Source organism: Ventosimonas gracilis, assembly GCF_001580025.1.
Taxonomy (GTDB): Bacteria; Pseudomonadota; Gammaproteobacteria; order Pseudomonadales; family Pseudomonadaceae; genus Ventosimonas; species Ventosimonas gracilis.
The window spans coordinates 1-56283 of the sequence record NZ_LSZO01000192.1; the positions used below are offsets into that span (position 1 = coordinate 1).

At 55.0% G+C, this 56283-nt stretch carries 60 protein-coding genes (1 of these 60 only partly in view); 28 read left to right on the forward strand and 32 right to left on the reverse strand.

Annotated elements, in window-relative coordinates; all coding sequences use genetic code 11:
• Nucleotides 1-302: 302 nt before the first annotated feature.
• Genes ccoP through ccoN form a run of 3 tightly spaced genes read right to left on the reverse strand, consistent with a single transcriptional unit; the run spans nt 303 to nt 3303 of the window.
• Nucleotides 303-1220 carry a cytochrome-c oxidase, cbb3-type subunit III gene (gene ccoP / locus AXE65_RS10865; RefSeq protein WP_068392150.1) on the reverse strand — a complete coding sequence of 306 codons (918 nt, stop codon included), beginning with the start codon at nt 1218-1220 and terminating at the stop codon, nt 303-305.
• A 15-nt stretch (nt 1221-1235) separates the two neighbouring features.
• Nucleotides 1236-1850, reverse strand: coding sequence for a cytochrome-c oxidase, cbb3-type subunit II (gene ccoO, locus AXE65_RS10870; protein ID WP_068392153.1), 615 nt, complete (start codon nt 1848-1850; stop codon nt 1236-1238).
• 1 nt (nt 1851) lies between these two features.
• Complete coding sequence (gene ccoN, locus AXE65_RS10875) at nt 1852-3303, reverse strand: cytochrome-c oxidase, cbb3-type subunit I (RefSeq protein ID WP_068392156.1); 1452 nt, start codon at nt 3301-3303, stop codon at nt 1852-1854.
• A 524-nt stretch (nt 3304-3827) separates the two neighbouring features.
• On the opposite strand from ccoN, the gene AXE65_RS10885 reads away from it, so the two are divergent.
• Together AXE65_RS10885 and AXE65_RS10890 are read left to right on the forward strand one after the other, a co-directional pair.
• The gene (locus tag AXE65_RS10885) at nt 3828-4466 is read left to right on the forward strand and encodes a dual specificity protein phosphatase family protein (RefSeq protein ID WP_068392162.1); all 639 of its coding nucleotides are present in this window, start codon (nt 3828-3830) and stop codon (nt 4464-4466) included.
• 141 nt (nt 4467-4607) lie between these two features.
• The gene (locus tag AXE65_RS10890; RefSeq protein WP_068392165.1) at nt 4608-6644 is read left to right on the forward strand and encodes an LTA synthase family protein; all 2037 of its coding nucleotides are present in this window, start codon (nt 4608-4610) and stop codon (nt 6642-6644) included.
• A gap of 52 nt (nt 6645-6696) precedes the next feature.
• On the opposite strand, the gene iscX is transcribed toward AXE65_RS10890, so the two are convergent.
• The 10 genes from iscX to AXE65_RS10940 form a co-directional block, all read right to left on the reverse strand.
• Nucleotides 6697-6897: a Fe-S cluster assembly protein IscX gene (iscX, locus tag AXE65_RS10895; RefSeq protein WP_068392168.1), complete on the reverse strand. Its 201-nt coding sequence runs from the start codon at nt 6895-6897 to the stop codon at nt 6697-6699.
• Between the two features lie 14 nt (nt 6898-6911).
• On the reverse strand, nt 6912-7247 hold the full coding sequence (fdx, locus tag AXE65_RS10900; RefSeq protein WP_068392362.1) for an ISC system 2Fe-2S type ferredoxin: 336 nt from the start codon (nt 7245-7247) through the stop codon (nt 6912-6914).
• Between the two features lie 4 nt (nt 7248-7251).
• Nucleotides 7252-9126: a Fe-S protein assembly chaperone HscA gene (gene hscA, locus AXE65_RS10905; protein WP_068392171.1), complete on the reverse strand. Its 1875-nt coding sequence runs from the start codon at nt 9124-9126 to the stop codon at nt 7252-7254.
• A gap of 25 nt (nt 9127-9151) precedes the next feature.
• The gene (hscB, locus tag AXE65_RS10910) at nt 9152-9673 is read right to left on the reverse strand and encodes a co-chaperone HscB (protein ID WP_239685083.1); all 522 of its coding nucleotides are present in this window, start codon (nt 9671-9673) and stop codon (nt 9152-9154) included.
• A complete protein-coding gene (gene iscA / locus AXE65_RS10915) occupies nt 9666-9989 on the reverse strand; it encodes an iron-sulfur cluster assembly protein IscA (protein WP_068392177.1) in 324 nt (107 codons plus the stop codon). The genes hscB and iscA overlap by 8 nt, the downstream gene beginning before the upstream one ends.
• A 30-nt stretch (nt 9990-10019) precedes the next feature.
• Nucleotides 10020-10406, reverse strand: coding sequence for a Fe-S cluster assembly scaffold IscU (gene iscU, locus AXE65_RS10920; RefSeq protein WP_068392181.1), 387 nt, complete (start codon nt 10404-10406; stop codon nt 10020-10022).
• Between the two features lie 63 nt (nt 10407-10469).
• On the reverse strand, nt 10470-11684 hold the full coding sequence (locus tag AXE65_RS10925) for an IscS subfamily cysteine desulfurase (protein WP_068392184.1): 1215 nt from the start codon (nt 11682-11684) through the stop codon (nt 10470-10472).
• 28 nt (nt 11685-11712) lie between these two features.
• Nucleotides 11713-12234, reverse strand: a complete 522-nt coding sequence (iscR, locus tag AXE65_RS10930) for a Fe-S cluster assembly transcriptional regulator IscR (RefSeq protein WP_068392187.1) — start codon at nt 12232-12234, stop codon at nt 11713-11715.
• A gap of 100 nt (nt 12235-12334) precedes the next feature.
• Nucleotides 12335-13117 (reverse strand): serine O-acetyltransferase, encoded by a 783-nt coding sequence (cysE, locus tag AXE65_RS10935; protein ID WP_068392190.1) that lies wholly within the window; start codon nt 13115-13117, stop codon nt 12335-12337.
• A gap of 5 nt (nt 13118-13122) precedes the next feature.
• The gene (locus AXE65_RS10940) at nt 13123-13848 is read right to left on the reverse strand and encodes an RNA methyltransferase (RefSeq protein ID WP_068392365.1); all 726 of its coding nucleotides are present in this window, start codon (nt 13846-13848) and stop codon (nt 13123-13125) included.
• A 147-nt stretch (nt 13849-13995) separates the two neighbouring features.
• On the opposite strand from AXE65_RS10940, the gene hslV reads away from it, so the two are divergent.
• The 3 genes from hslV to AXE65_RS10955 are packed head-to-tail and all read left to right on the forward strand — an operon-like array spanning nt 13996 to nt 16266.
• Complete coding sequence (hslV, locus tag AXE65_RS10945) at nt 13996-14532, forward strand: ATP-dependent protease subunit HslV (RefSeq protein WP_068392193.1); 537 nt, start codon at nt 13996-13998, stop codon at nt 14530-14532.
• A gap of 30 nt (nt 14533-14562) precedes the next feature.
• Nucleotides 14563-15888: an ATP-dependent protease ATPase subunit HslU gene (gene hslU / locus AXE65_RS10950; protein ID WP_068392196.1), complete on the forward strand. Its 1326-nt coding sequence runs from the start codon at nt 14563-14565 to the stop codon at nt 15886-15888.
• A 3-nt stretch (nt 15889-15891) separates the two neighbouring features.
• Nucleotides 15892-16266, forward strand: coding sequence for a gamma-butyrobetaine hydroxylase family protein (locus AXE65_RS10955; RefSeq protein WP_068392199.1), 375 nt, complete (start codon nt 15892-15894; stop codon nt 16264-16266).
• A 168-nt stretch (nt 16267-16434) separates the two neighbouring features.
• Here the strand turns inward: AXE65_RS10955 and AXE65_RS10960 are convergent, their stop codons facing one another.
• The 6 genes from AXE65_RS10960 to AXE65_RS10985 form a co-directional block, all read right to left on the reverse strand.
• Nucleotides 16435-16770: a type II toxin-antitoxin system YafQ family toxin gene (locus AXE65_RS10960; RefSeq protein ID WP_068392202.1), complete on the reverse strand. Its 336-nt coding sequence runs from the start codon at nt 16768-16770 to the stop codon at nt 16435-16437.
• Nucleotides 16742-17020, reverse strand: coding sequence for a type II toxin-antitoxin system RelB/DinJ family antitoxin (locus AXE65_RS10965; RefSeq protein WP_068392204.1), 279 nt, complete (start codon nt 17018-17020; stop codon nt 16742-16744). The genes AXE65_RS10960 and AXE65_RS10965 overlap by 29 nt, the downstream gene beginning before the upstream one ends.
• A gap of 290 nt (nt 17021-17310) precedes the next feature.
• Entirely contained in the window at nt 17311-17598 is a 288-nt protein-coding gene (locus AXE65_RS10970) for a HigA family addiction module antitoxin (RefSeq protein ID WP_068392208.1), read from the reverse strand.
• Nucleotides 17599-17611: 13 nt separating this feature from the next.
• Nucleotides 17612-17890, reverse strand: coding sequence for a type II toxin-antitoxin system RelE/ParE family toxin (locus tag AXE65_RS10975; protein WP_068392211.1), 279 nt, complete (start codon nt 17888-17890; stop codon nt 17612-17614).
• 125 nt (nt 17891-18015) lie between these two features.
• Entirely contained in the window at nt 18016-19152 is a 1137-nt protein-coding gene (locus AXE65_RS10980) for a beta-ketoacyl-ACP synthase III (protein ID WP_068392215.1), read from the reverse strand.
• Nucleotides 19153-19168: 16 nt separating this feature from the next.
• Entirely contained in the window at nt 19169-19612 is a 444-nt protein-coding gene (locus tag AXE65_RS10985) for an HIT family protein (RefSeq protein WP_068392218.1), read from the reverse strand.
• Between the two features lie 147 nt (nt 19613-19759).
• Between AXE65_RS10985 and hflK the strand changes: the two genes are divergently transcribed.
• Genes hflK through AXE65_RS11010 form a run of 5 tightly spaced genes read left to right on the forward strand, consistent with a single transcriptional unit; the run spans nt 19760 to nt 24550 of the window.
• Nucleotides 19760-20938: an FtsH protease activity modulator HflK gene (hflK, locus tag AXE65_RS10990; protein ID WP_068392221.1), complete on the forward strand. Its 1179-nt coding sequence runs from the start codon at nt 19760-19762 to the stop codon at nt 20936-20938.
• Complete coding sequence (gene hflC, locus AXE65_RS10995; RefSeq protein WP_068392224.1) at nt 20938-21807, forward strand: protease modulator HflC; 870 nt, start codon at nt 20938-20940, stop codon at nt 21805-21807. The genes hflK and hflC overlap by 1 nt, the downstream gene beginning before the upstream one ends.
• A gap of 3 nt (nt 21808-21810) precedes the next feature.
• Nucleotides 21811-22020: a site-specific DNA-methyltransferase gene (locus AXE65_RS11000; protein ID WP_068392227.1), complete on the forward strand. Its 210-nt coding sequence runs from the start codon at nt 21811-21813 to the stop codon at nt 22018-22020.
• A 26-nt stretch (nt 22021-22046) separates the two neighbouring features.
• Nucleotides 22047-23255: an ATP phosphoribosyltransferase regulatory subunit gene (locus tag AXE65_RS11005; protein WP_068392228.1), complete on the forward strand. Its 1209-nt coding sequence runs from the start codon at nt 22047-22049 to the stop codon at nt 23253-23255.
• Nucleotides 23256-23257: 2 nt separating this feature from the next.
• On the forward strand, nt 23258-24550 hold the full coding sequence (locus tag AXE65_RS11010) for an adenylosuccinate synthase (RefSeq protein ID WP_068392231.1): 1293 nt from the start codon (nt 23258-23260) through the stop codon (nt 24548-24550).
• On the opposite strand, the gene AXE65_RS11015 is transcribed toward AXE65_RS11010, so the two are convergent.
• Complete coding sequence (locus AXE65_RS11015) at nt 24547-25416, reverse strand: helix-turn-helix transcriptional regulator (protein WP_079214144.1); 870 nt, start codon at nt 25414-25416, stop codon at nt 24547-24549. The two genes, AXE65_RS11010 and AXE65_RS11015, sit on opposite strands and share 4 nt — an antisense overlap.
• A 360-nt stretch (nt 25417-25776) precedes the next feature.
• On the opposite strand from AXE65_RS11015, the gene cysT reads away from it, so the two are divergent.
• From cysT to AXE65_RS11100, 17 genes are all read left to right on the forward strand, one after another.
• Complete coding sequence (gene cysT / locus AXE65_RS11020; RefSeq protein WP_068392237.1) at nt 25777-26595, forward strand: sulfate ABC transporter permease subunit CysT; 819 nt, start codon at nt 25777-25779, stop codon at nt 26593-26595.
• A gap of 24 nt (nt 26596-26619) precedes the next feature.
• Nucleotides 26620-26997 (forward strand): hypothetical protein, encoded by a 378-nt coding sequence (locus tag AXE65_RS11025; RefSeq protein WP_068392239.1) that lies wholly within the window; start codon nt 26620-26622, stop codon nt 26995-26997.
• A 6-nt stretch (nt 26998-27003) separates the two neighbouring features.
• Complete coding sequence (gene cysW / locus AXE65_RS11030; protein WP_068392242.1) at nt 27004-27858, forward strand: sulfate ABC transporter permease subunit CysW; 855 nt, start codon at nt 27004-27006, stop codon at nt 27856-27858.
• Between the two features lie 5 nt (nt 27859-27863).
• Complete coding sequence (locus tag AXE65_RS11035) at nt 27864-28850, forward strand: sulfate/molybdate ABC transporter ATP-binding protein (protein WP_068392247.1); 987 nt, start codon at nt 27864-27866, stop codon at nt 28848-28850.
• Nucleotides 28851-29001: 151 nt separating this feature from the next.
• The gene (locus AXE65_RS11040; RefSeq protein ID WP_068392250.1) at nt 29002-30117 is read left to right on the forward strand and encodes an ABC transporter ATP-binding protein; all 1116 of its coding nucleotides are present in this window, start codon (nt 29002-29004) and stop codon (nt 30115-30117) included.
• A 3-nt stretch (nt 30118-30120) separates the two neighbouring features.
• Nucleotides 30121-31026, forward strand: coding sequence for an ABC transporter permease (locus tag AXE65_RS11045; RefSeq protein ID WP_068392252.1), 906 nt, complete (start codon nt 30121-30123; stop codon nt 31024-31026).
• Nucleotides 31027-31827: an ABC transporter permease gene (locus AXE65_RS11050; protein ID WP_068392255.1), complete on the forward strand. Its 801-nt coding sequence runs from the start codon at nt 31027-31029 to the stop codon at nt 31825-31827.
• 19 nt (nt 31828-31846) lie between these two features.
• Nucleotides 31847-32887, forward strand: a complete 1041-nt coding sequence (locus AXE65_RS11055; RefSeq protein WP_068392258.1) for an extracellular solute-binding protein — start codon at nt 31847-31849, stop codon at nt 32885-32887.
• A complete protein-coding gene (locus AXE65_RS11060; RefSeq protein ID WP_079214145.1) occupies nt 32866-34341 on the forward strand; it encodes an amidase in 1476 nt (491 codons plus the stop codon). The genes AXE65_RS11055 and AXE65_RS11060 overlap by 22 nt, the downstream gene beginning before the upstream one ends.
• 210 nt (nt 34342-34551) lie before the next feature.
• On the forward strand, nt 34552-36285 hold the full coding sequence (locus tag AXE65_RS11065) for an amidohydrolase (protein WP_068392261.1): 1734 nt from the start codon (nt 34552-34554) through the stop codon (nt 36283-36285).
• 21 nt (nt 36286-36306) lie between these two features.
• Complete coding sequence (locus tag AXE65_RS11070) at nt 36307-37383, forward strand: C45 family autoproteolytic acyltransferase/hydrolase (protein ID WP_068392264.1); 1077 nt, start codon at nt 36307-36309, stop codon at nt 37381-37383.
• 107 nt (nt 37384-37490) lie between these two features.
• Nucleotides 37491-38810, forward strand: a complete 1320-nt coding sequence (locus tag AXE65_RS11075; protein ID WP_153015454.1) for an OprD family porin — start codon at nt 37491-37493, stop codon at nt 38808-38810.
• A gap of 151 nt (nt 38811-38961) precedes the next feature.
• Nucleotides 38962-39489 carry an inorganic diphosphatase gene (gene ppa / locus AXE65_RS11080; protein WP_068392267.1) on the forward strand — a complete coding sequence of 176 codons (528 nt, stop codon included), beginning with the start codon at nt 38962-38964 and terminating at the stop codon, nt 39487-39489.
• Nucleotides 39490-39494: 5 nt separating this feature from the next.
• On the forward strand, nt 39495-39740 hold the full coding sequence (locus AXE65_RS11085) for an exodeoxyribonuclease VII small subunit (RefSeq protein ID WP_068392269.1): 246 nt from the start codon (nt 39495-39497) through the stop codon (nt 39738-39740).
• The gene (gene ispA / locus AXE65_RS11090; protein ID WP_068392272.1) at nt 39733-40632 is read left to right on the forward strand and encodes a (2E,6E)-farnesyl diphosphate synthase; all 900 of its coding nucleotides are present in this window, start codon (nt 39733-39735) and stop codon (nt 40630-40632) included. The genes AXE65_RS11085 and ispA overlap by 8 nt, the downstream gene beginning before the upstream one ends.
• A 31-nt stretch (nt 40633-40663) precedes the next feature.
• Entirely contained in the window at nt 40664-42544 is a 1881-nt protein-coding gene (gene dxs / locus AXE65_RS11095) for a 1-deoxy-D-xylulose-5-phosphate synthase (protein WP_068392275.1), read from the forward strand.
• Between the two features lie 137 nt (nt 42545-42681).
• Nucleotides 42682-44115, forward strand: coding sequence for a sigma-54 dependent transcriptional regulator (locus AXE65_RS11100; RefSeq protein ID WP_068392278.1), 1434 nt, complete (start codon nt 42682-42684; stop codon nt 44113-44115).
• 83 nt (nt 44116-44198) lie between these two features.
• Here the strand turns inward: AXE65_RS11100 and AXE65_RS11105 are convergent, their stop codons facing one another.
• From AXE65_RS11105 to sohB, 6 genes are read right to left on the reverse strand one after another with little or no spacing between them, the layout of a single operon-like run.
• The gene (locus AXE65_RS11105) at nt 44199-44885 is read right to left on the reverse strand and encodes a hypothetical protein (RefSeq protein ID WP_068392281.1); all 687 of its coding nucleotides are present in this window, start codon (nt 44883-44885) and stop codon (nt 44199-44201) included.
• 11 nt (nt 44886-44896) lie between these two features.
• Complete coding sequence (locus AXE65_RS11110) at nt 44897-46429, reverse strand: formylglycine-generating enzyme family protein (RefSeq protein WP_439144690.1); 1533 nt, start codon at nt 46427-46429, stop codon at nt 44897-44899.
• Nucleotides 46383-47606, reverse strand: a complete 1224-nt coding sequence (locus tag AXE65_RS11115; protein ID WP_068392282.1) for an FtsX-like permease family protein — start codon at nt 47604-47606, stop codon at nt 46383-46385. The genes AXE65_RS11110 and AXE65_RS11115 overlap by 47 nt, the downstream gene beginning before the upstream one ends.
• A complete protein-coding gene (locus tag AXE65_RS11120) occupies nt 47596-48270 on the reverse strand; it encodes an ABC transporter ATP-binding protein (RefSeq protein WP_068392287.1) in 675 nt (224 codons plus the stop codon). The genes AXE65_RS11115 and AXE65_RS11120 overlap by 11 nt, the downstream gene beginning before the upstream one ends.
• A 12-nt stretch (nt 48271-48282) precedes the next feature.
• Nucleotides 48283-49275: a YhdH/YhfP family quinone oxidoreductase gene (locus AXE65_RS11125; protein ID WP_068392374.1), complete on the reverse strand. Its 993-nt coding sequence runs from the start codon at nt 49273-49275 to the stop codon at nt 48283-48285.
• A 5-nt stretch (nt 49276-49280) separates the two neighbouring features.
• Nucleotides 49281-50342, reverse strand: coding sequence for a protease SohB (gene sohB / locus AXE65_RS11130; RefSeq protein ID WP_068392377.1), 1062 nt, complete (start codon nt 50340-50342; stop codon nt 49281-49283).
• Nucleotides 50343-50608: 266 nt separating this feature from the next.
• On the opposite strand from sohB, the gene AXE65_RS11135 reads away from it, so the two are divergent.
• Entirely contained in the window at nt 50609-50920 is a 312-nt protein-coding gene (locus AXE65_RS11135) for an SCP2 sterol-binding domain-containing protein (RefSeq protein WP_068392291.1), read from the forward strand.
• Between the two features lie 53 nt (nt 50921-50973).
• On the opposite strand, the gene AXE65_RS11140 is transcribed toward AXE65_RS11135, so the two are convergent.
• From AXE65_RS11140 to AXE65_RS11165, 6 genes are all read right to left on the reverse strand, one after another.
• The gene (locus tag AXE65_RS11140; protein WP_068392298.1) at nt 50974-52764 is read right to left on the reverse strand and encodes an ABC transporter ATP-binding protein; all 1791 of its coding nucleotides are present in this window, start codon (nt 52762-52764) and stop codon (nt 50974-50976) included.
• A complete protein-coding gene (locus AXE65_RS11145; RefSeq protein ID WP_068392300.1) occupies nt 52745-53395 on the reverse strand; it encodes a DsbA family protein in 651 nt (216 codons plus the stop codon). The genes AXE65_RS11140 and AXE65_RS11145 overlap by 20 nt, the downstream gene beginning before the upstream one ends.
• Before the next feature lie 18 nt (nt 53396-53413).
• Nucleotides 53414-54337, reverse strand: a complete 924-nt coding sequence (gene trhO, locus AXE65_RS11150; RefSeq protein ID WP_068392302.1) for an oxygen-dependent tRNA uridine(34) hydroxylase TrhO — start codon at nt 54335-54337, stop codon at nt 53414-53416.
• A 15-nt stretch (nt 54338-54352) separates the two neighbouring features.
• Entirely contained in the window at nt 54353-55153 is an 801-nt protein-coding gene (locus AXE65_RS11155; RefSeq protein WP_068392304.1) for a YggS family pyridoxal phosphate-dependent enzyme, read from the reverse strand.
• A 20-nt stretch (nt 55154-55173) separates the two neighbouring features.
• Nucleotides 55174-55470, reverse strand: coding sequence for a BolA family protein (locus tag AXE65_RS11160; RefSeq protein ID WP_068392379.1), 297 nt, complete (start codon nt 55468-55470; stop codon nt 55174-55176).
• Nucleotides 55471-55566: 96 nt separating this feature from the next.
• Nucleotides 55567-56283 carry the 3' portion of a LysR substrate-binding domain-containing protein gene (locus AXE65_RS11165; protein WP_068392308.1) on the reverse strand. Its footprint extends 165 nt past the window's final position, so 717 of the gene's 882 nt are visible here — the last part of the coding sequence; its start codon lies off the right edge, out of view; the stop codon is at nt 55567-55569.

Consider the following 56283-nt stretch of genomic DNA (forward strand, 5'->3'; position numbering starts at 1 on the left):
GATTGCGGATTGCGGATTGCGGATTGCGGATTGCGGATTGCGGATTGCGGATTGCGGATTGCGGATTGCGGATTGCGGATTGCGGATTGCAACATAGCACATTGTATTTCCAATAAAGTCAATAGGCATCCTTCATATCTCTTGGCTTCCATCAACAATGATGCGGATAATACAGAGCAAACAATAAATTTGTCAAACACGCATTATTTAATACTATCGACTGCCCTTTTTGTCTCCGCCTTGGATTGTCGTCGCTTTTAACGATCGATAATCCAAGGGGCGTTTTCCGGTGAGTCTTTTAATTAACGGCCATGCGACAGCGAGTAGATATAAGCCGCCAGCACGTGCACCTTGTCTTCACCCAAAAAATCCGCTTGGGCGGGCATTTGCCCATTGCGTCCGTGGCGGACGGTTTGTTGCAATTGGGCAAGACTTGAGCCGTAAATCCAGCCGTCCGGCGCGGTTAAATCAGGCGAACCCAAAGCCGCCATGCCTTTGCCTTCCGGGCCGTGGCAGGCGATGCAGACGGTGGAATAGACCTGCTGCCCGGCGGCGAGGTCGGCACCGTGATTTTGCGGCAGCGGTAAGCGGGCCAGTGTGCCGCGCACGTAGGCGGCGACGTTTTTAACGCCGTCTTCACCAATCACGCCGCCCCAAGCGGCCATTACGCCTTGTCTGCCGTGCAGAATGCTTTGCTTGATGCTGGCCGCATCACCGCCCCAACGCCAATGTTCGTCGGTTAAATCGGGAAAGCCGTGTGCGCCTTTGGCGTCCGAGCCGTGGCAAAGCGAGCAGTAGTTGGCGAACAGGCGATTGCCGATTTTTAGCGCCTGCGGGTCTTTAGCCAGCTCTTCGATGGGCGTCGCGGCCAGTTTGGCAAACAACGGCCCGTAGGCGGCGTCGGCTCTGTCCATCTCACGTTGCCATTCTTTGCTGGAAGTCCAGCCACCTTGATAGCCCGGCCAAATCCCGCTCCAGTTGCCAAGCCCGGGGAAAAATAAAAGGTAGCCCAAGGCAAAAAACAAGGTGCCGACAAACAGCAGAAACCACCATTTGGGTAACGGGTTGTCGTATTCCTCAATGCCGTCAAAGGCGTGCCCCATTGTTTGTGTGGTTTGTCCGGGCTTTTCACCCTTGCGCGTGGCAAAAATCAGCCAGAACAGCACTGCCAAGCTACCCAGCGTCAAAATCGTGACGTACAGGCTCCAAAAAGTACTCATCATCAGGCTCCTGTCTTATCGTTTGCTTTTAATGGCGGTGCCTAAGCCTTGTAGGTAGGCTACCAGCGCGTCCATTTCCGATTTACCTTTAACCGCATCCGCCGCGCCTGCAATATCTTCATCTTGATAAGGCACGCCGACGGTGCGCAGCGCCCGCATTTTGGCGGCGGTATCTTTGCCGTCGAGCGTGTTTTCCACCAGCCAGGGGTAGGACGGCATGATGGATTCCGGCACTACGTTGCGCGGGTTGTACAGGTGGGCGCGGTGCCATTCATCCGAATAACGCCCGCCGACCCGCGCCAAATCCGGCCCAGTGCGTTTGGATCCCCAAAGGAACGGATGGTCCCACACGCTTTCACCGGCGACCGAGTAGTGGCCGTAGCGTTCGGTTTCGGCGCGGAACGGTCTAATCATCTGTGAATGGCAGCCGACGCAGCCTTCGCGGATGTAAATATCGCGGCCTTCCAGTTGCAGCGCCGTGTAAGGCTTCATGCCAGCGACCGGCTGATTGGTCACGTCCTGAAAAAACAGCGGGACGATTTGCGTCAAGCCGCCGATGCTGACCGCCAAAATCATGCACAGCAGCATCAGGCCGATGTTTTTTTCCAGAACTTCATGTTTGCTGCTCATTTCACGCCACCTCCATCTTGGCACTGTCACGGACGGCATTGGGATTGGTCGTCAGCAGCGTCAAATAGGTATTCCAAGCCATTAACAGCATGCCGAGCAGGAATATCGCCCCGCCAATCATGCGCACCACAAAGCCGGGATAGCTCGCGCTTAGCGCTTCAACAAAGCTGTAGGTCAAGGTGCCGTCTTCATTAACGGCGCGCCACATCAGCCCTTGGGTAATGCCGCTGACCCACATTGAGGCGATATAAAGCACGGTACCGATGGTCGCCAGCCAAAAGTGCGCGTTAATCAGCGTAAGGCTGTACATATGCGTGCGCCCGTAGATGCGCGGAATCATGTGATAGAGCGAGCCGATGGAGACCATCGCTACCCAGCCCAAGGCACCTGCGTGTACGTGGCCAATCGTCCAGTCGGTGTAGTGCGACAGGGCATTGACCGTCTTGATCGACATCATCGGCCCTTCAAAGGTGGACATGCCGTAAAAAGCCAAGGACACCACCAAAAAGCGCAATACCGGATCATCACGCAACTTATGCCAAGCGCCGGAGAGCGTCATCATGCCGTTAATCATGCCGCCCCAAGAAGGCGCGAGCAGCACCAGCGACATCACCATACCCAAGCTCTGCGCCCAATCCGGCAGCGCCGTGTAGTGCAGATGGTGGGGACCGGCCCAGATATAAACGCCAATCAGCGCCCAAAAATGCACGATGGACAGGCGGTAGGAGAAAACCGGCCGCTCGGCTTGTTTCGGCACAAAGTAATACATCATCCCCAAGAAACCGGCGGTCAAGAAAAAGCCCACCGCGTTATGCCCGTACCACCACTGAATCATCGCATCGGTCGCACCGGCATAGAGCGAGTAGGACTTAAAGAAGGTCACCGGGATTTCCATATTGTTGACCAGATGTAAAATCGCTACGGTCACAATAAAGGCGCCGAAAAACCAGTTACCGACGTAAATATGTGGAGTTTTGCGCTTCATGATCGTGCCGAAAAACACCAGCGCATAGGCGACCCAAACCAGGGTAATCAAAATATCAATCGGCCATTCCAGCTCGGCGTATTCCTTGGACGTGGTAATGCCGAGCGGCAGGGTAATGGCCGCGAGCACTATCACCGCCTGCCAGCCCCAGAAGGTAAAGGCGGCCAGACCGTCAGAGATCAGCCGTGTTTGGCAGGTGCGCTGCAAGGTGTAATAAGAAGTGGCAAACAAGGCGCAGCCACCGAAGGCAAAAATCACCGCATTGGTATGCAGCGGCCTTAAGCGACCAAAGGACAGCCAGGGTAGGTCAAAATTAAGTGCAGGCCAGACCAGTTGCGCGGCAATCAAAACACCCACAGCCATGCCGACAATGCCCCAGACCACGGTCATCAGGGCGAACTGGCGTACCACCTTATAGTTGTAGGCGCGCGCGACGACCTCTTCTTGCGCCGCGCGATTTACGGTCATTGTGCTCATTTAAAGGGCCTTTTAACGGTTGCTTGCTTTAGGTTTTTTTGCGTTTTAAGCATGCAAGGGCGGCATTTTTTGAGTATTGACCTGTATCAAATCGTGTCCGCACACACTGGGCAAAAGTGCGGCAAAAAGTGCGGCAAAACCACACGGGCGCTTTATTTTTGGGATTGACGAGCAGGGGTTGCAGCGGGAAATCCTTTATGTGTTGAGCGAATGTCACTGCTTGGCACAAAGCGCCTTGCGCAAATTCGCGCCCATCAATGCGCAATCCGTCTTACTTTTGCGTCGTAAATCCATCACGAAACGCTTTGCAAAGTCTTGCGAATACCCGCTAAAGCAGCTAAAAATTGTTTTTATTGAATGAGTTAAAAGCTGGCTGAGATTTTGCTAAAGACCTTGATGCCATATAAAATTCGTCCGTTTTTTGACACAGCGCACGAGATTTTCACGTTGGCCTAACGCTGCGCTGATGCAGTGTCGATAATACTTAAGTACCTTCGCTTCCCGGGAGAAACCTCTTGTCTTACCTGCTGCCTGCCAAATGGCACTGGCTTGTATTGCTGCTGGCCGCTTTGAGTTGTTCTGCCCATGCCGATCAAGCGCCACGTCCGCCGCATTGGTCAGTGCCTATCGATAACCGCTTAAACTTGCATCAAGTCGATGCCAAGCTGTACCGCAGTGCGTTGCCAGATACTGAGGCGGTAGACCCACTCAAAGCGCTGGGCATTGTTTCGGTGGTCAACTTTTATCAAGAAAGTGATGCCCGCTGGATAGGCAACGCCGATTTGCAGGAAATCCATCTGCCGCTGCGCACGCGCTGGTTTGACGATGAAGACGCACTCGACGCACTGCGCAGCCTGCGAGGCGCACAAGAAAAAGGGCCGGTGCTGATTCACTGCAAGCACGGGCAAAACCGCACCGGCTTGGTCGTCGCGCTCTATCGCATGGTCTATCAGGGCTGGAGCAAAGCAGAAGCGCTGGCGGAAATGCGCAGCTTCGGTGGCTCAGAAAAACGTATGGAGCACGCCGAAGACTACTTGGAAGATGTGGATATTGACGAGTTAAAACAGGCACTTGTCAGCGGCGCATGCAGCACCAGCGCATTGGATTGGTGTCATGTAGAAGATTGGTGGGAAAGACTCGCCAGTGCAGATTGATGGTTTAGCCTGCCCTCTTCCCCGGCTCCTCTCTCCCGCAAGCGGGCGAGGGAAGTGTCTCAATAAGCACCGCGCTGCTTGCTCCCCTCTCTCATAAATGGGAGAGGGGAGCAAATCCCACCATCCCCTTAAGGTATTCCCATGTCGCTGATGGAAAAGCCCTCAAAACGCAACGCATTAACAGCACATCTGCTGTTTATGGCGCTTACACTTTGCAGCTTTTTGCTGCTGCTTTCGCTGCTACGCGGGCTGTTGCTTTGGTTTAACCAAGACTTGATCGGCGCGGCAACGGCTAATGACCTCATCCAAGCCTTTGTTAACGGGCTGCGTTTTGACCTTCGCCTGTGTGTTTATATCGCCCTGCCGCTGTCACTCTCGATACTCTGCCGCCCGCTGATGCTGCGCCGTGGTTGGCAGCTTATCTGGCTGGGCTTTTGTGCCGTATCAGTCATTTTATTGGGAATGATTGAACTTAATTTCTATCAGGAATTTCATCAGCGATTAAATGCCTTGGTCTTCCAATATTTGCAGGAAGACCCGAAAACCGTACTGAGTATGCTCTGGCACGGCTTTCCGGTCGTCAAGCTGCTGCTCGCGCTTGCCTTGATCAGCGCCATTGTTATTTTCTTGCTAAGACGCGCCGATAAAGCCAGTCGCCCCATATCCAGCGAGAACAACGCCAGCCGCCCTGCTCTGTTGCTGCAACACAGCCTGGTATTTGTGCTCTGTGTAGTCCTATCGGTACTCGCCGCGCGTGGCACCTTGCGCCAAGGCCCGCCGCTGCGCTGGGGCGATGCCTTTACCAGCGAATCGGTATTTGCCAATCATCTGGGATTAAATGGCGCACTTAGCCTGTGGACGGCGGCCAAGGCGCGTTATCTGGATGACAACAAACGCCATCGTCCGGCCATGCCACAACAGCAGGCCACGGCATTGACGCGACAAATGCTGCTGAGCGCACAGGATGAATTGATCGACCAAGACAGTGCCGTCGTACGCCGCGTGTTTACCCCGCCTGCAGACGGCAGGCTGGCGGTGAAGAATGTGGTGGTTATCTTGATGGAAAGTTTCGCCGCGCACTTTGTCGGCGCGTTAGGCTCGGATGCGGGTATTACTCCGGAATTTGACAAACTCGCCAAAGAAGGCTTGCTGTTTACAAACTTCTTTAGCAACGGCACCCATACCCATCAGGGATTGTTTGCCAGCATGGCCTGCTTTCCCAACCTGCCGGGCTTTGAATACCTGATGCAAATGCCAGAAGGCTCGCATCATTTCTCTGGCTTGCCGCAATTGTTAAGTCCGCGCGGCTATGAAGATTTTTACGTCTATAACGGCGATTTTGCTTGGGACAATCAGCAGGGTTTTTTCCGTAACCAAGGCATGAGCCGCTTTATCGGCCGTTATGACTTTAAAAATCCGGTCGTGTTTGACCCCACCTGGGGCGTTGCCGACCAGGATATGTTTGACCGTGGTGCAGAGGAAATCGCCAGGCAAAAGCCGCCCTTCTACGCACTGCTGCAAACCTTGAGCAACCATACGCCCTACCCGCTGCCTGATCCGCTGCCGGTTGATAAGATCACGGATAAAGGCTCGCTCAATGACCATCTCACCGCCATGCGTTATGCCGATTGGGCGCTGGGGCAGTTCTTTGAGAAAGTACGCAAGCTGCCGCAATTTAACCAAACGCTGTTTGTGCTGCTCGGCGACCACGGCTTTGCCGCACATGAACAATTGACCGAGATGGATTTATTCCGCCACCACATTGCCATGCTGATGATTGCCCCGGGCATTCAGCAGCGTTTCGGCAAAACCATTGATACCGTGGGCAGCCAGGTCGATATGGTGCCGACCATCATGGGCAGGCTCGGTCAGCCGGTCACGCACCAATGCTGGGGGCGCGACCTGCTTAGCCTGCCAGCAGAGGACCAAGGCTTTGCCGTGATTAAACCCTCCGGCAGCGACCAAACCGTTGCGCTGATTAAAGGCAAGCAAATGCTGGTGCAACCGGTGGACGAAGCGCCGCGCGGCTATCAAATTGAGTTGGGTGCCCATCCACAAGCGAACAAAGCCGAATTGCCCAACGAATGGCGCGACCAGCTCGCCGCCTATCTGCAAAGCGCTACGCAAAGCCTGCTGGAAAATACCACCGGGGCGCAAAAAAGCAGCGCGGCGGAGTAAATGCCCTTAGCGCCTCTCTCGCACGCGGGGGAGGCACCTAGGTTTTGAATATTTAATCGACCTCATCCAGCCAAGCGGCTTGAATGGCTTCCAGCACTTTCTCGCCGCAGCGTTCGGGCGTGCCAGTAAAGTTTGGCAGCGCCAAAATCAAGCTTCGCAAGTCAACAAAGTTGAGGGTTTTCGGGTCGATTTCGGGCTTGCTTTCGGCAAGGCTTATGGCGATTTCTTGTACGTCCGTCCAATCCAGCGACACGGTTTTTACCTTGGTTAATGGCCTTCAGAGACCTGATTGATGGTGTATTTGGGGATTTCGACCACTAAATCGCCGGTGACTTTGGTCTGGCAGGACAGGCGCGAAGTGGCTTCCAGTCCCCAAGCCTTGTCGAGCATATCGTCTTCGAGTTCATCGGACGGCGAGAGCTGGTTAAAGCCCTTGCGAATCACCACATGGCAAGTGGTGCAGGCGCAGGCTTTTTCGCAGGCGTGTTCGATCTCAATGCCGCTGCGCAGTGCCGCGTTAAGCAGACTTTCGCCGACAGCGGCTTCAATCACCGCGCCTTCGGGGCAGTGTTCGGGATGGGGCAAAAAGGTAATTTGCGGCACTTGGTTAATTTTCCAGTTCATTTAAGGCGCGGCCCGCCAGATGTGCTTTAACACTTTCATTAAGGCGCTTGGCGGCAAAGGCATCGGTTAGCCGTATCAGTTGTTTGCTTTGCGCTTCGATCGCATCACGCGTGCCTGCTGGCAGCAATTCGCGTAGTGCAAGGACTGCCTGTTCAATAGCTTGCTGCTCGCCGCTACCTAACAAATGCGCATCTTGCTTAAGCGCCGCATCCGTTGCCGCCAGTAGCTGTTCGGCTTCGACCTGCGCTTCACGGTGTGCTCGCGCTTTTTTGTCGTCCTCGGCATGGCTGAAAGCCTCTTTGAGCATGCGCGTGATTTCTTCCTCGGACAGGCCGTAGGAGGGTTTGACCTCAATCTGCGCTGCGCTGTCGCTGGTTAAATCCCGCGCACTGACGGACAGCAGTCCATCGGCATCGACGGCAAAGGTCACGCGGATTTTTGCCGCACCCGCGCGCATCGGCGTAATGCCACGCAGTTCAAAACGCGCGAGCGAGCGGCAATCAGCCACCAGTTCGCGTTCGCCTTGCAGCACGTGGATCACCATTGCGCTTTGCCCGTCTTTGCCAGTGGTGAACTCTTGCGCACGTGACAGCGGGATGGGGCTGCCCCTGGGCAGGATTTTTTCGACCAGCCCGCCGAAGGTTTCCAAGCCCAGGGTGAGCGGGATCACGTCGAGCAATAACAGTTCGTCACCTTGACGATTGCCGACCAGCCGGTCGGCCTGCATGGCAGCCCCGATGGCGACCACTTGGTCAGGGTCAATGGAGGTCAGCGGCGCTTTGCCAAACAGCCTGCCAACCGCTTCACGCACGGCTGGCACGCGGGTTGCGCCGCCCACCATGATGACCGTTTGAATATCGGCAGCGGACAAGTCGGCATCACGCAAAGCGCGGCGGCAGACTTTTAAGCTGCGAGCCATTAACGGCTCAATCAGTATTTGCAACTGTGCTCGCGTCAAGCTGCCTTGCCAGTGCTGGTAAGCCAGCGGGACGCTGGCTTGCTCAGTCAGAGCCTCCTTGGCCGTGCAGGCGATTTGCAGCAGTTCGCGCTGCTGGGCGGGCGCTATGTCTTGCGAAAATCCGCTCTGCTCAATAATCCAGCGGGCAATGGCAAGGTCAAAATCGTCCCCGCCCAAGGCGCTGTCGCCGCCGCTGGCGAGCACTTCAAACACGCCGCGCGAGAGCCGCAAGATGGAAATATCAAAAGTGCCGCCGCCTAAGTCATAGACCGCCAGCAAGCCTTCGGCCTGATGATCCAGGCCGTAAGCGACCGCCGCCGCCGTGGGTTCACTGAGCAGGCGCAGTAATGGCAGACCTGCAAGCCGTGCGGCATCTTTGGTCGCCTGGCGCTGCGCTTCGTCAAAGTAAGCGGGAACGGTGATGACTACGCCATCGAGCACACCGCCCAAAGCGTTTTCGGCGCGTTTGCGCAATTCGCCCAGAATGCTGGCAGAGACTTCGACCGGGCTTTTCGGCCCTTGTGCGGTTTCGATAAAAGGCATGGCCGAATCGCCCGAGGCAAAGCGATAGGGCAACTGGCTACCCAATCTTTGGATGTCTTCGATACCACGTCCAATCAATCGTTTGCCCGACAGTACGGTATTAAACGGGTCGCTGCTGGCGGCGGCTTTGGCGCTGTCACCCACTTCAATGGCGCCATTTGCAAGGTAACGAACAGCGGACGGCAAAATGACTGTGCCATCTTCGCCAGGCAAGGGGACGGCAGCCGCCCTCTCCCGCGCAGCGGGATGCACGGCAGCGACCAGTGAATTGGTGGTGCCAAGGTCAATCCCCACCGCACGTCGTGGCGCTTTCGGGGCAAGGCTTTGGCCGGGTTCGGCAATTTGCAGTAAAGGCATGGTGCGTTACATCGGGCAAAAAAAATCAGTCGTCAAAGCGCTCTTGCAAACGACGCACTTTGGCTTGCAGGCGGCTTAAAAATTGCAGGCGACGCGCCAGTTTTTCGGCGGTTTCAGCGGCACTTGTGTCATTCCAGCAAGCGGCAAACGCCTCGCCCGTTGCTGCTTCTGCACTGAGCAGGCGCTGTTTAAAAGCGGCAAGCTCTGCGCTGTCTGCCCGCTGCTCCAATGCTTCCAACTGTTCGTGCCATTGCATTTGCTGGATAAGAAACTCGCCGTCCTGAATGGTCGCTTCCAGCGGCAACTCAGCACCGTTTAAGGTCAGCAGGTACAGGGCGCGGCTCGCGGGTTTTTTTAAGCACTGAAACGCTTCATTAAGATGGGCCGCTTCGAGCAATGCGCGCTGCTGCTCGGCCTCGCTTGCGCCAACAAAGCGGTCGGGGTGTACCCGACTTGCCAGCTCGCGGTAGCGTTCGCCAAGCGTTTTAAGGTCAAGATTAAAATCCGGCGCAAGGCCAAAGCGAAGAAAATGATTGGCTTCAGACACTAAAACTCTCACCGCAGCCGCATTCGCCGCGCACATTCGGGTTGTTGAACTTAAAGCCTTCGTTTAAGCCTTCGCGGACAAAATCAAGCTCGGTGCCATCGAGGTAGAGCAAGCTTTTAGGGTCAATCACTACTTTGATACCGTGGCTTTCAAAGACGCTATCGGTCTCGGGCAGTTCATCGACAAATTCCAGCACATAGGCAAGACCAGAACAGCCCGTGGTGCGCACGCCAAGACGAATGCCCTGCCCTTTGCCGCGCCCCGCCAACGAGCGTTTGACGTGTTTGGCAGCGGCTTCGGTCATCTTAATTGCCATCGTCAAATCCTCACTATCGATTTAAAAGGTCTAGAGCTGTCCCTGCTTTTGCCGGTAGTCGCGTACCGCCGCTTTGATGGCATCTTCGGCGAGTACCGAGCAGTGGATTTTGACCGGCGGCAGCGCCAGTTCTTCGGCCAGTTCACTGTTTTTAATCAGCGCAGCTTCATCAAGGGTTTTGCCCTTCATCCATTCGGTCGCCAAGGAACTTGAGGCAATCGCCGAGCCGCAGCCGTAGGTTTTAAAACGCGCGTCTTCAATCACGCCCTGCTCATTGACGCGGATTTGCAGGCGCATCACGTCGCCACAAGCGGGCGCACCGACCATGCCGGTGCCGACATTCGGATCGGTGGCAGGCAAGCTGCCGACATTGCGCGGGTTTTCGTAGTGGTCGATGACCTTTTCACTGTATGCCATTGCCTTTCTCCAACTCATCCATCACGGGGTATATCGCTCTGCTGGCGATTTGTTTTTGCGTTTTTAGTGCGCTTGCCACTCGACCTGGGTTAAATCCACGCCTTCTTTATACATATCCCAAAGCGGCGACAATTCGCGCAGCTTATCCACCGCTTTGCGCACCTGCGCGGCGGCGTAGTCCACTTCTTCCATCGTGGTAAAGCGGCCAAAGGAAAATCTGAGCGAACTGTGCGCCAGTTCATCACTTCGCCCCAGCGCACGCAGCACGTAGGAAGGCTCAAGCGAGGCGGAAGTGCAGGCCGAACCGGAAGAGACGGCAATATCTTTAAGCGACATCATCAGTGATTCGCCTTCCACATAGTTAAAACTCAAATTAAGGATATTCGGCACATAGGATTCGCGGCTGCCGTTGAGGTAAATCTCTTCCATACCCTCAAGCTGCGCCATAAAACGCGCACGCAATTCGCTCAAACGCTGGCGCTCGGTCTGCATTTCGGCTTTGGCAATGGCCGCCGCCTCGCCCATGCCGACCATCTGATGGGTCGCCAAGGTACCGGAGCGCATGCCGCGCTCATGACCGCCGCCGTGCATCTGCGCTTCCAGGCGAACGCGCGGTTTGCGCCGCACATAGAGTGCGCCAATGCCTTTTGGCCCGTAAATTTTGTGGGCGCAGAAGGACATTAAATCGACTTTAAGTGAATTAAGGTCTATCTCGACCTTGCCGAATGACTGCGCCGCATCCACATGCAGCAGCACGCCGCGTGAGCGCGTCAACTCGCCAATCGCGGCAATGTCGTTAAGTGTGCCAATCTCGTTGTTGACCTGCATGATGGAAACCAAAATGCTGTCTTCACGCAGCGCGGCTTCTACCTGCTGCGCACTGATCAGGCCGTCTTCGCCGGGTTCAAGGTAAGTGACCTCAAAACCTTCACGTTCCAGTTGGCGGCAGGTATCGAGCACCGCTTTGTGCTCGATTTTTGAGGTGATCAGGTGCTTGCCCTGGCTTTGGTAGAAGTGAGCAACGCCTTTGATGGCCAGGTTGTCCGCTTCGGTCGCGCCGGAAGTCCAGACGATTTCACGCGGGTCTGCACCGACCAGTTCAGCCACTTGGCGGCGGGCGTTTTCCACCGCTTCTTCGGCCTTCCAGCCGAACAGGTGCGAACGCGAAGCCGGGTTGCCGAAGTTGCCATCGAGCGTTAAGCATTCGCACATTTTTTGCGCAACGCGCGGGTCAACCGGGGTGGTCGCGGAGTAATCCAGGTAAATCGGCAGTTTCATCGCTAATTCTCTAAATGCGCTGTTTGGCTTAATCAATGGCTGAGGCTTGTATTTTGTCTTGCAAGGCAAAAGCACCGAGGTGCGGCATATGCAAAATCTGTGTGGCGGCGCGTTGACGAAGGTCTTGACGCTCGGCAACCGCTTGTACCTCGCGGCGGGCGACCAAATCCCCCAAGCTGATGGCGTTTAAAAATACATGGATTTGCTCACTCAAGTCGCACCACAGATGGTGGGTCAAGCAGGTATCGCCCTGATGGCAGTCACCCTGCCCGCCACAGCGCGTGGCATCGACCGACTCATCGACCGCATCAATCACTTGCGCGATCTGTACGCTGTGCATGTCGCGAGACAATTGATAGCCACCGCCCGGCCCGCGCACGCTGGATACCAGATTGCGGCGGCGCAATTTGGCAAAAAGCTGCTCCAGATAAGACAGGGAAATCCCCTGTCTTTCAGAAATATCCGACAAAGACACCGGCTCACCCTTGGCATGCAACGCCAAATCGAGCATGGCGGTGACGGCGTAGCGACCTTTGGTGGTCAGGCGCATGGCACGGCTCCATTGCGTTGAAACATCGTATGCTTGGCGCGATTGTGCTATTCCTTAGTAATTAAGTCAAGTATAAGCCACCGTTTTCTTATTGAAGATGTCAGGCTTTTTCTGACTTGTCCTGATCCGTTTTAAACCCTTCACAGCAAATCTCGGGCAGTTCTTTGGCGCAGTAGTCGCTGCCCAAGGCTTTAAGGGCGGTGCACATGCCTTCCAAGCGGTCATCCACCGCTTGCAAATGCTCAAGCAGGCCGCCGATGGCACGGGCGACCGGGTCGGGCATATCTTGGCTTAAGCCATAAGCATCAAAGCCGAATTTATCGGCTATCGCCTGTTGCATCGCTTTGCGGGTTTGTTCCTCGTTGGTATTGGCCTTGGGAATAATCCGCCCGGGAATACCCACTACGGTCGCCCCCGCCGGTACGGCGCGGGTAACCACCGCATTGGAGCCGATCCGTGCGCCCGCGCCCACGCTAAAAGGCCCCAGCACTTTAGCGCCCGCGCCCACGACAACGCCTGCTTCCAGGGTGGGATGGCGCTTGCCTTTATCCCAACTGGTGCCGCCCAAGGTAACGCCTTGGTAAAGGGTGACATCGTCGCCAATTTCTGCCGTTTCACCAATCACCACACCCATGCCGTGGTCAATAAAAAAACGCCGCCCGATTTTTGCGCCGGGGTGGATTTCTATGCCGGTCAACCAGCGAGCAAAATTCGATACCGCCCGTGCCAGCCATTTCCAATGCCAGCGCCACAGAGCATGCGCCAAACGATGCAGCCAGAGCGCGTGCAGACCGGGGTAGCAAGTCAATACTTCAAAGGTATGGCGCGCCGCCGGGTCGCGGGCAAATACGCTTTGAATGTCTTCACGCATGGCAGCCAACATCGTTATCACCCCCTCTTTTCTACGGCGCTCAGGATACCGCGCAGAATATTAAGCTCAGTGCGTTCCAGCGCCGTGCGAGCAAATAATCGGCGCAGCTTGGGCATTAGATTCATGGGTTTGGCCGGGTCTAAAAACGCAACTTGCTGCAACACCCTTTGTAGATGGGTATAAAAATGCTCCAGCTCATCGACCTGCGCCAGCGGCTCTTGCGCTTTTTTACAAACCCCGTTGATCAGGTGCGATTGCAAAGCCGCCATGCGCAGTTCATAAGAGAGCACCTGCACCGCCGCCGCAAGGTTGAGCGAGCTAAACGCCGGATTACTGGGAATTTGTACCTGAAACTGGCAACGCTGCAACGCTTCATTGCTCAAACCCACACGTTCATTGCCAAACAACAGCGCGACCGTTTCGCCCTGCACGGCTTGCTTCAGCATTTTTCCCGCCGCTTCACGTGGATCAAGCAGCGGCAGTGAAATATGCCGGCTGCGTGCACTCACGCCAAAAACCTGCACGCAGCCGCTTATCGCCTGCGGCAAGTGATCCACCACTTGCACCGCTTCCAGCACATCTACAGCGCCCGCTGCACGAGCGCTTGCGACCACGCTTGGAAATTCCATCGGCGAGAGCAAAACCCATTGCGACAATCCCATCGTCTTTAAAGCCCGCGCCGCCGCGCCGATATTGCCGGGATGACTGGTGCCTTCCAGCACCACGCGAATGTTTTGCAGCAAGTGTTTACCCACTTAAGGCGAGAAAAAAAGCAGGTAAGGGTACCTGAGCAAGGCGGCAAAATAAATCATGACGCCGTTTTTATAAACTTGAAATCAGCCTGCCTGCCCCCATATCCAGCGTTCATTTGGATTGATTGGAGAGCACCCTTGACCACCATCGTTTCTATTCGCCGTCATGGTCAGGTCGTGATGGGCGGCGACGGGCAGGTTTCCCTCGGTAATACGGTCATGAAGGGCAACGCCAAAAAAGTCCGCCGTCTTTATCACGGGCAGGTGCTGGCCGGTTTTGCCGGGGCGACGGCGGATGCCTTTACCCTGTTTGAACGCTTTGAAGGCAAGCTGGAAAAACACCAAGGCCATTTGATACGCGCGGCGGTGGAGCTTGCCAAAGATTGGCGCACCGAACGCGCACTAAGCCGACTGGAGGCGCTGCTCGCCGTTGCCAATAAAGAGGCCTCGCTGATTATCAGCGGCAATGGCGATGTGATTGAACCGGAACACGGGCTGATTGCCTTAGGTTCCGGCGGCAACTACGCACAGGCCGCAGCGCTCGCCCTGCTGGAAAAAGCCGATCCTGAGATGAGCGCCGAGGAAATCACCGAAACCGCACTTAATATCGCCGCCAATATCTGCGTATTTACCAATCACAACCTTACACTGGAAGTGCTGAACGGCGCTGCCTGACCCCTTTTTTATTGAACTTAAGAGCATTCCATGTCCTTACTCCCGCGCGAGATAGTCCAAGAACTCGACCGCCATATCATCGGCCAGGGCGAAGCCAAACGCGCCGTTGCCATTGCCCTGCGCAGCCGCTGGCGGCGCATGCAGTTAGATAGCGAACTGCGCAGCGAAGTCACCCCGAAAAACATCCTGATGATAGGTCCCACTGGCGTTGGCAAAACCGAAATTGCCCGAAGGCTCGCCAAACTGGCGGCTGCGCCCTTTATCAAGGTGGAAGCGACCAAATTCACCGAAGTGGGCTATGTTGGCCGCGACGTGGAGTCCATCATCCGCGATTTGGCCGATACTGCGCTCAAAATGCTGCGCGAGCAGGAAATGCTCAGATTGCGTGATTTAGCCGAAGATGCCGCCGAAGAGCGCATTTTAGACGCACTGCTGCCGCCCGCCCGTGACGGACAGCCTGCCGAAGACAGCAACACGCGCCAGTTATTTCGCAAACGCCTGCGCGAAGGCCAGCTTGACGACAAAGACATTGAAATCGAACTGGACGACCTGCCCGGCCATGTGGAAATCATGGGGCCGCCCGGCATGGAAGAAATGACCAACAAAATGCAGGAGTTGTTCGCCAATTTGGGGCGCGGCAGAAGCCGCACGCGCAAGCTCAAAATCAAAGAAGCACGGCGCTTGGTGCGTGACGAAGAAGCGGCCAAGCTGGTCAATGAAGACGAACTCAAAGCCCGTGCGCTGGAATCCGTCGAACAAAACGGCATTGTATTTATTGACGAAATCGACAAAATCGCAGGTTCAGGCCACAGCCACGGCGCGGATGTCTCGCGCGAAGGCGTGCAGCGCGACCTGCTGCCGCTGATTGAAGGCTGCACAGTCAATACGCGCTTAGGCATGCTCAAGACCGACCATATTTTGTTTATTGCCTCCGGTGCGTTCCACCTGTCCAAACCCAGCGACCTGGTGCCGGAACTGCAAGGCCGCCTGCCCATCCGCGTAGAACTCAAAGCGCTCACGCCGCAAGACTTTGAACGCATCCTGACGGAACCACACGCCTGCTTGACCCAGCAATACGCCGCGCTTTTGGCGACCGAAGGCTTAAGCGTGGAATTTTCCCAAGAGGGCGTTGCCCGCATTGCCGAAATTGCCTGGCAAATCAATGAGAAAACCGAAAACATCGGTGCCCGTCGCCTGCATACCTTGCTGGAAAAACTGCTGGAAGATGCCTCTTTTAATGCGGAAATCTTAAGCCAACAGCAAAATGGCAAGGCGCTTTGCGTCGATAGCGCCTATGTCAACGAAAAACTCGGCGAACTTTCGCAAGATGAGGATTTATCGCGCTACATTCTCTAACTTATGCGCATTCCAACCAGCATCAAACTGCACAAACGCTCGCAAACGCTGGAACTTTCTTACAGCGCTTTCGAGCGTTACCTATTGCCCGCCGAGTTTTTGCGGGTCTATTCGCCATCCGCCGAAGTGCGCGGACACGGCAAGGAAGTGCTGCAATACGGCAAACAGTACGTTGCACTCACCCGCCTTGAACCGGCCGGACAATACGCACTAAAACTCTATTTCGACGACGGCCACGAAAGCGGCCTGTACAGTTGGGATTATTTGGAGCATCTGGCGCAAAACCAACAGAGTCTGTGGCAGGACTATCTCTGCAAATTACAAGCCGCCGGCAAATCCCGCGACCCGCATGAGACGGTGGTGAAATTGATGCTGTAGATAGATTGACATCCGCGCTCTTGACCTGTCTGGCAGCAACATACTCTGGGCTTTGTCAAATCACTCAAACTGCGCGTTCGGTGCAGACACTCGACGGGTGAATCTCTCTGTGGTGACGAAGGCCACAACGACCGGCAGGAACGGTTCGGACAGCGCGTTCGGTTGATTTCAAGATGACGAAAAAAGCTCGGCATGGGTGCCGGTGCGGGTAAACACCACCATGCCATGCTTGCCCGTATCGTCCAATCTGTAGATCAGCAGAAAGTCGCCGCCAACATGACATTCACGATGATTTTTCCAATCGCCTGTGAGCGGGTGATCCAGCCATTCGGGCGGTAGCGGGCTATGGTTGGCAACCAGCCGCAGCATGACTTCTTTGAGCTTGTGCATGTCATATCGGCCAGAGCGTGACAGGCGCTGCCAGTCCTTGAGAAATTCTCGGGTATAGTCAGACCCACACGGCAGGGTTGCCCGTTTACTGGCTGCTGGCTTTTTCAAGGTCATCGATCAAGGCATCGGCACTGGCAAAACGCGCGTGGTGGTTTTTGATAATGCTCTCGGCTTCATCGATGGCGGCACGGCTGGCCGCGTTCGGGGTTTTGATGGCAAAGGGCAATGCCTGGTCAGCGGCAATGCGCGTCAGGAATACGCGAACGGCATCAGAAACGGTCAATCCCATCGCGGTCAGGGCTTGCGTGGCCTGCGTCTTGACGGATTCGTTGACGCGGACGTGAATCATGGTGGAAGAAGTCATGATGGCTTCCCGTTCAGGTGGTTGCTGCGATGAGATACATTGTATCTCAAAAGGAGGTGCGAGCAGCAAAAAACATCAATGCCTTAATAAAGGACAGGTTGAACAAGTGCTGGATCCATGACAGAAAAACGGCCATGAATCAGTATGTCTAAACTTTTAAAAGAAATTGAACTCGATTTTATATAACAGTGCACAACACCTAAAATCGATATTTGTCAGATCGAGTCTAAATTTATGCATGCCCTTTCGTCGTTAACGCAGCCGAATTCGAGTGCGTTAAAACGCCCGCGCTAAACCGCAGCGATCAGCCGTTCAATAGCGGGTTGTTCGCGTCGTTCCAAGTGCCACAGATCGTAATCGGTCTGTACCGCAAGCCAAGTTCGAGCGCGGCCAATACCGGCTCTCTCCAAACGCAAGGCGAGGTCAGGGCTAATTGGAGCGCGACCATGCAGTACCCGCGACAAATGTTCACGGCCATAACCCAAATGTCGTGCAAGTACGGCCACTTTCATATTCAAGGCGTGCAACACATCCTCACGCAGAATTTCCCCCGGGTGGGGTGGGTTAAATATTGTCATAACAATACCTCTGCTAGTGATAGTCCAGATAGTCCACCAACTCAACGCCATTCACTGTAAAACGGAATATCACGCGCCAGTTGCCACTAATGCCGATAGACCAAAAACCAGCCAAGTTGCCTTTCAGTGCGTGCAGTCGAAAGCCGGGCAAGTCCATATCAGCAGGGACGGTTGCGCGGTCAAGCAAAAGCAATGCGCGACCCAGTTTTGCGGCATGTTCGGCACGAATGCCACGGGTACTGCCGGTTTCGTAGAACAGGCGCAGCCCTTTATGGCGAAAGCTGATAATCATGCGGGCGACTGTGACATGTTACATCACGCTTTGCAATGCGGGGTGACAACCTAGATACAGAAGCGTAATCAGAAGCCACGCCTTACCTTCCTTTTGGGGATAGCAGCGGTTTTTATTGCGATTTGTCAGATAAAGTCTAAATTTCTACGCCTTAGCAGTACCGACCCGATCGAATAGCCCGCACCAAAAGAGCAGAGCACGCCCAGCGCACCTTGGGCTAAGTCTTGTTGATGCAGGTGGAAGGCGATGACTGAACCGGCCGAGCTGGTATTGGCGTAGCGGTCGAGGATAACAGGCACTTCTTGCTCGCTCGCTTCACGCCCTAAAACGCGGCGGGCAATCAATTGGTTCATGGTTAAATTGGCCTGATGCAACCAAAAACGCGCAATATCACTGGCGGCCAGTTGATGTTCGGCCAGATGCGTTTCAATCAATTCGGCGACCATTGGGCAGACTTCTTTAAACACTTTGCGGCCTTCTTGCACAAAGAGTTTATCGAACGCAGCACTATCTTCATCTTCGGCGCGATTTAAAAAGCCAAAGTTATTGCGGATATTGTTGGAAAAACGGGTCGCCAGTTTGCTGCCCAGCACTTCCCATTGTTGATTAGAGCTGGCAAGGTCTTTTCGCTCCAACAATAAAGCGGTAGCGGCATCACCAAAAATAAAATGACTGTCGCGGTCACGAAAATTTAGATGGCCACTGCAAATTTCTGGATTAACCAGCAAAATCGCCTTCGCCTGTCCGCTTTGCAGCAAGCCGCAAGCGGCAGAAAGGCCAAAGGTTGCCGACGAGCAGGCAACGTTCATATCCCAAGCAAAACCGTCCACCCCCAGCGCCGCTTGCACTTCAATGGATAGCGCCGGATATGCGCGCTGCAAGTTGGAGCAGGCAACGATAACGCCGTCTATGTCCGCCGCCGTGCGTCCGGCGCGTTGCAACGCCTCACGCGCGGCAGCGGTTGCCATTTCGCAGAGAATGCTTGGGCTTTCGTTGCTGCGCACAGGCAAATACGGACGCATGCGTTCAGGGTCGAGAATGCCTGCTTTATCCATCACAAAACGGCTTTTAATGCCGGAGGCTTTTTCGATAAAGGCACTGCTGGATTCAGTCAGCGGCTGCACCTCGCCGCACTCGATGGCTTCACTGTTTTGCTGATTAAAACGCTGCACGTAAGCATTAAAGGAAGCGACCAGTTCATCATTGGAGATGCTGTGCGCCGGGGTATAAAGACCGCTGCCGCTGATCACGACCTTATGCATAAAGTGTCCTCGTAAGTTAGCCAAGACGGGCAATACGCTGCACAAGACGCTGTTGTAATGCACTCAGTTCAGCAGCCTCAGCACGTCCTGAACCATGGCAAGACAGCGCTTTATCGTTGTAGCGAGGAATAATGTGCATATGCAGATGAAACACCGTCTGCCCGGCAGGGGCGCCGTTAAATTGCATGATTTGCACGCCATCCGGCTGTAATTCTTCTACCAATATCTGGCTAAGTTTTTGTACGACGAGCATCAGTTTACCGAGCGTCTGCCCGTCCACATCCAAGAGATTACGGGCGCGAGCCTGTTTGGGGATGACCAGCGTATGGCCGAAAGACTGCGGAAACAAATCAAGAAAAGCAAGGCAATCTTCATCTTCATACAGCTTGTAGCAATCTGCCTTGCCCGCGAGGATTTGGGCAAAGATATTGCTCTCGTCGTAAGTGCCGTGCAGGCTCATAAATCCTTACCTCGGTTAAGCGTAACAAAGTGCGCACCTTAGCTTTTTTCGCTTCTCTTGTAACGATGCCCTTTGCGTAAGCCTAGGCGCATTGGGTAGCATGCGCAGTTCTTTAAGCGTCTGTGTCATAGAAACTGGAGACTGGTTATGGCTTGGAATGAACCCGGGGGCAACCCGCACAATCAAGACCCTTGGGGAAACCGTCCACGTGGCGGCAATAACCAAGGCCCGCCGGATTTGGACGAAGCCTTCCGCAAGTTACAAGACAAGCTCAACGATATGTTTGGCGGCAAAAAACGTCCGAATAACGGCGGTAACAATAGTGGCGACGGTAAACGCGGCAGCTTGGGGCTGCTGGGGCTTGCAGCGGTGGTACTGCTCGGCTTTTGGCTGTACAACGCCATTTACGTGATCGATGAACAAGAGCAGGCGGTGATTTTGCGCTTCGGCCAATACCACCGCACGGTAGGTCCCGGGCTTAACTTCTACCTGCCGGTCATTGAGCGCAAATTCCAGGAAAACGTCACCCGTGAACGCGCCTACAGCAAGCAAGGGCAGATGCTAACCGAAGATGAAAACATCATCGAAGTCCCGCTAACGGTGCAGTACCGCATCAGCAATCTGCAAGACTTTGTGCTGAATGTCGCCAATCCTGAGCTGAGCTTGCAGCAATCGACCGATAGCGCCGTTCGCCACGTGGTCGGCTCCACCGCGATGGACCAAGTGCTCACGCAAGGCCGCGAGCTGATGGCGAGCGAGGTCAAAGAACGCCTGCAAAGTTTTATGGATACCTACCAAACCGGCATTACCGTCACCCAAGTCAACCTGCAAAGCGCCGCCGCGCCGCGTGAAGTACAAGATGCCTTTGACGACGTTATCCGCGCCCGCGAAGAAGAACAGCGCGAGAAAAACCAGGCCGAAAGCTACGCCAACGGCGTAGTACCGGAAGCGCGTGGTCAAGCGCAGCGCATTTTGGAAGACGCCAGCGGCTACCGTGAAGAAGTGATTGCACGCGCCGAAGGTGAAGCCAAACGCTTTAGCCAACTGCTCACCGAATACGAAAAAGCCCCGCAAGTCACCCGCGAGCGCCTGTATCTGGACAGCATGCAAGGGCTACTTAGCAACACCAGCAAAATCCTGTTAAGTGGCGGCAATGAAAAAGGCGGGCAGAACAGCCTGATTTACCTACCGCTCGATAAATTGATGGAAAACCGCGCCGCTACGGCCACTTCATCAACCATTCTTTCCGGCACCGACGCCACTGGCACGGCTCGCCCAAGCAACAACGAACCACTGCGCGACCTGCGTTCAAGGGAGAGCCGCTAATGAACGGCAAAGCACTGATTGGCCTGATTTTTGGCGCACTCGTCCTAGCCCTTGGCTGGAACAGCTTTTATATCGTCCTGCAAACCGAACGCGCCGTTTTACTGCGCTTTGGTAAGGTGGTCGAGTCGGATGTCAAACCGGGTCTGCACCTTAAAATCCCCTATATCAACCAAGTACGCAAATTCGACGGCAGGTTAATGACGCTGGATGCGATCACTTCACGCTTTTTGACGCTGGAGAAAAAAGCGCTGATGGTCGATGCCTTCGCCAAATGGCGCGTGCGTGATGCCGAGCGCTTCTATACCGCGACCTCCGGCCTTAAGCAGATTGCCGACGAACGCCTGTCGCGCCGTTTGGAAGCCTCGCTGCGCGACCAGTTTGGCAGTCGCACCCTGCATGAGGCGGTATCCGGCGAGCGCGACGCGCTGATGGCACAAGTGACCGCCTCACTCAACCGTTCGGTACAAAACGAATTGGGCGTAGAAGTGATTGACGTGCGCGTCAAAGCCATTGATTTGCCACGCGAAGTCAACCGCAGCGTGTTTGAACGCATGGCCTCCGAGCGCGAACGCGAAGCGCGCGAGCACCGCGCCAAGGGTAAGGAACTGGCCGAAGGCATCCGCGCCGATGCGGATCGCCAGCGCCGTGTCATCATCGCTGAAGCCTACCGCGAGTCGGAAATCAAGCGTGGTGAAGGCGATGCTGAAGCGGCGCGGATTTACGCCGCCGCCTACGGCCAAAACCCCGAGTTCTACGCCTTCTACCGCAGCCTGCAAGCCTACCGCGAGAGCTTTGCCGACAAACGCGACGTGCTGGTGTTAGACCCATCCAGCGACTTCTTCCAATACCTGGAACGCGGTGCTCGCTAAATCATGCCCGCTTCCCTTAAGTTGCCCTTGGTGGATTTATGGCTTAATCCAATCCACCAAGGTGATTGTTTGCAAATCATGCAATCGCTACCGGAAAACAGTATCGATTTAGTGATGACTTCCCCGCCTTACAATATTAAAAACAGCACCGGCAACGGCCTTAAATGCGGCAAAGGTGGCAAATGGGCCAATGCCGCGTTAATCGAACCCTGATAAGCCCTTCCCCGGAATTTTAAAAAATGATCCAAGCTGAGCGCTGGTTATTGCCTGATGGCATTGAAGAAGTGCTGCCGCCGCAAGCGGCGCGTATTGAGGCGGCGCGGCGCGAGGTGCTGGATTTGTTTGCGCGCTGGGGTTATGAGTTTGTGATTACCCCGCATATTGAGTTCTTGGAATCGCTTTTAACCAGCGCAAGTGCCGATTTGGATTTGCGCACCTTTAAAGTGACCGACCCGCTATCCGGCCGGCAAATGGGCTTGCGAGCCGATATTACCCCGCAAGTCGCGCGAGTGGATGCGCACAGTCTGGGGCGTGCAGAGCCTACCCGATTGTGCTATGCGGGCAGTGTGCTGCATACCCGTCCGCGTGCGCTGGCCACTTCGCGCAGCCCCATTCAATTGGGCGCGGAGCTTTACGGCGATGCCAGCGGCGAAAGCGATATCGAGGTGATCAGCCTGATGCTTGCCATGCTGGAACAAATGCAAGTAAAAGGCGTGCATCTGGATTTGGGGCACGTTGGCATTTACCGCGCACTGGCAAAATCGGCTCAATTACCTGCTGAACGGGAGCAGCAGTTATTCGATGCCTTGCAGGCCAAAGCCTGTGATGAGGTGGCCGCCTTAACCCAAGCTCTGGATCAGCCGCTAAAAAGCATGCTATGCGCCCTGCCCCGCCTGTGCGGCGGGAAAGAGGTGCTCGCCCGGGCGAAAACGCAGCTTGGCTCCGCAGCTGATGAGGTGAAAGTCGCCATTGATGCACTGGAACATATCGCAAACGCCCTGGCCGAACGCTGGCCGGATTTACCGCTGCATTTTGACCTCGCCGAACTGCGCGGCTACCACTATCACAGCGGTGTGGTATTTGCAGCTTTTGTTCCTGCTGTCGGCGGTGCGATTGCCCAAGGCGGGCGCTATGACGATATCGGTGCGCAATTTGGTCGCGCCCGTCCGGCGACCGGTTTTTCCACCGATTTAAAAACCTTGACCGACCTTGGCCAATTTGAGCCTCCCGCTGTCGCCGCACCGATTTGGGCACCGCCAAGCAGCGAGCCTTCGCTTTGGCATGCCATTTTGCGGCTAAGGCAAAGCGGGCGGCGCGTGATTCAGGCGCTGCCCGGGCAAGATTTATCAGCGGCTCGCGCCGCAGGCTGTACGCAGCAACTACTGTTTACTAAAGGCAGTTGGCAACCGATGCCGCTGCCGCCGTTGCAATCAACCTTGAGAGAGTAAAGATGGCTAGAAATGTCGTCGTGCTGGGCACCCAATGGGGTGATGAAGGCAAGGGCAAAATCGTTGACCTGTTGACCGAACAAGCCGCCGCCGTGGTGCGTTACCAAGGCGGCCACAATGCCGGTCATACTTTGGTGATTGATGGCAAAAAAACCGTCTTGCACCTTATCCCTTCCGGCATTTTGCGTGAAGGCGTGCAGTGCTTGATTGGCAACGGCGTAGTGGTCGCCCCCGATGCCCTGCTTAAAGAAATCGGCGAGTTGGAACAAAACGGCGTGCCGGTGTGCGAGCGCCTGCGCTTAAGCCCGTCCTGCCCGCTGATATTGCCGTTTCACGTGCGCCTTGACCTCGCCCGTGAAAAAGCCCGCGGCGCGGCCAGCATCGGCACCACCGGGCGCGGCATAGGTCCTGCTTATGAGGATAAAGTCGCGCGGCGCGGTTTGCGCTTGGGCGATTTGCTGCACCGCGAGCGTTTCGCTGGAAAACTCGGCGAACTGCTCGACTACCACAACTTTGTGCTGGTCAATTACCACAAAGAAGCGCCGGTTGATTTTCAAGAGACGCTGGACCTGTGTCTTATCTGGGCTGAACAACTCGCGCCGATGCTGGCCGATGTCACCAGCTTGCTGCACGGACTGCGCCGCGCCGGTAAAGACATTATGTTTGAAGGGGCGCAAGGCGCACTACTCGACATTGACCACGGCACCTATCCGTTCGTCACCAGCTCCAGCACCACGGCAGGCGGCACGGCGACCGGCTCCGGCTTCGGCCCGCTGTATCTTGACTATGTGCTGGGCATTACCAAGGCGTACACCACCCGCGTGGGTTTTGGGCCGTTCCCGACTGAACTGTTTGATGAGGTCGGCAAAGCGCTGTCCGAGCGCGGCCAAGAAGTCGGCGCAACCACCGGGCGGGCGCGGCGCTGCGGCTGGTTTGACGCGGTCAACCTGCGCCGCGTGGTCGAAGTGGGCAGTATCAGCGGTCTTTGCTTGACCAAGCTCGATGTACTCGACAGCTTGCCCACACTGCGTCTGTGCGTGGCTTATGAAGACGAGAACGGCAGGCCGGTCGAAGCACCGACCGATGCCGACAGCTACCTAGGCCTTAAACCGGTCTACGAGGAACTGCCCGGCTGGCAGCAATCCACCCAAGGTATCAAGCACCTGGAAGACCTGCCGAGCAACGCCCGCGCCTATATCAAACGGGTTGAAGAGTTGGTCGGCGTGCCCATTGACATCATATCCACCGGCCCTGATCGCAGCGAGACCATCATCTTGCGCCATCCATTTGGCTAAGCCCTGCAACTTGCCGTATCGCCGGCCACAAACAACGCCACTTTGCGGCTGCCGGAATGAATCGCCTTAGGCGTGAATCCGGCAAAGCGGCGGATGGAGTGGCTAAAGTGCGTGGCATCCGGATAGCCGTAGTTGAGCGCAAAATCGGTCAGACTGGTTTGCTCTTTGAGGTGATAAAGCAAGCTGCGTGCGCGGTGCCAAGCGCGATAGCTGCGAAAAGGTGCACCGACTTCGGCTTTAAACAGGTGCAAAAAGCGTGAAGTGGAAAGACAGGCCTGCTCGGCGCACTCCTCAGCGCTTAGCGTGATATTGGGGCTGGCTTTAAGCCGCTCCAGCACCTTTTGCACACGCACATCCAGTCTTCGCGCCGCCAGCGGCTCGCCAAAAAACGCACGGTCAAACTCGTCATTGCTGGCGTAACGACAAGCGCCAACAGTGCGCAGCAATTCCAGCGCCGCGTGCATCTTCTGCGCCAATTCGCCCGCCTGCACGGCACCGCTTGGCTGCTGCAAAGGCGCTGGCAATGCCGAAAACTTCAGCGTTTCCGGCTCCAGCAGCAGTAAGCAGCCAATCGAGCGCTCATCAAAGGCAAGCCAATGCTTGCACCAAGGCTGCACAATAGAAAACTTCGCGGATTGCCAATCGCTGCCTTTATCGCCAATACGAATACGGTGCGCCCCTTGCAGCGATAAATACAGCGCGAGCGCACCAAAACAGCGCTCAGCGGGTTGGCCTATCACGCCAAGATAAAGAAAACGATCGGTATTAAGCCACATCATCGGTGGCCATTTTTTGTTCGCCTCGCCCAAGGGATTGATACAGGTCGGTAACATACTCGGTAACGCCACTTGATTTAATGGACTCATAAGACTCTCGATACTTCTAACAAACTATTGATAAATAAAGCAACTATCGGTTTCTTTGCCCATTGCGGGTAGCTGCCTTGCAGGCAATGACTTAAGCGCCTGATCACGATTGACGCCCACTTCCTTAGTAACTTGTGTTGATTGACAGTTGCGCGGTATCGACCAAGCGCGCTTGGCATTTTGCTTAAGCGGCTCGGCGCGGGCGATAGTACCCTATCTGAAGCCATGCGGCTTTAGGTCGCAGCAATGCTATACTGCACTAAAAGGAATATAAAAATACCTAAAAAGTATTTTTAAGAATATGTCGCAGTCCCTAGTATCTGCACCCTTCCCTGCCGCACAGACGAAAACTTTTAAGCTATGGCACGCCGCATTTCCCCGGTTATTCCCGGCTTTAGCCTGACCTTGGGCTACAGTCTCGCTTACTTAAGCCTGCTGGTGCTGATTCCGCTCGCCGCCATGTTTATCAAGGCGCTGGATTTATCCTGGACGCAATTTTGGGCGATTGTTAGCCAGCCGCGCACCTTGGCGGCGCTTAAGCTCTCCTTTGGCACAGCCTTCGCCGCCGCCTTGCTCAATGGCCTGGTCGGTACTTTGCTCGCGTGGGTATTGGTGCGCTACCGCTTTGCCGGGCGCAAAGTGATTGAGGCGATGATTGACCTGCCCTTTGCGCTGCCAACCGCCGTTGCCGGAATTGCCCTGACCGCGCTCTACGCGCCCGCAGGGCCGATTGGCAAACTCGCCGCCGAACTTGGGCTTAAACTCGCTTACACACCGATTGGCATTATGCTGGCGCTAACCTTTGTCACCATGCCCTTTGTCGTGCGCACCTTGCAGCCGGTGCTCGCCGATATTCCGCGCGAAGTCGAAGAAGCCGCCGCTTGCCTTGGCGCAAAACCTTTTCAAATCTTTCGCCATATTCTGCTGCCCGCACTGCTGCCCGCCTGGCTTACCGGTTTTGCACTGGCCTTTGCGCGTGGCGTAGGTGAATACGGCTCAGTGATTTTTATTGCTGGTAATATGCCGCTTAAAACCGAAATCCTGCCGCTACTTATTATTGTAAAACTCGACCAATACGATTATGCCGGAGCGGCGGCCATTGGCGTATTGATGCTTTTGGTTTCGTTTAGCCTGTTGCTGCTGATTAACCTGTTGCAGCGGCAAATCAGCAAGCACTAAGAACCAATGGAATGAGATAGATAAATGATAAAATTTATTAATATTCTTATGCTGATGATATGCTCTTTACTATTAAGCGCATGCGGACCTGACACACGCCCAGTGGAGTGCCGAAAACTGCTTGGCAAATGGTGGTTAGTGATTGAACGCATGGAAAAATCCGGGCGCTTTTCCAATGATTTTATCAGGCAACATCGTATACAGCATACCATGGTCAATTTATTGTCAGAGCGCAGTAAAGAAACGACCGAGGAACAAAGAACTGAAAACTGCCTAAAATACGCCGCCATCATTGAACCGCAAATCAAGCTATCCAGAATCATTGGCGAGCTTTCGCAAAATCATTTAGAAGAGCGTTTCCCGCCACCATTAGGCGCTGGTATTGGTGCTAGAAGAAAGTAAATCCATATGTCCATACTGATTAACGCAAACAGCCGCGGAAAAACCCGCATCGGCCGTATCAGCCTGATTGTCTTGGCTTGGCTAGTATTTGCCCTGTTTTTACTGCTGCCGCTCTATGTCGTGTTAAGCGAAGCCTTAAGCCGAGGTCTCGGTACTTTTACCCAGGCCATTAGCGAAGCGGATGCATTATCCGCATTAAAACTCACGCTCATTGCACTGGGTATTTCCGTACCGCTGAATGTGATTTTTGGCGTAGCGGCGGCTTGGTGCGTGGCGAAATTTGAGTTTCGCGGTAAAAGCCTGTTGGTGACTTTAATTGACCTGCCGTTTTCCGTCTCGCCGGTGATTGCCGGTTTAATTTATGTGCTGATGTTTGGTGCACAGGGCTGGCTGGGGCCTTGGCTGGCGGAACATGATATTCAGATTATCTTTGCCGTGCCCGGCATTGTGCTGGCGACTTTATTTGTCACTGTGCCTTTTGTTGCGCGCGAATTAATCCCGCTGATGCAAGAACAAGGCACACAAGAAGAAGAAGCCGCGCGTTTATTAGGCGCAAGTGGCTGGCAAATGTTTTGGCACGTGACCTTGCCCAATATTAAATGGGGTTTAATTTACGGCGTGGTGCTGTGCAGTGCACGGGCAATGGGCGAGTTTGGCGCGGTTTCTGTAGTTTCCGGGCATATTCGCGGGCTGACCAATACCTTGCCGCTGCATGTGGAAATTCTTTATAACGAATATAACCATGTCGCTGCTTTTAGCGTGGCCAGTTTGTTGTTATTACTGGCACTGATTATTTTGCTGATTAAACAGTGGAGCGAAAGCCGCCTTTCGCGCTCGCTGGGTAAAGAGATTAAGGATTAAACATCATGTCCATTGAAATTCGCGGTATCAGCAAAAACTTTAATAGTTTTCGTGCACTTAACACCATCAATCTGGATATTCAAAGCGGCGAATTAGTCGCCCTGTTAGGGCCTTCCGGCTGTGGTAAAACCACATTACTGCGCATTATCGCCGGATTGGAAACACCCGATAGCGGCACTATTGTGTTTCACGGTGAAGACGTATCGCGCCATGATGTACGCGAGCGGCAAGTGGGTTTTGTCTTTCAGCATTACGCACTGTTTCGTCATATGACCGTGTTTGAAAACGTGGCTTTTGGGCTGCGCATGAAGCCCAAAGACGAGCGTCCGAATAAAGAACAAATCACCGAAAAAGTCCACCAATTGCTCAATATGGTGCAACTCGATTGGTTAGCAGACCGTTACCCCGAACAACTTTCCGGCGGGCAGCGCCAGCGCATTGCCTTGGCAAGAGCGCTCGCCGTGGAACCTAAAATCCTGCTGCTGGATGAACCCTTTGGCGCACTGGATGCCAAGGTGCGCAAGGAACTGCGCCGCTGGCTGGCCAGGCTGCATGAAGAGGTCAATCTCACCTCGGTGTTTGTCACCCACGACCAGGAAGAAGCGATGGAAGTGGCCGACCGCATCGTGGTGATGAACAAGGGCAATATCGAACAAATCGGCGCACCGGGCGAGGTTTACGAGCATCCGGCGAGTGATTTTGTCTATCACTTTTTGGGCGATGCCAACCGTTTGTTTGTCGGCAGTGACCATCACGTATTGTTCCGCCCGCATGAAATCTCCCTCTCGCGCGAACCCTTGGAAGGCCATCAACAAGGCGAGGTGCGCGACATCCGCCCGCTCGGTGCGATTACCCGCGTCACCTTAAAAGTGACCGGTCAAGAGGAATTGATCGAAGCCGAAGTGGTTAAGGACCATGAAAGCCTTAACCGTCTTGCCCGTGGTGAGCGGCTGTATTTCAAGCCCAAAGGCGGCGTACCGGTCGCTTCTTGATAAAAAAGCTGCCCACTAGCCAACAAAAGGCTGGGCTGCTTTGCCTTGTCATCGGCTAACAACCCGTGGCAAAGTCCACCCCTGCTTGCGCCGGCGGCTAAAGCTGCCGGAAAAAATGTAAAAACGATATAAGAATATTGGGAATAACAGATTGACTGATACGGCCACCGGGCGTGCTACCGCCATCAATATCCGCTCCGTACGCAAGGTTTATGGCGACCCGCAAAGCGGACTGGTCGCACTGAAAAGCGTTGACCTTGCCATCTTCGATAACGAATTTTTTACCCTGCTCGGGCCTTCCGGTTGCGGCAAAACCACACTGCTTCGGATGATTGCCGGTTTTGAGTTTCCAACCGACGGGCAAATCCTGCTCTACGGCGAAGACATTGCCAGCCGTGCGCCCTATGACCGACCGGTCAATACCGTGTTTCAACACTATGCGTTATTTCCGCATATGAGCATTAGCGAAAACCTCGCCTTCGGCCTGCAATCGCACCCAATGGGCAAGCGTTTGAGCAAGGCTGAGATCGCAACACGCGTGGAAGAAATGCTGACACTGGTACAGATGCAAGATTTTGCGAGGCGCAAACCGGCGCAGCTTTCCGGCGGACAGCAGCAGCGCATTGCGCTGGCCCGCGCCTTGGCACCACAGCCTAAAGTCCTCTTGCTGGATGAACCGCTGTCCGCGCTGGACTTAAAACTGCGCCAAGCCATGCGCGAAGAGCTAAAAAGCATCCAGGCGAAAACCGGCATTACCTTTATTTTTGTCACCCATGACCAAGAAGAAGCACTCGCCATGTCCGACCGTATCGCTGTGCTGGCAAGCGGGCAGGTGCAGCAGGTCGGCACGCCGGCAGAGATCTACGAAAAACCGCTCAACCGTTTTGTCGCGGACTTTATCGGCGAAACCAATTTCCTCCCCGCCACGGTGGAGCATTTGCAGCAAGGTCAGGCGCTGTGCCGCATTGCCGGTGGGCAAGTGCTTGCCAGCGAAGCGCGTGAAGGTATCCGTCAAGGCGAGGCCGTCACCCTTTCCATCCGTCCCGAACGCCTCTCCCTGCTCGCCTCAGACAGCGCAGACAGCACGCCTTGCACCTTGCAGGGTGCCAGCTATCTGGGCACTGACTGGCAATATCAGGTAAAACTGGAAGACGGCAGCACACTACGCATCCGCACGCCCAATCAGGCAGGTCTCGGCCAATTTGCCCTTGGCGAACGGCTTTCCCTGCAATTTACGGCAGGCTGCGCCAGCCTGCTATTGGATTAAGCCATGACTGCGCTCAATCCACTGGAACGCCGCCGGGCGCTGGCCGGACTTTTAGGGGTCAGTCCGGCGCTGTTGGTGATCGGCCTTTTCCTGATTGTGCCGATTGTTATTTTGGCCGCTTACTCGTTGATGCAGGCCGACCCCTACGGCGGCGTACAGGCCGCCTTTAGCAGCGAGGCCTGGTATTCGCTGCTCTACGAGCGCGACCTTGACGACAACCTCGCCTTTGCCTGGTCCTATTTGCAGGTTGCCGGTCGTTCCGTTTCGATTGCCGGGGCGACCACCTTGATCACATTGCTCGCAGGTTTCCCGGTCGCGGTATGGCTTGCCATGCAGCCCGCCTCGCGCCGTCCGCTGCTGATCTTCTTGATTACCCTGCCGTTTTGGGTCAATTTGCTTATTCGCACCTATGCATGGATTTTGCTGCTGCGCGACAGCGGCTTTATTAACAGCGCCTTGCTCGCCACCCGCCTGATAGAACAACCCATCCCGCTGCTCTACAACAATGGCGCGGTGCTGCTGGGCTTGGTCTACACCTACTCGCCCTTTGTGGTGCTGCCGATTTATGCCACTTTGGAAAAAATGGACGTTCGCCTGCTTGAAGCCGCGCAAGACCTTTATGCCTCGCGTCTGCGCACATTATTTAAAGTGGTGCTGCCACTGGCCAAACCCGGGATTATCGCCGGAGCGGTGCTGACCTTTATCCCTTGCCTGGGGGCTGTGGTCGCGCCAGAACTGCTAGGCGGCGGCACAAAAATGATGCTGGGCAATTTGATTTACCGCCAGTTTAGCGATTCGCGCAACTGGCCGTTTGGCGCGGCACTGGCGCTGGCTTTAATGGCGGTAGTGATGTTGGCGCTGACCTTTTACGCGCTGCGCTTAAGTAAAAAACAAGAGGAAGCTGCTTAAATGGCCATCGCAAAAAAACGCCGCAGCGTACAGGATTTTCCCGGATTTGGCAGTTTTAGCCTGCTATTTTATATCTATCTTTATGCGCCGATTTTGGTGTTGATTTTATATTCCTTTAATGCCGGTAATTCAGCGACCATCTGGGAAGGCTTTAGTTTTGCCTGGTATAAAGTCGCCTTTACCAATCCGGCGCTACGTAATGCGGCCTTTAACAGCCTGATCATTGCACTGTGCTCCAGTTTAATCGCTACAGCAATTGCAACCTTGGCCGCGCTGGCCACTTCACGCGGCGCCAAATTTAAAGGGCTTAAACTGTCAATGGGCATGATTATGCTGCCCCTGGTATTGCCGGAAATTGTCGTCGGGGTTGCTACCCTTGCCTTGTTTGCAAGTTTAGGATTAGCCTTGGGTTACGGCAATTTAATTATTGCGCACACGGTCTTTTGCATTCCCTTTGCCTTTTTACCGATTCGCGCCCGTTTAAATGATATGGATTTATCCTTGGAGCAAGCCGCAGCGGATTTATACGCCGGCCCCTTTAGAACCTTTTATAAAGTGACCCTGCCGCTATTATTGCCCGGCATTATGTCCGGCTTGATGCTCGCTTTTATTGTATCGATGGATAACTTTGTTATTTCCATGATGGTATCCCAGGCGGGCACTACCACTTTACCGATATTTATTTTTGGCCTGCTGCGTATGGGGCTAAGCCCGGATGTCAATGCTATCTCGACTTTGATTATTATCGTCTCGGTAATAGTCGTTAGCCTGTCCTGGATGATTGGCAACCGCAAAAACTAAAAACAACGGAGTTTTAACAATGAAAAAGCCCTTTAAAACAACACTGGCCGCTTTTGCCGCCAGCTTTTTATTCAGCAGCAGCGCCCTTGCCGCTGGACAAGTCAACATCTTTAGCTGGAGCGGTACCTTCGCGCCAGAGGCGCTGAAAAAATTTGAAGCCGAAACCGGTATTAAGCCGACCATCGACGCTTACGATTCCAACGAAACCCTGCTCGCCAAACTTAAACAAGGTGGCAGCGGTTATGACGTCATTTCACCGACCCATGAGTTTTTGCCGATTTTAATCAGTGAAGGCTTAATAACGCCCTTTAATCCGGCGGGCGAGGCTTATTACGACAATCTGGTCGATAATTTAAAAAAACCCGCCTGGGATCCTGATGGCTTATACAGCATGCCCTATTACTGGGGCACCACCAGTTTTGGTTTTGACACGGCGGTTTATAATGAAACAGTAGACAGCTACAGCACGCTGTTTAATCCGCCAAAAGCTTTGCAGGGCAAAATCAATATGTTTGACTCGCCCAGCGAAATCATGTCGCTGGCCAGTTTATATTTGGGATTGCCCTTTTGCGCGGAAGATTCCAAACAGGCGCAGCAAATTTTAAACCTGCTGAAAGCGCAAAAACCTTTTGTTAAAACCTACAGCTCCAAAGCCGGTTCCATTCGTGAAAATCTCATTGCCGGTGAACTTTCCATGTCCACCGTTTGGGGCGGCTCGTTTTTACGTGCCCGCGAAAGTCGCGCCAGCCTTAAATACGTCTACCCGAAAGAAGGCGTACTGGCTTGGGTAGAAGGCTTGGCCATCCCGAAGGATTCGCGTAACCCGGAAAACGCCAAAAAGCTGATTGCGTTTTTAAGCCAGCCGGAAAACTCCGCCATGACCCAAGCGTTTTTAAAGCACCAAAGCCCGATTAAAGGCACCGATCCCTACCTTGACCCGGCCTTGCAGGGCGCACCGGAACTCTATATTCCTGATGATGCCAAGCTAGTCTTTAGCCAAACCTGCGGGGAAGCGGCCATTCGCTTGGCCGACCGCGTATGGACCAACTTGATGCGCTAAGCCTTATGCCTAAATCCTTTGAACTGCCTTGGCAAGCACACCAACTTGTCACCCTGATTGCCCGCCGCGAAATTTCCTGCCGAGAGGTCATGAGTGCTTATCTTGCGCGCATTGAGCGGCTTAATCCCCAAGTCAACGCGCTGATCAGCCTTGAGCCACCCGAACGGCTGCTGGCTGAGGCCGATGCCAAGGACGCGTCGCTCGCTCGTGGCGAGCCTTGCGGCATGCTCTATGGTCTGCCGCATGCAGTTAAAGATTTAGCGCTGACAAAAGGCATTCGCACCACCTTTGGCTCGCCACTGTTTAAAGATGAAGTGCCGCAGCAAGACAGCATTATGGTCGAGCGGCTAAAAGCTGCCGGTGCCATTGTGATCGGCAAAACCAATGTGCCGGAATTTGGTATGGGTTCGCAGACCTACAACCCGCTGTTTGGCGCAACCGGCAATGCTTACGACCCTGTGCGCACCGCAGGCGGCAGCAGCGGCGGTGCGGCCGCGGCCTTGGCGCTGCAACTGGTGCCACTCGCCGATGGCAGCGACATGATGGGTTCACTGCGCAATCCAGCGGCCTTTAACAATATCATCGGCATGCGCCCGTCACAGGGTCGCGTGCCCTTTGACGACGGCGCGGAACTGTTTTGCAACCAATTGGGCTACGAAGGGCCCATGGGGCGCTGCGTGGAAGATGTCGCGCTGCTGCTTTCCATACAAGCCGGTTACCACCAGCGCGCCCCGCTGTCGATTAGCCATGCCATGGCCGATTTTCGTACGGCCTTGGAGCAGCGCGACTTTAGCGGCGCAAAGTTGGGCTGGCTGGCCGATATGGACGGCTACCTGCCGATGCAATCGGGCGTGTTGGAACTGTGCCAGAGCGCTTTGCTGGATTTTCAGACCATTGGCTGCAATATCGAGCCCTGTTCGCTGAATTTTTCCCCGCAACGCCTTTGGGACTGCTGGCGCGTATTGCGCCATTGGTCAGTTAGCGGCTCGCTGATTAAATTCTGGAATAACCCGCTTGAGCGCGAACAGCTTAAACCGGAAGCACAGTGGGAAATTGAAAACGGCCTTAAGCTATCGGCTTTGGATGTTTACCAAGCCAGCCAAACGCGCAGCGACTGGTACCGCGCCATCTGCGCACTGTTTGAGCAATACGACTACCTGCTGCTACCTTCTGCACAAGTGTTCCCGTTCGATAAAACGGTACATTGGCCAAAGACGATTGAAGGCCATTCGATGGATACCTACCATCGCTGGATGGAAGTCGTGATTGCCGGAACACTATCTGGCTGTCCGGTGATTAACGTACCGGCAGGTTTTAATGAGCAAGGCTTACCCATGGGCATACAAATCATCGGCCCGCCGCAAGATGACTATGGGCTGCTGCAACTCGCCTTTGCCTATGAGCAAGCAACCCGCTGGTATCAACGCCGCCTGCCACCACTTTTGGCGCAGTAACACAGCTCAATGGGATCGGTTTTTCCCAACTGCGCCGTCCGGCTGAAGCTGCCGTGCTTGGAGGCCGCAACAAGCAGCATTAACTAAATGAATTTATTTATATTTTTTCAAAGCAGGTAGAAGATTTATGCAAAAAGGGTCGTTTTTGCCCTGTCACTTGGTATAGGCTGCCTTTTAAGTTCAACAAAGCCAATAAAAAGGAGCTTATCCATGAACGCGCGAATTTCTGTGCTGCTCTGTGCAACCTTAAGCAGCTTTGCCTTGCCCGCCGTAGCGGTTGATTTGATTGTGCATAACGGCAAAATCCATACCGCAGAACCCGGCCAGAGCTTGCAACAGGCGATGGCGGTTGAAGACGGCAAAATAAAGGCCGTTGGCAGCAACAATGACATCTTGGCACTAAAAACCGCCACAACGACTGTGCTTGACCTTGATGGCAAGGTATTGATGCCCGGTTTGATTGACACTCATTCCCATGTCATTTACGGCGGATTGGAACTGGCCTCTGCCAGTCTGGATACCGAGTTCATCGGCTTTGATGAGCTGGAGCAACGCCTGCTTGCCTGGCGTGAAGACGGTCGCGCCTGGCATGGTGACATTCTTAGCGTCAGCGGCCTGCCTTCGGCCTATTGGAGCCATGTGGCCGAATTTGAGCAGCGCTTTAACCAAGGGCAGTGGCGGGATATACCGATTGCCTTTATCGGCTGGGATCATCACACCGGCTGGGTCAATCGTCCGATGCTACAGCGCACAAAAATTACCGCAGACACCGTACGAGCACTGGAAGGTGAGGCGCTCGCCACCATCGGTCATCACCCCGACATGCGCCCGAACGGCTTTCTCGCCGATGCAGGACTTGACGCCGTGCTGGCGCAATTTCCAGCCGCCACCGAAGCACAGTTGCTGGCCGCCGGTCGTGCCGCCTTAACCTACAACCACAGTTTGGGCATTACGGCCTGGATGGACCCAGCCGCCAACGGTGCGCCGGGCGAGCCATTGTTTGACCTAAAGCCCACGGCACAGAACATCGGCATTTTGCCGGTCTACAAGACGCTGGCCGAGCACGGCGAACTGAATGCGCATGTCGCCGCTCTACTGGTTGCACATCCACGCAGCACACCGGATGACCTTGAAGTCATTGAGCAAGTACGCCAGCAATTTCAGAACCTGCCGGGTCTCACCCTCCCCGGTATCAAGATATTTGCCGACGGCGTACCCGAATACCCGGCGCAAACCGCCGCCATGCTCGAACCTTACAAAAACTCGCTCAAATACGGCGAACTGCTGATTGACCCCGAGCACTTTGGCGAACTGGTCAGCGCCGCCGATGCCCGTGGCTGGCTAGTGCATATCCATGCGATTGGCGACCGCGCGGTACGTGAATCACTCAACGGCATTGAACAGGCGCGTCTTGCCAGAGCCAGCAACATCGCGCATTCCATTACTCATTTGCAGATGGTAAACCCCAAAGAATTTGCCCGCTTTAAACCGCTTAACGTGATTGCCTCCATGCAGCTTTATTGGGCAATGGCCGATGACAACAGCATCGACCTGGTGCAGCCCTATATCAGCGCCATGGCGTTTCGCTTCCAATATCCGGCGCGTTCGCTGCATAAAGCAGGCGCGACTATTGCCGGAGCCAGCGACTGGCCGGTCACCACCCCCGACCCGTGGAAGGCCATTTATCAAGGCATCAGCCGCAAAGGGCCAAAAGGCTTACTGGCGGCAAGCGAGGCGCTTGACCGCGAAACCTTGTTTGCCGCCTACACCCTAAACGCCGCCCGCGCACTGATGTTGGAAGACAAAATTGGTTCACTTGCCCCCGGCAAACAGGCCGATTTTATTGTGCTTGACCGCGATGTACTCAGCGTAGAACCCGAAGCGCTGCAAGGTACCCAAGTCTTAAAAACCTTCTTCGCCGGACGCGAAGTCTTTTCCCGCTAAGCGGGCCTTAAGGAGCCTTACTTGAAACTGCACCGCTTTCACTGCGATACCCCGGATCCCAAACAACGCGGCCAGCAGATAGGGCAGCGCTTCGCCGCGCAAATCGCGCAGACCCTCATCCTCTATCTGGATTTTTTCCGTGTGGCCGGCATCAGCGAGCAACAAGTACGAAAGATTGGCGAAAACAGCATGGACGCGCTGCACGACTGGTGCGCCCCGCTGGCCGAAGAACTATGCGCCATGGCAGAGGGCGCAAAACTGCCGCTGTGGCAACTCGCCAGCCTTAACGCCCGCACCGAAGTGCTCGCCGCCATGCCAAAGGGCGCGAGCGCCGAATGCTCCACCGCGGTCTTTGCCCCGCAAAGCGCAGAGCCGGTGCGCAGCATGCAAACCTGGGACTGGCACGATGCGTTAGTGCCAGAGGCTCTGCTGCTGCACTTGCACACAGCAGGTGGCAGGCAAATCAAGCTGTTTAGCGAATTTGGCATGCTCGGCAAAATCGGCGTCAACAACGCAGGAGTGGGGCTGCACTTTAATATCCTGCATCATCAGAGCGATCACGCAGACGGCGGTGTACCGGTACATGCCGTTGCCCGCCTGGTACTGGAACAAGCGCAAAGCGTCAGCGAGGCCATCGAACTGGCACAAAGCGCCCGCGTCAGCGCCTCAACCGTATTGACCGTATTCAGCCATACGCCGCACAGCCCACGCGCGGCCTGTATTGAACTGTCCCCAGCCGGTGCCTGCGTGGTACTGCCGAGTGAAACGGGCTGGCTCAGCCATACCAACCACTTTCTTGACCCGACCTTAAGCCAGGCTGAGCGCAGCGACGATGACAGCACTCGCCCGCGTATCGCCCATCTGAACCGCCAGCAGCACGCCATACAAGAAAGCCTGGATACCGCTGCCCGCGCCCGCGCGTTCTGTGGTGATTTGGGTGAAGCCGCGCCTATCTGTTTTATCCCCGATCCTGGCCAGCCCATCACCGAACGCTGGGAAACCTTGCTGACGATCGCCATCGACTGCGCAGACTTTGCTCTGGAATATGCAACCGGCAATCCAATGAGCCTGATCAACAACGGTCATTTGCGTTTTTAATATTCTTTCGCCGCCTTTAATCAATATTTTAAGGAGAGCCTTAAACAAGATAATAAGTCAATAGATTTCAGGAAACCCAAAATAATCCCAACAAGGAACAATACAACATGAACTTAACCGACAACAAAGCAAAACTATTATTGGCTTTACCTCTGGCATTAGTAGGTGCCAGTGGTTTTGCTTTAGCCAATCAAGCCCAAAGCAAAGGCTTTATTGAAGACAGCACGCTTGATTTTCTGGCACGCAATATTTACTGGTATCACAACCGTACAGATGGCAGCGTAGATAACCGCGAATGGGGGCAGGGACTGCGCCTCGATTACCGCTCCGGCTATACCCAAGGCTTGGTAGGTTTTGCTTTGGAAGCCAGTGGTTATGCTGCCATTAAACTCGATGGCGGGCGTGGTTATAGTGGTCGCGCCAATGTGCTGGTACCCGACACTCAAGGCACTCGTGATGAAGCCAGCTCCGCTGCCGCCAATATCAAAATGCGCCTATCTGCGACCGAGCTTAAATACGGCAATAATCTGCGCCCGTACAATCCAGTCTTTGCCCCTGCCGATGCCCGCTTGGTGCCAGCAACCGCAACCGGTTTTTGGCTGACCAGCCACGAGATTAAAGACCTTGAACTCGAAGCCGGTCGCTTTACCGCCGCCAAGGACTTTAACAGCACCAACAGTTCCGATGATTTTTACGCGCCCTATGCCCAAGCCACTAGCAAAACCGTCGAGTTTCTGGGCGGTAATTATCAGGTTAATAAGGATTTCAGCTTAAGCCTGTATAGCTCAAGATACAAAGACATCTGGCGCAGCCATTACACCAATCTTAATTACAGCGTGCCATTTAATGAGTCGCAAAGTGTCAACTTTGACTTTAACTTCTATAAAACCAAAGACCAAGGTCAAAAACGTGCCGGTAATATTGATGTCAAGGCTTGGTCATTGGCGGCGGCCTACCGCATTTGGGGCCATTCCATCACCCTTTCCCACCAACGGGTAAACGGCGACCAGCCACTTGATTACTTGGGAATGGGACCTGGCACTTATCACGACTCAATTTATCTTGCCAATGCCGGACAGGTCGCCGACTTTAACGGCCCTGGCGAACGCTCTTGGGGCGCGGCTTATCGCCTTAACCTGCAAGAATACGGCGTACCGGGTTTAAGCCTTTATATGCGTTATATGCGCGGACGCCATGTTAAAGACACGACCGGCAAGAGCAATCCCAATTACAACTTTTATTCAGGCCATGGTGAAAACCATTGGGAACGCGATATGGGCTTTGCCTATACCGTGCAAGAAGGCAAAGCCAAAGACCTGTCCTTGCAAGTGCGCTACGGCGTTCACCGTATCGGCAGCAATGCGCTTTCCGACTCCAGCTCAGATCAAGTGCGGGTGATTATTAATTTCCCGTTCAATATTTTTTAACCGGCGTAAAGATAACCCTCTACCGCCCCGCGCGCTTGCGGTAGAGGGCTGCGGGAGAAGGTAAAACGCCCTACCCGTTACACAAAGATGCAAGCTTAAGCCAATCCCCCTATAATCGCGCCCCCTGATTTTACACAGCGCGGGTATTTCGATGAGTTACAGCAGCATTCCGGCGGGCAAGGCGCTGCCGGACGACCTCTATGTGGTGGTGGAAATCCCCGCCAATCACGCGCCGATCAAGTACGAAATTGATAAAGAAACCGACAGTCTGTTGGTAGACCGTTTTATGGCAACGCCTATGTTCTATCCGGCCAACTACGGCTATATCCCGCAGACACTGGCCGATGACGGCGACCCGCTGGATGTGCTTTTGGTTACGCCCTGTCCGGTGGCCCCAGGGGCGGTGGTGCGTGCGCGTCCGATTGGTATTTTGCATATGACCGATGAAGCCGGTGGTGATTCCAAGCTGCTGGCTGTGCCACATGACAAACTGACCGTGCTCTACAAAGAAGTGCGCGAATACACCGACCTGCCCGCACTGCTGCTCGAACAAATCCGCCATTTCTTTGAACATTACAAGGATCTGGAACCCGGCAAATGGGTCAAGTTGGAGCGCTTTGCCGGTGCCGATGAAGCCCGCGAGGTGATCAATCAGGCAGCGGCGGCTTATAAGGGATAAGCCATATGCCCCGCAAAAAAAACGCCCAGTCCTTTGAGCAGTCGCTGACTGAGTTGCAAGCACTGGTCGAACGCTTGGAAGGCGGCGAACTTTCGCTGGAAGAAGCGCTCGGCGCCTTTGAGCAGGGCGTTAAGTTAACCCGCGACTGCCAGGATGCGCTGAATCAGGCCGAACAAAAGGTCAAGATGCTGCTGGAAAAAGACGGCGAGCTAAAAGAAGTGCCCTTTAATACAGACCTCGGGCATGACTGAAAGCGCCTTTTTAGACTATCGCAAGCAGTGCCAAAAGCGCGTCGATCATCGCCTTGAACGGCTGATGGATGCGCAAAAGCTGCCGTTTGCCCCACTGGGCGAGGCGATGCGCTACAGCCTGATCAGCGGCGGCAAACGCATTCGCCCGCTGCTGGTTTATGCCACTTGCGAGGCGCTTGGTGGCGACCTGGGGCAGGCCGACGGCGCGGCGATGGCGGTCGAGCTGATCCACGCCTATTCGCTGATTCACGACGATCTACCCGCGATGGACGATGACGATTTGCGCCGCGGCCAGCCGACCTGTCACCGCGTATTTGGTGAAGCGCTCGCCATCCTCGCCGGTAACAGTCTACAAAGTCTGGCCTTTGAAGTACTGATGGGTGAAGCGGGCAATCCGCCACAAAGCCAAACCCGTCTTGCCATGCTAAGCGCGCTGGCACAAGCGGCAGGAGCCGCGGGACTGCAAGGCGGACAGGCGATTGACCTTAACGCCGTCGGCAAAACCTTAAACCAGGCTGAACTTGAGCAAATGCACCGCCATAAAACCGGCGCATTGATCGAGGCGTCGGTGCATTTGGGCGCACTGGCTAGCGGCAAGGCCAAGCAAGACGCGTTACAAGCGCTGCAACACTACTCGCAGGCCATTGGTCTTGCCTTTCAAGTGCAAGACGATATTTTGGATGTGGAAAGCGATACGCAAACCTTGGGCAAAACCCAAGGCAAAGACCAATGCTTAAATAAACCCAGCTTTGCCGCGCTCTTGGGACTTGCCGCCGCCAAAGACTACGCGCAGCAGCTTGGCCAAGAGGCCGTGCAGGCGCTGCATTCGTTCGATGAACGCGCCGAACCCTTAAGAGCACTCGCCCGCTATATCGTTAAACGCCGTAACTGATAAACTTGCCGCCTTTTGAACCTAAAGCCTGATGCCAGCGACCTTTCAGCAAATCCCGCGCGAGCCGCCCGTAACGCCCCTGCTCGACCGCGCCAGCAGCCCGCATCTGCTGCGCCTGTTGTCTGAGCATGAGTTGCTGCAACTGGCCGATGAATTGCGCGCGGAACTGCTTTATCGCGTCGCCCAGACCGGCGGGCATTTTGGTGCCGGGCTTGGCGTGATTGAATTGACCATTGCGCTGCACTACATCTTCGATACGCCGGATGACCGGCTGATTTGGGATGTCGGCCATCAAGCCTATCCGCACAAAATCTTGACCGGCAGGCGCTCGCGCATGACGACCTTGCGGCAAAAAGGCGGCTTGGCGGCGTTCCCCCATCGCGCAGAAAGCGAGTACGACTGCTTTGGCGTGGGGCATTCCAGCACCAGCATCAGCGCCGCGCTTGGCATGGCGCTGGCGGCACGAGCCAAGGGCGAACGATACAAAACCGTAGCCGTCATCGGCGACGGCGCACTGACGGCGGGTATGGCCTTTGAAGCGCTTAGCCATGCACCGGAAACCGGCGCAAACCTGCTGGTGGTGCTTAACGACAACGACATGTCCATCTCGCGTAATGTCGGCGGCTTGTCCAACCATTTAACGCGGATTTTATCCAGTCGCGCCTGGGTACAGATGCGCGAAAACGGCAAAAAAATGCTCTCGCGCCTGCCCGCCGCGCTGGAACTCGCCCGCCGCGCCGAAGAACACGCCAAAGGCATGCTGATACCCGGCACCTTGTTTGAGGAATTGGGCTGGAACTATCTGGGGCCGATTGACGGCCACGACCTGCCGACCTTGCTGGCTACCTTGCGTAATCTACGCGACCTGCCGGGGGCGCAATTGCTGCACGTCGTCACGCAAAAAGGCAAGGGCTATGCCCCGGCAGAAGCCGACCCGATTGGCTATCACGCCATCAGCAAGCTCGAACCGGAACAATCCATAGAGAAAAACGCCGCACCGAAATACTCCAATGTCTTCGGTCAGTGGCTGTGCGATATGGCCGCCGTTGATGAAAGGCTAATGGGCATTACCCCGGCAATGAAAGAAGGCTCGGATTTGGTCGCCTTTAGCGAGCAATACCCAGAGCGTTACTTTGATGTCGCGATTGCCGAACAACACGCGGTAACGCTGGCCGCCGGCATGGCCTGTGAAGGGTTAAAACCGGTGGTGGCGATTTATTCGACCTTTTTACAACGTGCTTACGACCAGCTTATCCACGATGTCGCGCTGCAAAACTTAGACGTACTCTTTGCCATCGACCGCGCCGGATTGGTCGGCGAAGACGGCCCCACCCACGCGGGCAGTTTTGACCTTAGCTATCTGCGCTGCATTCCCAATCTTGTGCTGATGACACCCAGTGATGAAAACGAACTGCGCCGTTTGCTCAGCACCGGCTACCAGCACAAGGGCCCTGCCGCCGTACGCTATCCACGCGGCAGCGGCAGCGGGGTTGCGATTGAGCCAACATTGGAACCTTTACCCCTGGGTAAAGGCGTCGTGCGCCGTGAAGGCGAGCAAGTGGCGCTGCTGGTCTTTGGCACTTTGCTGGCCGATGCGCTGCAAGCAGGCGAGGCATTAAATGCCACAGTGATTGATATGCGTTTTGTTAAACCGCTGGATGCTGATTTAATTGGCCAGTTAGCCGCCCGCCACAGCCTGTTGGTCACGGTGGAAGAAAACGTGCTGATGGGCGGAGCAGGCAGCGCCGTGGGGGAACTGCTCGCAACACGCCATCTGCACCTATCGTTACTTTCACTGGGGCTGCCCGATGGCTTTATCGAACAAGGCAGCCAGGCGCAAATGCGCGATGAGTGCGGCCTTAATGCACACGGCATTGAGCAGGCGATTCGCCAAAGGCTGCAAATCGCTTAAGTTGCAAATGAGCATTACCCCTCTCCCACACACCGAATTTCATGTAGTTTCAGCCAGGGAAGGCGCTTTCGTTTTAGTGGGCTGTCATTGTGTCCGCTTGAGCTTTCCTCCCACTACTTGGCATAGCTGAAAACCCGATGAAGCGTGAAACCAGTCTGCTGCTGATTGATGACAACCCTGAACGCCGCCGCCATATGGCGCTGATTTTGGATTTTTTGGGGGAAACCCACTTAGCCTGTACCAGCGACCAAATGCAGGCCACTGCCTCGCGGCTCGTAGCTCAGTTTGAACTGGGCGGCATCCTGCTCGGTGAAGTCAGCGGCAGCGTTTGTGACCTGTTAAAACCTCTGGATAAGCAAACCCCGCTGCTGTTATTAGGCGAACATACCACGGCTCATTGGCCGGAGTCCCTGCAACGGAGCATACTCGCGCGTCTTGACATGCCGCCCGCCTACAACGAACTGCTCGATTCACTGCACCGCTTACAGATTTACCGGCGCATCTGCCAAGAAACCGACAAACCCTGTCGCAAGGTGCACCTGTTTCGCAGTCTGGTCGGCAGTAGTCGCGGCATCAGCGAGGTGCGCAAAATGATGCAGCAAGTGACGGGCAGCGAAACCAGTGTGCTGATTTTGGGCGAATCCGGCACTGGCAAAGAGGTTATCGCACGCAATTTGCACTACCACTCGCCAAGGCAAAAAGCGCCCTTTGTCGCGGTCAACTGCGGAGCCATTCCGGCGGATTTACTCGAAAGCGAACTGTTCGGCCACGAAAAAGGCGCATTCACCGGTGCCTTTACCGCCCGCGCCGGACGCTTTGAACAAGCGCAAGGCGGCACCTTGTTCCTGGATGAAATCGGCGACATGCCGCTGCCGATGCAAGTCAAACTACTGCGCGTGTTGCAGGAACGAAAATTCGAGCGCCTCGGCAGTAGCAAGACGCAAAACGCCGATGTACGCATCATCGCCGCCACTCACCGCAATCTGGAGCAGATGATTGAAGCAGGCAGCTTTCGTGAGGACCTCTACTACCGGCTCAATGTCTTTCCCATCGAAGTGCCGCCGTTGCGCGAACGTGCCGAAGACATTCCGCTGCTGATTAACGAACTGCTCGCCCGCATGGAGGCGGAAAAACGCGGCACCATCCGCTTTAACGCCGCCGCCATCATGTCGCTCTGTCACCACCCGTGGCCGGGCAATGTGCGCGAACTCGCCAACCTGATTGAGCGCTTGTCCATCCTGCATCCTTACGGCGTGATTGGTCTGGCCGAACTGCCAAAGAAATTCCGTCATCTGGATTTGGCCGATGAACAGAAACGGCTCGCCGAACTGCAACACAATCTGCCGGATGCCGCGACCGCGCCGCCTGCGCTGGCACAGGGGGAGGCTCGCCTGCCCGCCGAAGGGTTGGATTTAAAGGACTACCTCGGCAAGCTGGAGCAGCACCTGATCCAACAGGCGCTCAATGATGCAGGCGGTGTCGTCGCCCACGCCGCCGAACGGCTAAAAATCCGCCGCACCACCTTGGTCGAAAAAATGCGCAAATACGGCATGCAGTCGAACGCAGCCTAGGGGAGAGTCTGTTCCCGCTTCAAACGTGACGAAGGCGGAGGGTAATACCCCTCTCCCGCTTGCGGGAGAGAAGAGGGTGGCTTTTAGCCCAACTGAATGGCGCTTCTTTGTGTGTAGAGTTGGTCGATTTCGCTTTCCAGCTGGCTTCTTTGCTGCTGCATGCGGCTGATTTCGGCGTTGAGCAGGTCGATGCGGGTGCCGCTGGTTTGCTGTTCGGCGGCGGCGATTTTTTGCCATTCTTGCTCGCGGCTTTTAACCTCGGCCAAGGTCTTTTTTAAATAGGCGGTGTTGGCATCAATTTGCGCCAACTGTTGCTGCGCCTGCTCGCGCTGTACTTGGTTTTTCGCAATGTCCTCCTTGATTTTTTTGATTTTTTGGCGGTCGTCGTTAATCACCTGGCGGGCGGTGGCGGTCAGTGATTGCAACTGTTGATTATCCTTGCGCACATCGGCAATCGCCGCGTCCAAACGCTCTTCGGTGTTGGCGTATTGGGCGCGTTGATGGTCCAGATAGTAGTTCGCGCCCATGCCTACGCCGCAGCCCACCGCTGCGGCGGCGAGCATGCAGCGCGTCTTGTCGCCAGGATTACCAAGCTGGCAGGCGAGCGCGCCCGCAAGCGCCCCGGCTCCGCAAGCTTGCAGGCCGGACTTGCTGAAAAACTGCGCCGAATGACTACCGCTAAGGCGCGGGTCAACGCCATTGTCTGCGGTGCTTTGGCAGCCCGAAAGCAGTGCCAGACAAAGCCAATAAAAGAAGAACGATTGTTTCATGGCATTGCTCCTTAAATGGATTTGCACGAGTTAAGCCAGCCACTGCGCGCCACTCGGCCATTTTCCAGATAGCTTTTTAAGTTTTTCCAGTGTACCTGTAAATATTTTTGCAGATTGTTTTTGCTGCGGCCTTGCATCTGTTGTTCGGTGACAGAAAGTTGCGCGGCCATTTGTTCTTTTGGGTAATTAAGCGCACTGCCGACCAGGCTGTCGGCGTAATAATTAAGGACAAATTCGAGCACTTCGGCATGCCCGTCCAATTGTTTTTTACGCGCGGCGCAGCGCGTCTCGTCTGCCCCCTGCCCCTCACAACTGCGCTGGTAATTGCTTTGCAGGGTATCGAGAAACAACCCGTCATCTTTAAGCTTGGTGCAGAGGAACGCACCCAGTTGTAGCTGCGAGCGAATGGCCTGGTCACGCTGCTCGTCCCTGGCTTGGGCGCTTGCGCGTAGATCGCGCCGTAGCGTTTCCAGTTGCAGCTTGAGTGCCTTGTCTTCGACCTTATCGGCAATGCGGCTGATGTCTTTAAGCGGGTCATAGGCGGCGACTTTATCCGTACCCAATGCTTGCCAGTCCTGCTCAACCTGTTTGATGCGCTCGCGCGAGGTCAATACCGGCGAGACCAAAGCCAGCCGCACGCCACTGGTTTTAATCCTCTGCTCAGCGTCATCCATGTAATAAGGCTGTTCTTGGCGCAGTGCGCTGCGCAGCCCGCTTTGCGGCGTTAAATAATTGCCACCGCGCAGGATATAACCGCCCGCCTGCCCATGCTGGCGGCCGGGTTTGATTAGCCGAAACGGCTCAAACAGCATCTCATCGACATTGCCCAGCATGTCGTGCAATCCCAACGGATTGGCTTTAAGCAAGCCGCTTAATTGCAGCTTGCCGTTGGCCGACTGCGCGCCGGCAAACCAAGCATAAGCATTTAAGCCTTCTGGCATGGGAAACAACAGGTCGCGGAACTCGGCCTCGGAGACCGCCAGCCCACCGCGCGCGGCAAATTCCCATTCGGCTTCCGTTGGCAGACGGACAAAGCCCAATGCGCCGTCTTCGACCGGCAGCTTGTTTTTGGCGTTTTTGCGCAGCCATAGGTTGTAACGGTCGCTAAAAGCCATCGCCTCGAACCAACTTAAACCGGTCTGCGGCAGACGCAGCTTGTTGGCAGGCTTGGGGCATTCGCTGCTGATCAGCGACTGATACTGCAATTCGGTCAATTCGTATTTGGCGAGCAGGTAATAGCGCGAAGGTTTGGGCTTATCGGTGGTAAAGCTGCCAGCAATATGTTCGGCTCTGGCCTGTTCCAGATAGCCCCAGCTATCGCCGTCTTGACCCAATGTCAGCGGATAGTCATCGAGCGGCTTCGCCAAGGGTATCGAGACCTTGCGAAAGGCCATTTGCCCACCACAGGGCATGGGCAGCAGCACATCGTCTTGCAAGGGTTTGGGGTTGTAGTATTTTTCCTCCCAAGCGGCCTGGGTAACACTGCTCAGTAAAAGACTAAAAACCGCTGCGCAGACTTTCTGCCGCTTCAATCCGTGTTGCACGCCATCCTCCCATTACCGCCACCAGTGCCGACAGCAGCAAGGTGCAGGCCAAAGCCAGCAGCAGGTGCTGCGCCGTCAGGCGGCAAACAAAGCCTGATTGATCAAGATTTGCGCCCAAGGCGCTGTTAAATACCGCACTGCCAAAGGCATACAAAGGCAAGGCCAACGCAAAAGCAAGCAGCGCAAGCAACGTGGCTTGTATCACCACCAGCGCGGCAATGGCGCACCGATCAAAGCCCATCAGCCGCAGCAAGGCCCATTCGCGCCGTTTGCGCTCGATACTGGCGAGCAACGCGCCGCCTAATGCCGCCACCGCGCCCAGCACCGCCGCCGCACCAATCACCGCAAAAATCAGCCCCAGCACGCGGCTAATCGCCTGTACCGATTCAATTTCAGCGCCGCGCATTTGACTGTCGATATGCTCAGCCGCGAGCCTTTCGGCCAGTTCTGCGACCTGCGGCAAGGCTTTGGCATAGAGCCTTGCCCGTGCGTAGTGGGTGCGCGGCGGTGCCATTTCGCCCTGATTGATGCCAAGTAGCGGCGCGGCAAAGCCGTCACGAAAATCTTCCGTGGCGACCAGCAAATCCAGCGTCAATAAAGCCGCCGGACGGCCAAAAGCGCTGGCGGGCAAAATACCAGCGACCTTAACCTCAGTCTGCCCGCGCTGGTGTTGTCCTTGGTACTGGCGCTGCACAACGAGCCTTAGCTTATCGCCAGTTTGTACCTGTAAACGGCTCGCGGCGCTGGCCGAAAGCAGCAGCTCGCCCGCGCACGGTGGCGTAAGGCCGGATAACAACGGGTCTCCCGCGCCGCTTGGGATCAGTTCGACATCGGCCAAAAAATGTAGGTTGTCCTTAAGCAAACTGGCCTCGCTATTGAGCGAACGGGTGAGCGGCATCACAAAGGCAACCTCGGGCATGGCCTGCCAGCGTGCAAACCAGTCAAGCGGCAGGTTGTGATTGCCGCTTGGGCGCAATTCGAGATTGCGCGGGTCGCTGAGCAATTCATCATTGAGCTGCGAAACCACGCCGTATTTCAGCCCAAACAATAAAAGCAGCGGCGCAATCACCGCGACCAAGGATGCGACCACGCAAAAAGAAACCTTGCGGTCATGCCATAAATCGGCCACGGCCAGCATCGCCAAGAGCCTTGGATGGGCGGGAACCTTAGTGGGCATCGATAAATACCGTCCGCTTTTTATCCGTCTGCCCGCGCAAGGCGCGAAGGCCGCAGTGTTCGACCAGCGCCCAATCATGGCTAACCACCAGTGTGGCAATAGCGAGCTGCTTTGATAGCGCCATCATCCGTTCAAACAGCGCTTTTGACTGCGGCGGATCAAGCGCGGCGGTCGGTTCATCGGCGAGCAGCAGTTTGGGTTGATGGGCAATGGCACGGACAAACGCCACGCGCTGGCGCTCACCGATGGAAAGCTGGGCGGGATGTTTATCAAGCAAAGGGGTCAGTTTTAGTTGCGCTAGGGTTTCGCGGATAACGCTGCGCTCTGGCGAAGATTGCAGCAGGCGGCACGGCAGTTCGATATTTTGCCGCACCGTTAAAAACGGCAAGAGCGCCCCGCTTTGCAGCACAAACCCCAAATAACGCGCACGGATGGCGCAAAGCCCTCGCTCATCGCTGAGCAGGCGGGCAATATCCCATCCGTTCAGGGAAAAACGCTGCAACTTCTGCGGCTGCAAAATCAGCCCCAGCACTTCCAGCAAGGTACTTTTGCCGCAGCCGCTTTCGCCCACAATCGCGCGGACTTCGCCGGGTGCCAAGTCAAGCGCGGGCAGTTCAATACAAAAATCGCCGCGCTTAACCTCAAGACCTTGGATATGCAGCATGGGCAAGCCTTTTTAATCCAACCGCACCAGCACCCGCCCGACTTGCTGAGCGGCGAGGATTTTGTCGATTTCGCAAGACAGTTCGGTTAAACCGACTTCGCGTACCTGCTGATCGAGATGGGGTAATCGCCACTGCCCTGCCAAACGCTGCCAAATGGCGGATTTGTAGGCAAGCGGCTGCTCGACTGAATCCACTCCCAGCAAGTTCACCCCGCGCAAAATAAACGGCAGCACCGTGGCATTAAAGGCAACACCCGCGGTTAAGCCGCAGCAGGCCACACTGCCACCGTAGCGCAGCGATTTAATCAGGTTAAACAGCATGTCGCCGCCCACGCAGTCCACCGCGCCCGCCCATTGTTCTTTTAGCAGCGGCTTATCGGTGCCTTCCTGCAAGGCGCTGCGCGGCAGGATTTGCCTCGCGCCCAAACTTTTCAAGAAGCCCTCTTGAGCGCTTTTAGCGGTGACAGCCGTCACCTGATAACCCTGTGCGGCCAGCAAAGCCACGGCAATACTGCCCACCCCGCCGCTTGCGCCTGTTACCAGCACCGCGCCGCTTTCGGGCTTAACGCCCGCTTGTTGCAATTTATCCAGGCAAAGCGCGGCGGTTAATCCGGCCGTACCCAGGCACATGCATTGGCGCAAGGTTAATCCCGGCGGACGCTTAACCGCCCAACTTGCCGGAATACGAATAAACTGCGCAAAGCCACCTGCGCTATTCATGCCAAGGCCGTAGCCAGTGACTATCACTTCATCACCTTCGGCAAACTCCTTAACTTGCGAGCGCTCAACCACTCCCGCCGCATCAATGCCAGGCGTATGCGGGTACTGTTTGGTTACTCCGGCATGGCCACTGGCCGACAGTGCATCTTTATAGTTAAGCGAGGAATAGTTCACACGAATTAATAACTCGCCTTTCGGTAAATCCTCAGTACTGCGCTTAATAATTTGCCGAGTAAAACCGCCTGTATCGTTTTTGCTGATCCACAGCGCATTAAATTGGGGCATGTTATTTACCAAAACCGTTGATTGATCAGTTTACCCGCCCAGCTTTGCAGCACGCGGTCAAATACCCCGGCGGTGGCCAGACCCAAACGCTCTTGCAGGCGTTTTTTTTGTACATAATGCAGGGCGAATAAATCAGCCGTTTTGGCTTTTTCTGCCAGATATTCATCACTGGTTAAAAGCTCATCAACCAGTTGCTTATCCAAAGCCGCTTGCCCCAACCACACCTCGCCGGTGGCGATTTGGTCAATATTCAGTTGCGGGCGATTGGTCGATACAAAGTCTTTAAACAGTTTGTGGGTATCGTCCAAATCCTGCTGGAACTTTTCGCGGCCTTTATCGGTATTTTCACCAAATACGGTCAAGGTGCGTTTGTATTCACCGGCGGTTAATACTTCAAAATCCACCGAGTTTTTCTTAAGTAGCCTATGGAAATTGGGCACCTGCGCCACTACGCCAATCGAGCCAATCATGGCAAACGGGGCGCTGATAATTTTGCTTCCGACACAGGCCATCATATAACCGCCGCTGGCCGCGACTTTGTCGATACAAATAATTAGCGGCACCTTTGCCTTGCGGATACGCGCAAGCTGCGAGGCGGCAAGGCCGTAGTTACTGACCAGCCCGCCCGGGCTTTCCAGACGAACCAATACTTCGTCCCTTGGCGTTGCAAGACTCAGCAGCGCGGTAATTTCATGGCGCAGGCGACTGGTCGCTGAAGCGGCAATATCGCCGTCAAAATCCAGAATAAACACGCGCGGCTTGGTCTCCTCTGCCGAATTGTCTTCGGATTTTTTCTTTTTGGCTTTTTGCGCTTGTTTTTTTTCGTCCTTTTCGGCCTTGGCCTTGGCTTTGCGCTGCTCTTTTAGCCGGTCTGGCTCAAGCACCATTTCTTCCATAAAGCCTTGCAGGTCTTCATAAAACTCGTTGACCTTGTGCACCTCCAAATGCCCGCTGCGTTCGCGCCCTTTTTTGCGCAGCATGGCAATGGCCGACAAGACCACTATAAAAGCTGCGACCAAAGTCACCACACGCAGCAAAAATCCCGCGTAATCCAGTAAAAACGCCACAAACATCCCCTTTTATTTAAAGCCCAAGGCAAAGTGCGCCAGCATAACTAGGGGCTGTTCCCGTTTCAAACGGGAACAGCCCTAACACGCAGGAACAAGCCAAGAACGCTGTTGCTGTTTCAGCAGCAAGCTCTTTGCCCCTTGTCAGCCTCCTGCACATGAGCCATTATCTGCTAGCCTTGTACAGTGCAAGGCTGGCGGAGAACTTGCAGAATCCGCTTATCGACATAGGTATTGGTAATTGACTATTAACAAAGGTAAATCTTATGAGTGACTTAGCGAATATCATCAAAACCCTGCAAGACCGTTTTGAAGGAAAAGTACCGACTGATTTGGATGCGATTTTTCAATTTGATGTTGATGGCAAGGTGCTTAATCTGACCGTTAAAGACGGCGATTACAGCCTTAAGGAAGGCGCAAACCCGGATGCAGGTGTGACCTTTATTACTGATATGGGCACTTTGCAAGAAATGATTAACGGTGAAACCGACGGCATGACGGCCTTTATGAGCGGCAAGCTGCGCACTGAAGGCGATATGTCACTGGCAATGAAACTGGGTCAACTGCTCGGCGGTTAATCACTGTATTTTTTGCCCTCTCCCGCAAGCAGGCAAAAAAGGGCGGTTGCAATTTAATGTTGCAACTGCCCGTATAACTTCGCGTACAACCCATCTTGTTTAATCAATTGCTGATGCTGGCCTTCTTCTGCAATTTGCCCGCCATCAAAGACCAATACACGGTCTGCCTGTTTTACCGCCGATAAGCGGTGCGCCACTATCAAGGTGGTTCGTCCTTTTAAGAAAGCGCTTAACGCCTGATGCAGAGCGTATTCGGTTTGTGCGTCCAGCGCGGAAGTCGCCTCATCCAAAATCACGACTTTGGGTTTTGCCAAAATCATCCGCGCAATGGCAAGTCTTTGCCGCTGTCCGCCGGATAAGCGAACGCCAGAAATGCCGATACGGCTGTCCAAACCTTCTGGCAGCCGTTGTACAAAATCAGCCAGTTGTGCAATCTCAAGCGCCTGCCAGCAGTCCTCATCAGTACAGGGGCGACCCAGGCTGAGATTGGCGCGGATGCTGTCGTTAAATAGCGCCGGATGCTGCAAAACCACGGCAACCTGTTCGCGCAGCCGCTCAAGGCCGATGTCTTCAATCGCTGCGCCGCCAAAGCAGATACTGCCCGTCTGCGCTTGGTACAGGCCGAGCAAAAGCTGTATCAAGGTACTTTTGCCGCCACCGCTGGCACCGACCAGCGCGACTTTTTCGCCACTTTCAATCTTGAGGTTAAAGTGCTTTAACACCGGCTCATCACGGTAGGCGAAGGTTAAATCCTTGACCTCAATGGCCACTGTCTGCCGCCCGTCAAACGGGTCTTGGCGGGCGGCAAACTGCGGTTCATCGGCGCGAGCCAGCAGTTGGTTAATGCGCTTTAACGCGCCACCTGCGGCATAAAAGGCGTATTGCAGACCGAGCAACTGCTCCACCGGCATGGCCATAAACCACAGGTAGCTAAAAACCGCGAGCATCTGGCCGATGGAAAGGTCTGAAAACAGTACGGTTAAAATCGCTGCGGCGCGAAAGGCATCGATACCAAACTGAAACAACAAACCACTGGCACGGGTCGCTGCATCGGTTTTCCATAGCGAGCGGGCGGCAAAATCGCGCACCTCTTCGGCGCGCGTAGCAAGCCTTGCAAAGAAAAAACCCTGGCGGTTACTGGCGCGGATTTCGCTCATGGCATCGAGCGTTTCGGCGAGTGCTTGGGTAAAGCGTCCAGTACTGTCGTTTTCGAGCTTTTTCAGATGCTTAACCCTTTTACCCAGTTTGACCGTGGCAAACACTACCAGCGGGTTAAACAGCAAAATCAGTAGCGCCAGTTGCCAGTGCATCCACAACAAAATGGCGGCGCAGCCAAGCAGGCTTAACAGCGCAACCAAAAATTTGGAAAGCGTTTCGCCTACGAATTTATCAATAGTGTCAAGGTCAGTGACCAGATGCGCCGTCACCGTGCCGCTGCCCAGACTTTCGTATTCGGCCAGTGCCATGCGTTCAAGCCGCGCCAGCAGGCGCAGCCTGATGCGATAAACCATGTCCTTGGACAGCCGTGCAAACAACTTGGCCTGCACCACGTTCAGGATAAGCGAAGCGCCACGCAGCAGCAGCGCAAGCAGCAGCATCAGCAGCACATAGGCCACCGCCGTTTGCCACGCGACGGGCAGCAGGCGGTTCATCAGGCTTAATACGCTATCCCCCTGCTGCAAGATGACTTCATCGACCAACAGCGGCATCAGTAGCGGAATGGGTACGCTGCACAGGGTCGCCAGTATTGCAATCAGATTGGCAACCAGTAATGCCTTACGGTGACGTAAAGCCAGCAGCCGAATATGCGCCCAGCTCAGCCGGTTAGCCTGCGTTTGCGGCATGAGTAAGCCAGCGCGACAGTAGCGGGGCGAGTGCTTCAAGCGGTGCAAAGCCGTTGGTCAACAAAGCCAGGCTGCCCGCGCGTTCGGCCAGCACCGTGGGGAAACCAGAGATGCCCAAGTTCTGCGCAAAAGTAAAATCGGCGAGCAGCGCCTGTTCGGTTTTGTCACTATCGTAACTTTTGGCAAAGCTACTGCGCTTAAAGCCGACTTCTTCGGCAAGTTCCACCAACACTTGCGGCTTAACAATATCGCGGCCTTCGACATAAAACGCCTGCTGCATACGCAAAACAAAAGCTAAGGTGCGGGCGTTATCGAGTGTTTTTGCGCAGATCAGTGCGCGGCAGGCAGGCTCTGTGTCGTAGACAAAGCCTTCCCTAAGTGCGCCGCCAAAGTTAAAGGGTTGGCCGCTGCGTTTTTGCACTTCTTTCCAGTGACCCAAGATGTAATCGCGCATCTTGCTATCGATAGGCTCTTGCTGCCCGGCACGTAAACCACCGGCGACCAGATAAACCGGTATATCCGCCGCTTGCGCCTGTTTGGCGAGCGCTGCAAAAACCGGCGCAAACCCCCAGCACCAAGAGCACATGGGATCCATCAGGTAAATCAAGCGGGTGGGGTTATTGGGGTTCATGATGGATTACTTGTGAGATTACTGCGGCTGGCCGATCGGGCAAGGGCGATTGTGCAATCGAGCCAGTTCCACTTGGCGCTGACGTTCGCGGGCGCTTTCACGGGTCTTATCAGAAAGACTGTCCCAGCAATGCGGGCAGCTAATACCTTCTTCATAGTCTGGCGAGGCTCTATCTGCTGCCGACAGCGGATGACGGCAGGCGTGGCATTGGCTGTAGTCGCCTGGCTCAAGGTTGTGACGCACGCTAACGCGCTGGTCAAACACAAAGCAATCGCCCTGCCAGGTGCTTTGCTGTTCGGGGATTTTTTCCAGATAGTTCAAAATGCCGCCTTTTAGGTGAAACACCTCGCTAAAACCCTGATGCAGCATATAGCTGGAGGCTTTTTCGCAGCGAATGCCGCCGGTGCAAAACATGGCGACTTTTTTATGCCTTTTGGGGTCGGCATTGGCTTTTACCCAAGCAGGAAACTCCCTAAAGGTTTGCGTTTTGGGGTTAATCGCACCGTTAAAGCTGCCGATGGCAACTTCATAGTCGTTGCGCGTATCAATCAGCAGCACGTCCGGGTCGCCAATCAGCGCGTTCCAGTCTTGCGGCTCGACATAGGTGCCGACTTGCTGATTGGGGTCAACACCGGCAACGCCCAGCGTGACGATTTCCTTTTTTAATTTCACCTTGGTGCGGAAAAACGGTTGTTCGTCGTGGCAGGCTTCTTTGTATTCCAGGACGTTAAAGCGCCCGTCCCTGGCAAACCAGCCGCGCAGATTATCGATAGCCGTGCGGCTGCCGGAAACCGTGCCATTAATCCCCTCCAAAGCGAGCAGTAACGTGCCTTTAATGCCGTTATCCAACAAAAAACGCAGCAGCGGTTCGCGTAGTTCGCGGTAGTCATTAAGACGGACAAACTGATAGAGGGCGGCGACGATAATAGCTTTGTCTTGCATAAACACTCTTAAATTTCAATGGGTTGAAGGCCAGTAATGACTATCGGGCAAAGCCCGTGCACCAAAAATGGCCTGACCGATGCGGACAATGGTCGCGCCTTCTTCAATGGCAACCTCAAAATCGCCGGACATGCCCATCGACAGCTCATCCAGCGACACGCAAGCGGGCAAGTTGCCGCGTAATCGTTCGCGCAATTCACGCAGCACTACAAAACACTGGCGAACCCGCTCTATTTCGCTGGAAAACAGCGCCAGCGTCATCAATCCGCGCACGCGCAGTGCCGGAAACTGCGGCAGTTCTTGGATAAAATCCGCCACTTCCTCCGGCTGCAAACCATACTTGCTAGCCTCGCCGGAGGTATTGACCTGCACCAATACCTTAAGCGTGCGCCCTTCAGCCTGCAGATGCTTATTGAGCGCGGCAGCGACGCGAAGGCTGTCCAGCGCCTGAAACTCGCTGGCAAAACGCGCCACTATTTTCGCCTTGTTGGTTTGCAGATGACCGATGACCGACCACTTTAAATCGGCCAAATCGGCCAAGCCTTCAGACTTTTGCTGCGCCTCCTGCACTTTGTTTTCCCCGAGCCACCTGCAACCTGCCGCATAGGCCAGACGCAGCACGGCTTCAGGCTTGGTTTTACTCACCGGCAACAGGCGCACACTGGCCGGATCCCGCCCGGATCGCTTACAAGCCGCCTCAATGCGTTTTTGCACATCGGCGATATTTTGCCGGATGTCTTCTATCGTCACCGCCTGCGAATACTGGCCGTGACGGTCGTGATGAAGGATGTTGCTTTCGCTCGTTTCAATGCTCATGGATTACTCACCGCTTTACTTCAATCAAATTGCGAGCCGCCCAAGCAGCGCGGCGAATTCGGCGCAATTTCACGCTGTTGCCATTCTTCAGGCGTATAGGTGTGCAGCGCCAGCGCATGAAAGCACTGCATTAAATCGCCCAAACAGGCGTAGACCTTTTGATGGCGTTTAACCGGATTAAGCCCGCCGAACTGCTGGCTCACCACGACCGCTTTAAAATGCGTCTGCTGGCCGCGACTGTGTTGATGGCTTTCATCCGTCACCTCAAAAAATACCGGCGAAAGCGCCGCCAAGGCTTGTTCAATCTGCTGCTGCATAAGAAAAGTCGATTTAAAAAGGCACTTATGGTGCTGGATTTTGCTGTCAATTGCACGCTCTCCCGCTTGTGGGGGAAGGTAAATCAACCGCTTAAGCTAAGCCAGCTTACCCTTAAGCCAACTGCAAAACGCCTGCACCAGCGGGCGCTCGGCTTTGTGGGGATGCGCGACCAGCCAGTAGCTGCGCGGCGAGTCGATCGTGAGCATAAAGGGACGCACCAAAAGGCCGCTTTGCAGTGCGGTGCTGGAGATCAGGTTATCGCCGATGCACACGCCTTGCGCGGCAATGCAGGCCGATTGCGCCCAACTGGCATCGGTAAACAAAAGGCCGCTTTGCGCATCGACCTCGCAGGCGGCGGCGCTCGCCAGCCAAACGCGCCAGTCGGTATGGTCGTTCATATGCAAAAGCGGCACTTTGCCCAGTTCGTGCACCGATTGCAGGCCACCATACTGGTTGAGCAGACGCGGGCTACAGACCGGAAATAAACTTAGACTCACCAATTTTTGTACCCACTGCCCCGGCCAGTCGCCAATGCCAAAGGCAATAAACAGGTCGGCCTCGGCATGGCTGGTATCGCCGATTTCGCGCGGCGCAATCAAATGAAGCTGAACTTCGGGATATTGGCGGACAAAATCGCCAATATGATGACAGAGCCAATAAGCGGCAAAACCCGGGTTGCAGCTTACCGTCAAGCGCCCGGCGAGTGGCTTGTTCTGGCAGCGCTGCGCCGCTTCGCGCAATCGCCCCAATAGGTTTTGCACCTCGTGCGCGTATTGCCTGCCTTCTTGGGTTAGGGAAATACCGCGCCCGTC

Excerpts from the sequence above, each read along its gene's own strand:
- ccoP (WP_068392150.1), bottom strand. The coding sequence starts at position 1,220 with ATGAGTACTTTTTGGAGCCTGTACGTCACGATTTTGACGCTGGGTAGC.
- ccoO (WP_068392153.1), bottom strand. The coding sequence starts at position 1,850 with ATGAGCAGCAAACATGAAGTTCTGGAAAAAAACATCGGCCTGATGCTG.
- ccoN (WP_068392156.1), bottom strand. The coding sequence starts at position 3,303 with ATGACCGTAAATCGCGCGGCGCAAGAAGAGGTCGTCGCGCGCGCCTAC.
- AXE65_RS10890 (WP_068392165.1), top strand. The coding sequence starts at position 4,608 with ATGTCGCTGATGGAAAAGCCCTCAAAACGCAACGCATTAACAGCACAT.
- hscA (WP_068392171.1), bottom strand. The coding sequence starts at position 9,126 with ATGCCTTTACTGCAAATTGCCGAACCCGGCCAAAGCCTTGCCCCGAAA.
- iscA (WP_068392177.1), bottom strand. The coding sequence starts at position 9,989 with ATGGCAATTAAGATGACCGAAGCCGCTGCCAAACACGTCAAACGCTCG.
- iscU (WP_068392181.1), bottom strand. The coding sequence starts at position 10,406 with ATGGCATACAGTGAAAAGGTCATCGACCACTACGAAAACCCGCGCAAT.
- AXE65_RS10925 (WP_068392184.1), bottom strand. The coding sequence starts at position 11,684 with ATGAAACTGCCGATTTACCTGGATTACTCCGCGACCACCCCGGTTGAC.
- iscR (WP_068392187.1), bottom strand. The coding sequence starts at position 12,234 with ATGCGCCTGACCACCAAAGGTCGCTACGCCGTCACCGCCATGCTCGAT.
- cysE (WP_068392190.1), bottom strand. The coding sequence starts at position 13,117 with ATGTTGGCTGCCATGCGTGAAGACATTCAAAGCGTATTTGCCCGCGAC.
- hslU (WP_068392196.1), top strand. The coding sequence starts at position 14,563 with ATGTCCTTACTCCCGCGCGAGATAGTCCAAGAACTCGACCGCCATATC.
- AXE65_RS10955 (WP_068392199.1), top strand. The coding sequence starts at position 15,892 with ATGCGCATTCCAACCAGCATCAAACTGCACAAACGCTCGCAAACGCTG.
- AXE65_RS10960 (WP_068392202.1), bottom strand. The coding sequence starts at position 16,770 with ATGACCTTGAAAAAGCCAGCAGCCAGTAAACGGGCAACCCTGCCGTGT.
- AXE65_RS10965 (WP_068392204.1), bottom strand. The coding sequence starts at position 17,020 with ATGACTTCTTCCACCATGATTCACGTCCGCGTCAACGAATCCGTCAAG.
- AXE65_RS10970 (WP_068392208.1), bottom strand. The coding sequence starts at position 17,598 with ATGACAATATTTAACCCACCCCACCCGGGGGAAATTCTGCGTGAGGAT.
- AXE65_RS10975 (WP_068392211.1), bottom strand. The coding sequence starts at position 17,890 with ATGATTATCAGCTTTCGCCATAAAGGGCTGCGCCTGTTCTACGAAACC.
- AXE65_RS10980 (WP_068392215.1), bottom strand. The coding sequence starts at position 19,152 with ATGCATAAGGTCGTGATCAGCGGCAGCGGTCTTTATACCCCGGCGCAC.
- AXE65_RS10985 (WP_068392218.1), bottom strand. The coding sequence starts at position 19,612 with ATGAGCCTGCACGGCACTTACGACGAGAGCAATATCTTTGCCCAAATC.
- hflK (WP_068392221.1), top strand. The coding sequence starts at position 19,760 with ATGGCTTGGAATGAACCCGGGGGCAACCCGCACAATCAAGACCCTTGG.
- hflC (WP_068392224.1), top strand. The coding sequence starts at position 20,938 with ATGAACGGCAAAGCACTGATTGGCCTGATTTTTGGCGCACTCGTCCTA.
- AXE65_RS11000 (WP_068392227.1), top strand. The coding sequence starts at position 21,811 with ATGCCCGCTTCCCTTAAGTTGCCCTTGGTGGATTTATGGCTTAATCCA.
- AXE65_RS11005 (WP_068392228.1), top strand. The coding sequence starts at position 22,047 with ATGATCCAAGCTGAGCGCTGGTTATTGCCTGATGGCATTGAAGAAGTG.
- AXE65_RS11010 (WP_068392231.1), top strand. The coding sequence starts at position 23,258 with ATGGCTAGAAATGTCGTCGTGCTGGGCACCCAATGGGGTGATGAAGGC.
- AXE65_RS11015 (WP_079214144.1), bottom strand. The coding sequence starts at position 25,416 with ATGAGTCCATTAAATCAAGTGGCGTTACCGAGTATGTTACCGACCTGT.
- cysT (WP_068392237.1), top strand. The coding sequence starts at position 25,777 with ATGGCACGCCGCATTTCCCCGGTTATTCCCGGCTTTAGCCTGACCTTG.
- AXE65_RS11025 (WP_068392239.1), top strand. The coding sequence starts at position 26,620 with ATGATAAAATTTATTAATATTCTTATGCTGATGATATGCTCTTTACTA.
- cysW (WP_068392242.1), top strand. The coding sequence starts at position 27,004 with ATGTCCATACTGATTAACGCAAACAGCCGCGGAAAAACCCGCATCGGC.
- AXE65_RS11035 (WP_068392247.1), top strand. The coding sequence starts at position 27,864 with ATGTCCATTGAAATTCGCGGTATCAGCAAAAACTTTAATAGTTTTCGT.
- AXE65_RS11045 (WP_068392252.1), top strand. The coding sequence starts at position 30,121 with ATGACTGCGCTCAATCCACTGGAACGCCGCCGGGCGCTGGCCGGACTT.
- AXE65_RS11050 (WP_068392255.1), top strand. The coding sequence starts at position 31,027 with ATGGCCATCGCAAAAAAACGCCGCAGCGTACAGGATTTTCCCGGATTT.
- AXE65_RS11055 (WP_068392258.1), top strand. The coding sequence starts at position 31,847 with ATGAAAAAGCCCTTTAAAACAACACTGGCCGCTTTTGCCGCCAGCTTT.
- AXE65_RS11060 (WP_079214145.1), top strand. The coding sequence starts at position 32,866 with ATGGACCAACTTGATGCGCTAAGCCTTATGCCTAAATCCTTTGAACTG.
- AXE65_RS11065 (WP_068392261.1), top strand. The coding sequence starts at position 34,552 with ATGAACGCGCGAATTTCTGTGCTGCTCTGTGCAACCTTAAGCAGCTTT.
- AXE65_RS11075 (WP_153015454.1), top strand. The coding sequence starts at position 37,491 with ATGAACTTAACCGACAACAAAGCAAAACTATTATTGGCTTTACCTCTG.
- ppa (WP_068392267.1), top strand. The coding sequence starts at position 38,962 with ATGAGTTACAGCAGCATTCCGGCGGGCAAGGCGCTGCCGGACGACCTC.
- AXE65_RS11085 (WP_068392269.1), top strand. The coding sequence starts at position 39,495 with ATGCCCCGCAAAAAAAACGCCCAGTCCTTTGAGCAGTCGCTGACTGAG.
- ispA (WP_068392272.1), top strand. The coding sequence starts at position 39,733 with ATGACTGAAAGCGCCTTTTTAGACTATCGCAAGCAGTGCCAAAAGCGC.
- dxs (WP_068392275.1), top strand. The coding sequence starts at position 40,664 with ATGCCAGCGACCTTTCAGCAAATCCCGCGCGAGCCGCCCGTAACGCCC.
- AXE65_RS11100 (WP_068392278.1), top strand. The coding sequence starts at position 42,682 with ATGAAGCGTGAAACCAGTCTGCTGCTGATTGATGACAACCCTGAACGC.
- AXE65_RS11105 (WP_068392281.1), bottom strand. The coding sequence starts at position 44,885 with ATGAAACAATCGTTCTTCTTTTATTGGCTTTGTCTGGCACTGCTTTCG.
- AXE65_RS11115 (WP_068392282.1), bottom strand. The coding sequence starts at position 47,606 with ATGCCCACTAAGGTTCCCGCCCATCCAAGGCTCTTGGCGATGCTGGCC.
- AXE65_RS11120 (WP_068392287.1), bottom strand. The coding sequence starts at position 48,270 with ATGCTGCATATCCAAGGTCTTGAGGTTAAGCGCGGCGATTTTTGTATT.
- AXE65_RS11125 (WP_068392374.1), bottom strand. The coding sequence starts at position 49,275 with ATGCCCCAATTTAATGCGCTGTGGATCAGCAAAAACGATACAGGCGGT.
- AXE65_RS11135 (WP_068392291.1), top strand. The coding sequence starts at position 50,609 with ATGAGTGACTTAGCGAATATCATCAAAACCCTGCAAGACCGTTTTGAA.
- AXE65_RS11140 (WP_068392298.1), bottom strand. The coding sequence starts at position 52,764 with ATGCCGCAAACGCAGGCTAACCGGCTGAGCTGGGCGCATATTCGGCTG.
- AXE65_RS11145 (WP_068392300.1), bottom strand. The coding sequence starts at position 53,395 with ATGAACCCCAATAACCCCACCCGCTTGATTTACCTGATGGATCCCATG.
- trhO (WP_068392302.1), bottom strand. The coding sequence starts at position 54,337 with ATGCAAGACAAAGCTATTATCGTCGCCGCCCTCTATCAGTTTGTCCGT.
- AXE65_RS11155 (WP_068392304.1), bottom strand. The coding sequence starts at position 55,153 with ATGAGCATTGAAACGAGCGAAAGCAACATCCTTCATCACGACCGTCAC.
- AXE65_RS11160 (WP_068392379.1), bottom strand. The coding sequence starts at position 55,470 with ATGCAGCAGCAGATTGAACAAGCCTTGGCGGCGCTTTCGCCGGTATTT.